Annotated in this window: 47 protein-coding genes (1 of these 47 only partly in view); 28 read left to right on the top strand and 19 right to left on the bottom strand. The window is 50.7% G+C overall.

Features of this window, described 5'->3' with window-relative positions; genetic code table 11:
- The first annotated feature begins 282 nt into the window (after nt 1–282).
- From CVT49_00440 to CVT49_00425, 4 genes are all read left to right on the top strand, one after another.
- Nucleotides 283–1,020: a hypothetical protein gene (locus tag CVT49_00440; GenBank protein PKK85044.1), complete on the top strand. Its 738-nt coding sequence runs from the start codon at nt 283–285 to the stop codon at nt 1,018–1,020.
- A 3-nt stretch (nt 1,021–1,023) separates the two neighbouring features.
- The gene (locus tag CVT49_00435; GenBank protein PKK85043.1) at nt 1,024–3,489 is read left to right on the top strand and encodes a hypothetical protein; all 2,466 of its coding nucleotides are present in this window, start codon (nt 1,024–1,026) and stop codon (nt 3,487–3,489) included.
- A 154-nt stretch (nt 3,490–3,643) separates the two neighbouring features.
- Nucleotides 3,644–3,847 carry a hypothetical protein gene (locus tag CVT49_00430; protein ID PKK85042.1) on the top strand — a complete coding sequence of 68 codons (204 nt, stop codon included), beginning with the start codon at nt 3,644–3,646 and terminating at the stop codon, nt 3,845–3,847.
- A 261-nt stretch (nt 3,848–4,108) separates the two neighbouring features.
- A complete protein-coding gene (locus CVT49_00425; GenBank protein ID PKK85041.1) occupies nt 4,109–4,339 on the top strand; it encodes a hypothetical protein in 231 nt (76 codons plus the stop codon).
- Here the strand turns inward: CVT49_00425 and CVT49_00420 are convergent.
- The 9 genes from CVT49_00420 to CVT49_00380 all read right to left on the bottom strand — a co-directional run bounded on the left by CVT49_00420 (nt 4,306) and on the right by CVT49_00380 (nt 21,553).
- Nucleotides 4,306–5,106, bottom strand: a complete 801-nt coding sequence (locus CVT49_00420; GenBank protein ID PKK85040.1) for a uracil-DNA glycosylase — start codon at nt 5,104–5,106, stop codon at nt 4,306–4,308. The two genes, CVT49_00425 and CVT49_00420, sit on opposite strands and share 34 nt — an antisense overlap.
- Before the next feature lie 120 nt (nt 5,107–5,226).
- Nucleotides 5,227–6,912, bottom strand: a complete 1,686-nt coding sequence (locus CVT49_00415) for a hypothetical protein (protein PKK85039.1) — start codon at nt 6,910–6,912, stop codon at nt 5,227–5,229.
- Nucleotides 6,909–7,274, bottom strand: a complete 366-nt coding sequence (locus CVT49_00410; protein PKK85038.1) for a hypothetical protein — start codon at nt 7,272–7,274, stop codon at nt 6,909–6,911. Before CVT49_00410 ends, CVT49_00415 begins: the two co-directional genes overlap by 4 nt.
- Nucleotides 7,275–8,072 (bottom strand): hypothetical protein, encoded by a 798-nt coding sequence (locus CVT49_00405; GenBank protein PKK85037.1) that lies wholly within the window; start codon nt 8,070–8,072, stop codon nt 7,275–7,277. It abuts the gene before it with no gap.
- Nucleotides 8,026–9,630, bottom strand: a complete 1,605-nt coding sequence (locus CVT49_00400) for a hypothetical protein (protein PKK85036.1) — start codon at nt 9,628–9,630, stop codon at nt 8,026–8,028. Before CVT49_00400 ends, CVT49_00405 begins: the two co-directional genes overlap by 47 nt.
- A complete protein-coding gene (locus tag CVT49_00395; GenBank protein ID PKK85035.1) occupies nt 9,611–11,638 on the bottom strand; it encodes a hypothetical protein in 2,028 nt (675 codons plus the stop codon). Before CVT49_00395 ends, CVT49_00400 begins: the two co-directional genes overlap by 20 nt.
- The gene (locus tag CVT49_00390; GenBank protein ID PKK85034.1) at nt 11,635–20,919 is read right to left on the bottom strand and encodes a hypothetical protein; all 9,285 of its coding nucleotides are present in this window, start codon (nt 20,917–20,919) and stop codon (nt 11,635–11,637) included. Before CVT49_00390 ends, CVT49_00395 begins: the two co-directional genes overlap by 4 nt.
- 84 nt (nt 20,920–21,003) lie before the next feature.
- Nucleotides 21,004–21,207 carry a hypothetical protein gene (locus CVT49_00385; GenBank protein ID PKK85033.1) on the bottom strand — a complete coding sequence of 68 codons (204 nt, stop codon included), beginning with the start codon at nt 21,205–21,207 and terminating at the stop codon, nt 21,004–21,006.
- Between the two features lie 160 nt (nt 21,208–21,367).
- Nucleotides 21,368–21,553 carry a hypothetical protein gene (locus tag CVT49_00380; protein ID PKK85032.1) on the bottom strand — a complete coding sequence of 62 codons (186 nt, stop codon included), beginning with the start codon at nt 21,551–21,553 and terminating at the stop codon, nt 21,368–21,370.
- Nucleotides 21,554–21,635: 82 nt separating this feature from the next.
- Between CVT49_00380 and CVT49_00375 the strand changes: the two genes are divergently transcribed.
- From CVT49_00375 to hypE, 20 genes are all read left to right on the top strand, one after another.
- Complete coding sequence (locus CVT49_00375) at nt 21,636–22,268, top strand: heterodisulfide reductase (protein ID PKK85031.1); 633 nt, start codon at nt 21,636–21,638, stop codon at nt 22,266–22,268.
- Entirely contained in the window at nt 22,265–23,173 is a 909-nt protein-coding gene (locus CVT49_00370; protein PKK85030.1) for a disulfide reductase, read from the top strand. Before CVT49_00375 ends, CVT49_00370 begins: the two co-directional genes overlap by 4 nt.
- Nucleotides 23,160–25,163, top strand: coding sequence for a disulfide reductase (locus tag CVT49_00365; protein ID PKK85029.1), 2,004 nt, complete (start codon nt 23,160–23,162; stop codon nt 25,161–25,163). Before CVT49_00370 ends, CVT49_00365 begins: the two co-directional genes overlap by 14 nt.
- Nucleotides 25,156–25,662, top strand: coding sequence for a methyl-viologen-reducing hydrogenase subunit delta (locus CVT49_00360; GenBank protein PKK85028.1), 507 nt, complete (start codon nt 25,156–25,158; stop codon nt 25,660–25,662). Before CVT49_00365 ends, CVT49_00360 begins: the two co-directional genes overlap by 8 nt.
- Nucleotides 25,659–26,651 (top strand): oxidoreductase, encoded by a 993-nt coding sequence (locus tag CVT49_00355; GenBank protein ID PKK85027.1) that lies wholly within the window; start codon nt 25,659–25,661, stop codon nt 26,649–26,651. Before CVT49_00360 ends, CVT49_00355 begins: the two co-directional genes overlap by 4 nt.
- Nucleotides 26,644–28,107: a Ni/Fe hydrogenase subunit alpha gene (locus CVT49_00350; protein ID PKK85026.1), complete on the top strand. Its 1,464-nt coding sequence runs from the start codon at nt 26,644–26,646 to the stop codon at nt 28,105–28,107. The genes CVT49_00355 and CVT49_00350 overlap by 8 nt, the downstream gene beginning before the upstream one ends.
- A 3-nt stretch (nt 28,108–28,110) precedes the next feature.
- Complete coding sequence (locus tag CVT49_00345; protein PKK85025.1) at nt 28,111–28,584, top strand: hypothetical protein; 474 nt, start codon at nt 28,111–28,113, stop codon at nt 28,582–28,584.
- A complete protein-coding gene (locus tag CVT49_00340) occupies nt 28,577–28,918 on the top strand; it encodes a hypothetical protein (GenBank protein PKK85024.1) in 342 nt (113 codons plus the stop codon). The genes CVT49_00345 and CVT49_00340 overlap by 8 nt, the downstream gene beginning before the upstream one ends.
- A 29-nt stretch (nt 28,919–28,947) precedes the next feature.
- Nucleotides 28,948–29,616, top strand: a complete 669-nt coding sequence (gene hypB, locus CVT49_00335) for a hydrogenase accessory protein HypB (GenBank protein PKK85113.1) — start codon at nt 28,948–28,950, stop codon at nt 29,614–29,616.
- Between the two features lie 17 nt (nt 29,617–29,633).
- A complete protein-coding gene (locus CVT49_00330) occupies nt 29,634–30,290 on the top strand; it encodes a sulfurtransferase TusE (GenBank protein ID PKK85023.1) in 657 nt (218 codons plus the stop codon).
- Between the two features lie 121 nt (nt 30,291–30,411).
- Nucleotides 30,412–31,533, top strand: a complete 1,122-nt coding sequence (locus tag CVT49_00325; GenBank protein PKK85022.1) for a sulfite reductase subunit A — start codon at nt 30,412–30,414, stop codon at nt 31,531–31,533.
- Nucleotides 31,534–31,565: 32 nt separating this feature from the next.
- Nucleotides 31,566–32,030, top strand: a complete 465-nt coding sequence (locus tag CVT49_00320) for a Crp/Fnr family transcriptional regulator (GenBank protein PKK85021.1) — start codon at nt 31,566–31,568, stop codon at nt 32,028–32,030.
- Nucleotides 32,020–32,880 carry a Ni/Fe hydrogenase subunit gamma gene (locus CVT49_00315; protein PKK85020.1) on the top strand — a complete coding sequence of 287 codons (861 nt, stop codon included), beginning with the start codon at nt 32,020–32,022 and terminating at the stop codon, nt 32,878–32,880. Before CVT49_00320 ends, CVT49_00315 begins: the two co-directional genes overlap by 11 nt.
- Nucleotide 32,881: 1 nt before the next feature.
- On the top strand, nt 32,882–33,661 hold the full coding sequence (locus CVT49_00310; protein PKK85019.1) for an oxidoreductase: 780 nt from the start codon (nt 32,882–32,884) through the stop codon (nt 33,659–33,661).
- Nucleotides 33,651–34,940 (top strand): Ni/Fe hydrogenase subunit alpha, encoded by a 1,290-nt coding sequence (locus CVT49_00305; protein PKK85018.1) that lies wholly within the window; start codon nt 33,651–33,653, stop codon nt 34,938–34,940. Before CVT49_00310 ends, CVT49_00305 begins: the two co-directional genes overlap by 11 nt.
- A gap of 13 nt (nt 34,941–34,953) precedes the next feature.
- On the top strand, nt 34,954–35,439 hold the full coding sequence (locus tag CVT49_00300) for a hydrogenase maturation protease (protein PKK85017.1): 486 nt from the start codon (nt 34,954–34,956) through the stop codon (nt 35,437–35,439).
- On the top strand, nt 35,402–37,735 hold the full coding sequence (hypF, locus tag CVT49_00295; protein ID PKK85016.1) for a carbamoyltransferase HypF: 2,334 nt from the start codon (nt 35,402–35,404) through the stop codon (nt 37,733–37,735). The genes CVT49_00300 and hypF overlap by 38 nt, the downstream gene beginning before the upstream one ends.
- A gap of 1 nt (nt 37,736) precedes the next feature.
- Nucleotides 37,737–37,991 (top strand): HypC/HybG/HupF family hydrogenase formation chaperone, encoded by a 255-nt coding sequence (hypC, locus tag CVT49_00290; GenBank protein PKK85015.1) that lies wholly within the window; start codon nt 37,737–37,739, stop codon nt 37,989–37,991.
- Nucleotides 37,988–39,103 carry a hydrogenase formation protein HypD gene (locus CVT49_00285; protein ID PKK85014.1) on the top strand — a complete coding sequence of 372 codons (1,116 nt, stop codon included), beginning with the start codon at nt 37,988–37,990 and terminating at the stop codon, nt 39,101–39,103. Before hypC ends, CVT49_00285 begins: the two co-directional genes overlap by 4 nt.
- Nucleotides 39,104–39,109: 6 nt before the next feature.
- Nucleotides 39,110–40,165: a hydrogenase expression/formation protein HypE gene (gene hypE / locus CVT49_00280; GenBank protein ID PKK85013.1), complete on the top strand. Its 1,056-nt coding sequence runs from the start codon at nt 39,110–39,112 to the stop codon at nt 40,163–40,165.
- 9 nt (nt 40,166–40,174) lie between these two features.
- Here the strand turns inward: hypE and CVT49_00275 are convergent, their stop codons facing one another.
- The 5 genes from CVT49_00275 to CVT49_00255 all read right to left on the bottom strand — a co-directional run bounded on the left by CVT49_00275 (nt 40,175) and on the right by CVT49_00255 (nt 48,365).
- Nucleotides 40,175–40,663 (bottom strand): response regulator, encoded by a 489-nt coding sequence (locus tag CVT49_00275; protein PKK85012.1) that lies wholly within the window; start codon nt 40,661–40,663, stop codon nt 40,175–40,177.
- Nucleotides 40,664–40,681: 18 nt separating this feature from the next.
- A complete protein-coding gene (locus tag CVT49_00270; GenBank protein ID PKK85011.1) occupies nt 40,682–42,715 on the bottom strand; it encodes a histidine kinase in 2,034 nt (677 codons plus the stop codon).
- Nucleotides 42,716–42,738: 23 nt separating this feature from the next.
- The gene (locus CVT49_00265; protein ID PKK85010.1) at nt 42,739–43,293 is read right to left on the bottom strand and encodes a hypothetical protein; all 555 of its coding nucleotides are present in this window, start codon (nt 43,291–43,293) and stop codon (nt 42,739–42,741) included.
- Between the two features lie 60 nt (nt 43,294–43,353).
- Nucleotides 43,354–45,060, bottom strand: a complete 1,707-nt coding sequence (locus CVT49_00260; GenBank protein ID PKK85009.1) for a histidine kinase — start codon at nt 45,058–45,060, stop codon at nt 43,354–43,356.
- Between the two features lie 407 nt (nt 45,061–45,467).
- Entirely contained in the window at nt 45,468–48,365 is a 2,898-nt protein-coding gene (locus tag CVT49_00255) for a hypothetical protein (GenBank protein PKK85008.1), read from the bottom strand.
- Between the two features lie 197 nt (nt 48,366–48,562).
- Between CVT49_00255 and CVT49_00250 the strand changes: the two genes are divergently transcribed.
- Genes CVT49_00250 through hemG form a run of 3 tightly spaced genes read left to right on the top strand, consistent with a single transcriptional unit; the run spans nt 48,563 to nt 51,484 of the window.
- The gene (locus tag CVT49_00250; GenBank protein ID PKK85007.1) at nt 48,563–48,880 is read left to right on the top strand and encodes a hypothetical protein; all 318 of its coding nucleotides are present in this window, start codon (nt 48,563–48,565) and stop codon (nt 48,878–48,880) included.
- Nucleotides 48,870–50,090, top strand: coding sequence for a ferrochelatase (gene hemH, locus CVT49_00245; GenBank protein ID PKK85006.1), 1,221 nt, complete (start codon nt 48,870–48,872; stop codon nt 50,088–50,090). The genes CVT49_00250 and hemH overlap by 11 nt, the downstream gene beginning before the upstream one ends.
- A complete protein-coding gene (gene hemG, locus CVT49_00240) occupies nt 50,087–51,484 on the top strand; it encodes a protoporphyrinogen oxidase (protein ID PKK85005.1) in 1,398 nt (465 codons plus the stop codon). Before hemH ends, hemG begins: the two co-directional genes overlap by 4 nt.
- 51 nt (nt 51,485–51,535) lie before the next feature.
- On the opposite strand, the gene CVT49_00235 is transcribed toward hemG, so the two are convergent.
- The 5 genes from CVT49_00235 to CVT49_00215 all read right to left on the bottom strand — a co-directional run bounded on the left by CVT49_00235 (nt 51,536) and on the right by CVT49_00215 (nt 57,040).
- The gene (locus CVT49_00235; GenBank protein ID PKK85004.1) at nt 51,536–53,404 is read right to left on the bottom strand and encodes a hypothetical protein; all 1,869 of its coding nucleotides are present in this window, start codon (nt 53,402–53,404) and stop codon (nt 51,536–51,538) included.
- A gap of 48 nt (nt 53,405–53,452) precedes the next feature.
- Nucleotides 53,453–53,653, bottom strand: coding sequence for a hypothetical protein (locus CVT49_00230; protein ID PKK85003.1), 201 nt, complete (start codon nt 53,651–53,653; stop codon nt 53,453–53,455).
- Between the two features lie 194 nt (nt 53,654–53,847).
- Entirely contained in the window at nt 53,848–54,438 is a 591-nt protein-coding gene (locus CVT49_00225) for a hypothetical protein (protein ID PKK85002.1), read from the bottom strand.
- Nucleotides 54,439–54,480: 42 nt separating this feature from the next.
- The gene (locus CVT49_00220; GenBank protein PKK85001.1) at nt 54,481–55,158 is read right to left on the bottom strand and encodes a hypothetical protein; all 678 of its coding nucleotides are present in this window, start codon (nt 55,156–55,158) and stop codon (nt 54,481–54,483) included.
- Nucleotides 55,159–55,192: 34 nt separating this feature from the next.
- The gene (locus CVT49_00215; protein PKK85000.1) at nt 55,193–57,040 is read right to left on the bottom strand and encodes a hypothetical protein; all 1,848 of its coding nucleotides are present in this window, start codon (nt 57,038–57,040) and stop codon (nt 55,193–55,195) included.
- 382 nt (nt 57,041–57,422) lie between these two features.
- On the opposite strand from CVT49_00215, the gene CVT49_00210 reads away from it, so the two are divergent.
- A protein-coding gene (locus CVT49_00210) for a hypothetical protein (GenBank protein ID PKK84999.1) crosses the window boundary here: on the top strand, nt 57,423–57,671 show its 5' end (the start). It continues 819 nt past the right edge of the window; 249 of the gene's 1,068 nt are visible here — the first part of the coding sequence; its start codon is at nt 57,423–57,425; its stop codon lies off the right edge, out of view.

The following is a 57,671-nucleotide window of genomic DNA, read 5'->3' as shown; positions in this document are numbered from 1 at the left end:
TTATCGTTTTTCTCATTCGACTGAGGACTCATTCGGAATTTGAACTACTTAGGCTGGTTTGATATTTAGGGCTGTCATTAAATGGGAAAAGGTATTAAAATTCGCTTGTCTTACTGGCGAAAAGCGGCTATGTTTAAGTAATTATATTTGTAGCTTGAGAAGGGTAATCCTTCCTCTACAGAATTCTTGGTCTCTTCTGCATAAATTTCGAGAGGTGGGATTCCCGATACAATGACAATTACCCGTATTGATATGAATTACGAAAGATGTGACAGGTTCACAATGAAATCTCTAAAGACAATGTCAATTATGATATTTCTATTATTAATTATTTTTGGATGGATTGTCTCTTATACCCAAGACCTTGAAATTTATGAAACGAACAAATATGGAATAAAGGACGTTACGCCCAGCATTATTATCGATGAAAATAGCGCTACGGGTGATTACAACGTCTATTCCGTAAGCAAGTATGGTCTTAGGAATATCACCCCAGATGCCATAATTGAGAATAATGAGTACTTAGGTTCTTGGAAAATCTACCGCGTGAGCGACTATGGTATCAAAGATTTTATTTCATCCCTAGAAGCAGAGAAAAGTGATTTAGACGGCATTGTACGCATATATGATGTAAACGAATTGGGGTTCAAAAACATCGCCCCGTCGGCCATAATCGAAAGATCTACGTACTCGGATGAGATTAACATTTATAATGTAAATCAGTATGGTATCAAGAATATTTCGCCATCTGAAATTATTCGTAAGCAGGGCAACCAATACAATGTATACACGGTAAATGAATATGGCATACAAGAAATTACGCCTGATCGGATTATAGAGGTCAAAGAGCAACCCACGGTCTTTGGTATCGTGCTTTTGCCATCTATTAAGCAGATAAAGTTCGACCCTGGACACTCAAAATTGAAGGTAATTCAACGCACAAAAGAGTTGCCTGATAGTCTCAGTGAAAAAGAAGGTTGGAGATCAAGCAAGAAGAAGGTGGAACTTGAGAAGGAGTAACTGGTGGACAAGATCGATCATGAAGAAGATATCTTCTGTCCTCAATGTGATGTGACACTGAGAATACCTCGAACAAAGCAAATGATTAAGATCACTTGCCCATACTGCAACTCAGTCTTTTTCCACAATGTCCCAAGGAAATCTCAATTTACTCGCAGCAAACTGATTTGGGGTGCTGCTATTGTCGCGGTCATTGTTATATTTGCCTTGCTCAACCAGAGTGACCAGTCACCTCGTTCGATTGCAACTAGACAAACATCATCTGGGTCACTTTCGAGTAACTGGATAACAATCTCGTATGGCGGACTTGTAGATAAATCGCTGCTTACACACAGCGGTGAGACCGTAGGGTCCGTTATTTCGCAGGTTCCCAATTATGATGATGAGTTCAAGGGATTGATCCAGCCATACCTTGAACCCTTCTCCATCCTTTGCCACGACGTTCTGCTGTCAATCAATGGGCCAGACACTCTTCCATTTGTAAATATTGTAAGCCACTACCCAGTTGGCGTTGCTCAGCCTGCTTGGGTTGCATTATTCAGAGAAGGTCATTACCAATTATACTATAACCCTACAAAGATCAGGGTTTTTGTTAAAGGGACGAATGCAAAACAGAGCTTTGAGAACAATCAGTCGGTAATTAGACATGCGATGAGAGATGTTATCAATAGCGCAGCGACAAAGATTGACACCGTTCAAGTATTTGTCTTTACTAATGATTACGCAGCTACAGAAATAAGATTGAATACGATTCCTATATCCTACGCTGTCGAAGAGTTGGACCTCGAACCAAGGCATCGGTCTCTTGACCTCTCGGCTATCGAGGAATTCTTAAATGTAGGCGTGATTCTGGAAGCTGTCGAAGTAGATACCAACAATGATCTTTACTTTTATGGCAGACAAGACAATAACCAGACACTTGCTGGTTTCCCGTTATCTCTCTCGGATTTAGCAGTGGTATACAGGTCCGTATTTCACTATGGCTACAATTCACCCTACATTAGCCTGGACGGACATGAGGATAATAGATTCGCGAAGGTGAATTTTGGTGGGCACTTAGAGAATACACATGCTGGATACGTTGTGCTAGAAGCCGATAAACTCTTTAAGGCGCTGAGTACGGGTATTGATCCTAATACTCACAAGATCATAAAGGAAAGGATCACTCGTAGTGTTCCCGATTTTCTGACCGAAGACGAGCGGTCCCTTCTGGAGAACTCCGGGACAGGTCACACACAGATACGTTACTGGTTTTATCCTGATTCTATTGGGACTGTAACAGACGGGTCTATTGGCGCTGTCCTTACACATCAATTCCTTGCAGACGTTGAACGTATGGATATGCCGTTAAGCGTCAGTGGTGCTGTCCGAAGCACCATAAGTCATTTGAATCGCAATTTTGGTCAATATGAAAGGGCGTTTGAGACATTTAGGGAGTTAAGTACAGTTGGCAGAATTATGTCCCTCATTAACTGGCTAAAGGGAATGGATATGGGTGCAAGAGTTGAACTGGATGAATTACTAACGGTACTGATTCCAGCTTTCACAACTCCAAAAAAGACAAAAAAGATGTTGGCTGTAACGACCGCCGCATTCCCGAGTTTCTCATGTACAGAGGCTAGTAGCGTTCGTGACAATTCTAAGGTGTACTATATATCAGACCTTTTAGACAAGTGCAAACCAACAACTAGCGACAAGCAATTTCTTGAAATAGCTTCAGCATACTATGATCAACTTGACACAGACAAACTTGCGCCAAGAGAATATCGTAATTTGAAGTCTCAGGCAGAGCAATATAAGAAAACCAGCGCCTCCTTAGAACGGCGGCTCGAATCTCTAAATGAGCAGATACGCAAAAGCGAAGTAACACTCGATAGATATAACTCGGCCGAAATCAGTCGACACAACGGGCTGGTAGACGAGTATAACCGATTGCTGATTGAGCAAGAGTCATATATCAACAAGTACAATGGTGTGATAGATAAACTCAACAAAATGGGTTTAGTATCGAATTGTATAACCTCAGTTGGAGGCGGAATAAACCTGCGACCGAGCGAGTTTAAACGAATTTCCCGATCCAGTAGTGCTCCTAAAATTAAAGAGATTGTTTCGCTGAAGAGCCAGATACGAATGGTTGGTAAGATATCCCGTGCAGGTAATTGGATCAGGAGCTGTGTTGGCAAAGGCGGGGCACGACTGAATGAGATTCCCGTAGATTCTTGGATTCTTGAAAAAGCAGCCGACGGTTCTATGAGATATCGCTATTCTTTAGGAGGGAATGATAATCTGACTGTAAGTGCCTTGATGCCAGGAGGAGGCTGGGAGTCTGAAACAAACATAAATGGTTATAAGGAAGTTGTTCAAAGTATAGATAACGGCAAAGCTGTCCACGTGTCGCATCCCGGTACAGATATATCTGGAGCAGGTAACTTTTCACAGAACTCAAAGCGGATAGAATTTAGCCGCTAGTCTGGCTAGTCTGATAAGGCCAAACCTCTCCGAGGCTTGTTGTCAAATCTCGGAGAGATTTGACCTACCCATGCTTTCATACTTTACAAAATCACCACCACTTTGATGGTAAATGGGTCGTCGGGGGGTATTATAGAGGGAACATTACATAACTATGGCTATGCGTGCGTCAAAAATTGTGGTTTTTTTCATGAGAATAGGCAGGATCACTCATTCCGCCAAAGACGGAATATCGGATCCTGCCCTACCTAAAAAAATCTTCGCCGGGGAAGGGACATTTCATTTTTTTAAAAACGCAAAAACAAACCCAATTCCGTGTAATGGAATGAAAGAAAATATAGTACAAGTAAATTTTTGAAAAAAACAGCGCAAAAACGATAGTACTTTGTAGGTGATTTGGGGGGTGATACGGATTTGCAGAATAAAACGCGGGCGGGGCTGTCAGGTCACAACCTCGATAAATCTCGGTCCCTTCGAAGCTCAGGGTCTTCGACATGACCTGACAGAACATTAAAGAACATTAAGATTTATTCGGGGCGGGGCGTTGTCTGTCAGGTCACAACCCCCCGCCTATGTCGGGGAAATAGGACCTGACAGGACATTGGAACCTTGGAGAAGTTTGGGAAGGCCGGCCGGTGACCTCGCTTCTCCGTTGAGCCGGTTTTTTGTCGTCAGTCATAGTAATTCTTGCCGGCCGTTCGGCCGTTATTATACCGTCAATTGCCTGTTTTTGATATATGCGAAAAATACTGAATTTATCCGTTATACCGCATGGAAATCAAATAACGGTCGGGATGATCTTGGGATGGGTTCCGGTTATTTCAGGAAATTTTTTATTTGCGAGTCATAGCGTCCATCAGGAAGCACATGGTCGGGAACGTCGATTCCCTTTTCTTCCATTTTGTAGCGGTGGCAATTTTCCCAGTCGCCATGACAGTACAATTCGGCCCATTCTTCACTGATGAGGCCCCGGTCGCGGAATTTACCGATTGGACAGACAGGGCAGTACTTGCAGTCTTCAAGGAGTACTTTAAGCTTATGATAATCCCTGACCATATCTCCCCTGATCGAATCCTTATATAAGAGAGCCGAAGGGTGCTGAAGGGCCAGGATTTTCTTGCCGGAAATCCAATATATTTTGCCGACCAGATTGAAAATGTCGGCTTTGCCCAGCAGGTCGGTGCTGTATTTTTCATAAATATATTTGGTGGCATAATAACCCAGGGTGGCGATGGCCTCCGGCTTGATAAGATCGATTTCCCTGTCGAGATACCTGCTGCAGTTGTCGATATGTTCATGGCTGGGGTGCTTCGATCCGGGCAAATGACACTTAATCAGATTTGTCATATAGAGATCGGCGCGCTTTATCCCGTTGACTTCAAAAAGGCTGTTCAGAATCTCCCCGGCCGGGCCGACAAACATCCTTCCGGTCAGATTTTCCTTTTCTCCCGGGGCCTGGGCGACAACCATAATTTTGCTTTTCTGGTCACCCTCACCGGCGGGCGTACTTATCCGGGTCGTATGCAGAGAACAAAGCGTACAGACGCTGTAGTCCTGGTAATTTTCCTCAAGCCCCATCGCCCCCTCGATTCCCAAGCGATAGTCTTTGGTATTCAAGTCCGCCTGATGATGTCTTAACGATTAAATTTAGAAATCCTTCTATCTTACTGAAGTATAATAAATTATTTAAGAATTAGGCAAGTAACTTTTAAATATTTCGAAACTTTTTGGGCTGGATTATTGCATTTTGCAATCTTCGCTGTTTTGATCGACGGGACTCTCTATCAGAAAGCGAAGTGTAAAGGTCGTCCCGCGGCCGACTTCGGAATCGATTTCGATTTCAGCCTGATGATTATGCAATATCTTGGCACAGGTAACCAGGCCATAGCCATGACCTTTGGGTTTTGTCGTCAGATGTGCCTTGAACAACCGCCCTTTGATATCATCAGGAATACCAGTACCATTATCAGAAATCGACAGCGTGACATGATTTTTTTCTCGATCAGTTTTCACCACGATCTGGCCTGTTTCGCGGTTGGCCTCATTGATGGCATCGGCCGCGTTATTGAGGAAATTCAACAGCAACTGCGCAATCTGGTCGCTGTCCAGTTCAAAATCGAGGAGACTTGAGTCAAGCTCGGTGATAATGTTGGTCCCTTTGAATTTTTTCTGTCCCGAAATAAAGGCGAGAACATCGACAATGATCGTATTCAAATTGGTGGTCTGTTTGGTGGTATTGAGGCGGGTATAATCCATGAGCCCGGCTGTAAATCTTTCCATCTTGCTGACATTGGTTTTCAGTTTTTCGAGTGTGGATACGGCTTTTTCGGTGTTGTCCTTGCTCAGCGACAATTGGGCCAACTCGACTCCGCCCAGTATAAGCGCCAGGAAGTTGTTCATTTCGTGGGAGATTGATGACGCCATGACGCCTTTTTCGGCAAATTTCTCAAGATCGAACAGCCTTTGTTCGCTCTCTTTCTGATTGGTGATATCATCAAGCGTTATGATCAGGTCCGAATCGCGGTAGGCCTTGCTGATAATGGTGCCGGCCCGGACATTGTAAATACGCTCGATTTCGCCGGCCTTGACTTTCATATTTTTCAGCAGCCAGCCGTGTTCCGAGGTGCCGATTTCATTGAGTTTCTGAATCCAGCCCCGGAAAGCCGAATCCGGAAAGACCAGCTCGATCGGAATTTTGTAAAGAGAGTCGACATGCTGAAGGTTGGGTCTGAATGTCCTCAGGATATTGAACCCGGCCTGATTGACCTTCTTGAGGAGATGATGACTGTTGAAGACAAAGACGCCCTGCTTGACACTGTTGAGGATATCAAGATACCAGATATTGAGGTTGGTTATTTCCATAAAGAGAAATGAGTTGGCAATGAAAGGAATAATGGTGTTGATAAGAATCGTCAGAAGTTCCACCTCATCATCATTATATTCCTTCTTATTGACTTTTTCGCCAAGCCCGAGAATTCCAATCAGCCTGTTATCGTGAACCAGGGGAATGATAAGCTTGACGCCGCATTCGGATAGAATAAAACCGAAGTTGGCGGCGCTTCCGCTGCCGGAAATATCGGTTACATGTTGCGGAGATGTCTTATTGATAAAATAATTATTATGATCGTCTGAAAGTTCCAGCGTAACCAGCAGATGGTTTTTCTTGAATTTCCCGGTGGCATAGAAATAGGGATCGCGGAATGAATGCCCCGGTGGAAACAGTATCGCAAAAGCATTGGCAACCGAAAACTGACCCGATAAGGTCAGGATCAGGGTTTCGATCAGGCTCCTGAAATCCGGCTTATTCGAATATTGCTTGGCCAGTTTGGACAAAGCGTCCATGGCCATGAACTGCTTGTTCATCGCCAGACGTTCGGTAAGTTCGGTCTCCTGATTTCCAAACAGACTTGTCGACACCTTCACACCCGTTCCTTCCTGACTCCGCAAAACTCTTCAGCCTGGTTTCGGTCGGATCTGATCGTCAGATATTCCGTCAGGTCGAGGACCGACAGGACATGCATGATATTCTCCGATGCATTGCAAATGACGATATCGCCATTTGCCTCCCGCGAAATCTCCACGGAACCAAGGATGGAACCCACACCGGCCGAGGATATAAATTCAAGCTGCTTCATGTCAACGATGATGTACCTGAACCCGGAGTTTTGGGCGCGTGATATGGCCTCGGTCAGGATATGGGCGTTGCTGTTGTCAAGCTGCCCGCCGGGATTGATCACAACTGTATCGTCGTTCAGCTGTTTGGTCGGGATTGACGCGGTATTCATTTAGTGACCCCCGTTTTTTTCCAATATCAATACATTCAAACAGCCATCCTGTCTTTCGTAATGGATTTTATCCATCATCCTGTTGATCATAACAATGCCGTACCCCCGTTTCTGCCGGGTGCCCGCCGACTGGTTCGGATCGAATTTCTTTGTTTGTCTAGCAGGATCAAAAGGCACCCCGCGGTCGATGAAGCACAGCTTTATGCCGCCCGGCCTGATTTCAACAGTCGCTTTGATAATGCTGCCTTCCGGGATATGTCCATGAAGCCGGATGTTTGTAACGACCTCATAAAAAACAGTCTCGAGTTCAAATGCCGTGAACTCGGGCAGTTGCAACGTCTTCAGGAAGCAGCGAAGGTCCTCGATGGCGTTGTCGATATCCTCTTTCCCGGCGGCGAATTCCAACCGAAGCTCTTTGCCGACATTCTTTTTTCTGATCGGCATGTCATGGCCGGTCAATTCGGTAAATCCGATCGGCTCGGAAATCAGCAGATCATATAAATCCAGCATCATCAGAACGCGCTTCAGGTTAACCGAGATCGATGAGAAACGGGCCGGGACACCGGCAGCAATACACATCGAATATGATTGCCATAAGATATTTATATGACTCGATGTCACCCGCTCCAGCAGGGTGCAGTCAAGAAAGACATGATCGATCTTCCTTGAGAGAACATCATCCAGTCTCTCGAAATACTCCCTTTCGGAACCGGACGACAAATCGCACGGCACGAGAATCTTATTATCAGTATCAGATTTGACAGACATTTGATATATCTTTCCGTTTCTTATCTTCATTATCGTCAGAACGGCCCGTCCATTTCATAGCTAATAACGTGATATCGTCAAACTGATCGGAATTTGAGGTAAATAATTCATGTTCCGCAATAATCCGGTCAATCAAACCGGATGCCTGCTCGGTCCGGGCCTCCTCGAGCATCGAAACAAACCGTTCCATCCCGAATTCCTCGCCTTCCCGGTTGACCGCCTCATTGATTCCGTCGGTGTACTGAATCAGCCAGTCATCCGCTTCCAGCATTATCTCGGCGGATTCGATCCTCTCATTGAATTTGTCGGGTGTTACCATACCCAGCGGGAAACCCTTTGTCTTCATTAACTCCGCCTTACCGGAGCGACCGTTGAGTCTGATCAGCGGATTATGCCCGGCTGAGGCAAATTTGAAAACGCCGCTTTGTTTATCGAGAAGTCCGAAAAACATGGTGACGAACATACCTTTTTTGATGCTGGGCAGAAGCTCGCGATTCACCTCGCACAGAAGCTCATCCGGCTGTCTTACCTGCCAGGAATGTTTCTTGACGATATCGCGCGTCAGAAGCATGACGAGCATGCCGGGAAGAGACTTTCCCGAAACATCGGCCACCAGAAAGGCCAGGTGACGGTCGTTGAAGTCGATAAAATCGTAATAATCTCCGCCGACCATTTTGGCGCTTCGATACGCGCCCCAGAAATTGAATTTGGAGTGACGGGGATAATTCGACGGCAGGATGTTGGCCTGAATATCCCGGGCGATTTCCAGTTCCCGATTGATTCTTTCCTTTTCAATGAAATCTTTCTGGGCGGTGCCCAGCTTGTGTCCCATCACCCGCAATGTTTCGGCCAGGTACCCGAATTCATTGCGCGATTTCAATGGGATGTCAATTTTGATGTCATCGTAGTGAACATTCTTGAGAGTATCGGTAATGATACTCAGCGGCTTCAATTTTCGGTGCAGGACCACCATGGTGGCCGGAATTCCGATGAGGATCATCAGGATCGTAATGGAGACGACAGTCACGATTGACGTCATGCGCGCCCGGCTGACCTGTGCGGCCGATGAGGCCGCCCCGAGACTGCCGACGATGACGCCGCTCTCCCTGATCGGCGCCGAAATGTATATGGTATCGCTTCTCAATTCAAAGGCCTCGCCTTCAAATAGCATATCACCGTATTTATTCCCCGTTACCGGAGCCATGACCCCGCCGGATATAATCTGCTTGATGTCAGTGTGTGCCAGAAAATTGTGATCCGGATCCGTGATGCCGACCCAGTATATATCGGTGTTGTCTTCTTTCAACTTCTTACAGACATTGTTCAACAGAAGGACATCCGGGCCATTGGTGGATATGATCAGTTTACCCGCCGAGCCGGAATAAGAGCGGATCTGCACCAGCAAATTATCGGCCACGCCGCGCGTTACGGTTTTTACATATTGGTCGGTCATGACATATCCGGTGGCCAGCATCAGCGCCAGAATGATACCGGAAACGTATAAAGAAAACTCGAACCGGATTGACTTCCGGAACCGGCCCGCTTTGGGCCATTCTTTGTCCAATGTGTTATTTTGATTCGTGCTCATAAGATAGTTCTTCCAATCTTCTGATTTCGTTTTCGGTACGCTTTATATAATCATTGATCTCATTATTTCCGGGATCGAGCAGTGATGCCTTTTTCCAGGTATCGACGGCATCGCGAAGCAGATTCCGTCCATATAACTCCACGCCGACATATTTGTAAGCCTTGACGAGGTACTGCCGCACCGATTGGTAATCGGGCGCCAGGCGATCGACTTTTTCCCAATATTCTATGGCTTCCGAAAGACTGCCTTTCGCGAACAGCCTCTGCGCGGTTTCATAGGATTCCCGAACCTCTTTCAGGACCTCATCGCTTATGGTTTCCTTAATCACCGGTACAGTCGGTGTATCTATTGGCGCGGCGCGGCGTTTTACCTCCTGCTGAATTCTTGCCTTCATGTTCGTGCACCACTGGTGACCGGGGAAAAATGTCAACGCGGTGTCGACGGCGCCATCGGCCAGCCTGAGATTGCCGGCGGCAAAAGCGGTCGTGGCTTTTTCCTTGTAAAATTCAAATTCTGTTTTTCTTATGGCCAGTTTCACGCGATTATCATCGGGCGCGTACTCCTTTAAAGTATTGACGACCTTAAGGGCGTTCTCGACCCGGCCGTAACTCAAAAGCGAATCGACCATCATCAACCGGCCGACAATCATCTCTTCACGTGACGTATTGCTTTCGATAGCCGCATCCGCCGACTCGAGCAGTGACCGCGCTTCATTGGAGTTGGGGAACTTGTCGAGTGCCAGACCGGCGAAATATCGCGCCGCAAGATAATCACGGATGTCGAATCTGGCCTGGGCCGAATCCATATATTGGCCGTATTCCTGCCTGACGATAACTTCTTCGAGCCGTTTATGTGATTCCAGCGCCAGTTCGAACAGGCCGGTTGTGTCGATGCCGGCATTTCGTGCGAGGAACAGGGCCCGGTCAAGATGATTGACCGCTTCGTTCAAATTTCCGTTGTCAAGATATTGCCTGCCCTTCTGCATCAGGTCGGTCACCATATCGCGGTTTTTCGACACCAGGCGGTTATTCATAAGGCTGTTGAATTCCGCCTCGCGGGTTTCAGCTCTTATCTTTCTTTTTGAATTGAGCGGAGTGCCGAACGCGGTCGAAATCGCAAACATGTGCAGGCTGCCCATGTCGCGATCCACCAGGGCATAGTCAAAAGTTATCGATTTGTAGCTTAACCCGCCGCCGGCCGAAAGATTCCCGTCACGCACACCGCCCCGGAGGCTGACCAGATCATGAAAACTGTATTCGATCCCGGCCGCATATTTCGAGTCGAGATAATCCACTCTGGTGTAAACGGCCGACAGCGTCAGATTATGATCCCAGGGCGCCGCCGGTTTTACTTTAAGCGAGAAGCCGGCATCAAAAGCACTTGGCTGTTCGACTCTATCCGAGGCCAGTTCCTTGCCCGGTTTGATAAGGTTGCGGCCCACCAGGGCAAGCGATAATTCGCGTATATGGTCGCTGTGGAAGGCGAAGGTGCGCCCCAGTGATAAATTCAGCCCGGGCGATGATGTGGCGCTGTATGTGCCGAGCGAGTGATGCTCGAATGAAACCGCCAGACCGACATCATAACCGGAAAAATCCTTTCCATACGAGAGGTAAAAAGCCATGCGGTTATCCTGAAGTTCGCCGGGGATGAGAACGTTGTCGGCGTCGCGCTGTTCGATGCCGCTGACGCCGAGACGGAATATCCCCAGGCCGATACATCCCCAGTCGAGAGTCGGCACCACCGCCCCGAAATATTGATAGGCGACATCGGAATCATACAGACGGCTGTGAAAGCCGGTGATGGCGATTTGCTCCGCCATGGCCAGCCGTGAAGTATTCCAGTATGGAGCGGTGGCGGCATCGCCGAATGCGATATTAGCTCCGCCCTGAGCCAGATCCCGTGCCCCGGCGCCGAGACTGAACGGCGAACGGGTGCCGCCGTCATTGGCCGCCGCGGCCGACAGGGCCGTGATGAACAGGCAAAGTATGTATATCGCCAATCGTCTCATCGTATTACCGCAATCTTCCTTCTGAAACTTTCGGTCCGCCCCGAATTATATCGGGCCGTAATACGGCAGAAATATGTTCCGGGTAAAACATCCAGCCCGCTGTCATTGTCGCCCGTCCAGGTGTCGGAGTTATATGATCCCGCAGCTCGATACGAATTCATGACCACTTCCCTGACTGCATCGCCGGTGATGCTGAATATCTCGATATCGACATAAGCATCTTCGTCAAGAACGAAACCGATGATTGTCGGGCGTTCGGATGGAATAAACGGGTTGGGATAGTTGGTGAATGAATGTTCCAGGTCGGTGGACATGAGCGAAAGGTCGGCCGTCGATATCGGATATGATATTGCATCGATAACGGGTATGATGGCCGTCGCCAGATTAAGATCGATTATATTCACAAAGGACGAATCATCGAACCTGATGAAGCAGTTGCCGTTTTCGGCGCTGCTGTCGATATCACATCGGATGCCGATTTCAAGATTATCGCCGCGCGAAATCGTGTACGGCGCGGGCAGATGCAGTCTGACCGAATCTCCCTCCAGGACGGTATCAATTGCCACCACTTCATCATTGAACAACAGATAAACGGCGTCAAAGATTTTGTCGGATGGCAATACCTCAATGCCGCTGTGGGTGCGCCGGTAAACCCGGCCGTTCAGTGAACTGAAACCAACATCTCCCTGCGAGACCTCGCTGGCATAGCTCAAACCAGCCTTCCAGATCGAGACATCGGTTCCGCCGGCGAAAGTCAATTGCGTCGGCATCTCGGATATCAAGATGACCGGCCGCCCCGCCGGAAGGTAGATACTGGTCACATCGGTACTGAACGGGAAGCCAAGCTGACATCCTTCATCGGCCAGGAAGTCGGGATAATGAGCCGGATCATTCAGATCGCGGAAGGTAATCACATTTTGCGACTCAAGAATCACCATAAAATGGTCATAGGGGGATGCTATTTCGACATCGCCGATTAACTGCAGGCTGATGCTGTCACCCGGGTCGAAGGTGATACCACCGCCCAGGCCAAGATAAGCCGAGCCGTTAATAAGATGAATGAAATCATCATATATCGCCGGTCCGGCATTAATGCTGAATCCGATTTTGTCAAACAACTCGCGCGGGTCAAGGATCATGCCGGTCGTATCGCCGATGGTAAAGTGAATTCCTTCCAGGAGAAGCGAAGCGTACTCGCTTCCCGCCGGATATGACAGCGATAGATCCAGGAGAGCCAGTGAATCCCGTCCGCCCACTATTGAAGGCGGCAGGACTTCCGCTACGCAAATTTGCGGCAGACCCGCCGGCTGTTTCAGATCGGCCCGCCCGGTGGTGATCGGGAAAACCGTTTCGGTTGCCAGGATATAGGCGGTATCGCCGGCTGTCCCGAGCGGCAGACCGGAGCTTAAATCGCGCACGACAAAAGCGGTACTGTCGGAGATAATGGCCGAAAAACCGGTCAACTCCGTTACGGATTTGATATCGACCCGAATCGTCATCGAATCCAGATCGCCCGGGCTCAATGTCAGGGGCGAGGCCAGCCTTATTTCCACTTCTGATGTATCTATTTCGGCGCCGTTCAGTTCGGCGATAACTGTCTGCCGCCGTACAAGGCGAATGTTCCGGAATATTTCCGAAGCGTTGACCACCTGCATCAATTCATCCGTAAAGCCGATCGAAACGGCCGTCAGTTGTATTTGAGAACTTCCGGCGGTTCCGGGATGCCTCAGCCGCAGGAGGAGAACATCGACATCATCCTGGCCATAGTTGAGTGTACTTCTCAGAAGCGAACTGTCCGAGACAACCATTTGCTGTGACGGGTCATCGATTCGACAGGAAACCGTCTTGAGCGGGAAATTGACCATGGAATCAAACATGACCGGCTGGGCGGTATTATTGTCAAGAAGCGGCAGGGCCGTGGCATCGGTGATAGAGATGACAAATTCATCGGGAACCGCCGCCTCATCGATATCCACCAGAAGCGAAATTAACCGCTCCTGCCCGGCCGGGATTACCACCGGTTCATTAAAGGCAAGGGTGACCTCGGATTGTCCCGGCAGGTCTTCAAGGATCGTAAGATTGGTGTAACCGCTGGTCAAAACCATTCTTGAAAAAATCTGGTTGGCCGGCAGCGGTATGCCGCTGCTTTCCGTACGCAGCCGCAGACTTTCCAGTCGAAGCGAGGCGGCCGACGAGACACTGTCGGGGTGAGGACATTTTATACTGAGCGGAAAAACATTGGTTTGACCCCTGATTACGGCCGTCGGCACCGAATTAACCAACTGCACGGAGACATTATTCGGTGGGTTCTGTAATTTTACCTGATCGCTGCGCACCACCGCCGAGGTATCGCCCAGAATTGTCTCCTCGGCCTGTAATTGCCAATATACTTCGCCGACGGCGTCAGCCGTAAAGACGAAGGAAAATTCGCCGGCCTCACCGGGAGCCAGGCTGATCGGTCCGGTTACGCCGCCCACAAAGGTAACGAGCGAGGAATCGCTGATGCCGACTATTTTGCCGATGACATTGTCCATCGCCACCGTCAATAGATTTGTGACCGAGACGCCGATGTTAATGGTCTGCCCGACCGAATAGGTTTCGTTCAGCGGATTGACGGTTATCCGAAGGCCCGAGTTTGAAATCTTAAAAACGGCGCTTTCGGTCAAAGGTTTGTCTATTGGTCCGTCATTGTCGGATGCATACCGGCAGCCATTGATCGGTATCCGGCCCTGGAATTCGGTGCCGGGCCTGGCGGTTGAAGAAATATCACCGACCGCGAAGAGAGTCGGAGCCGTATTATCGAAAACAACATTGATCCCGCCCATATTCCATCCGCCGCCGGAGAATACGAAAGCACCGATCATCGAGTCCGCATCCTGACGAATGTTATCATCATTGAGGTCCAGCCAGAGTTCCAGCGACGAGATATCACTATTATCCGCATCCGCCTTATTCACGATGGTCAGCGAGTCCAGAGTTTCGAACAGGCCGCCGTTCAGGGCCGGGCGAAAGGCCATGAGAGTAATCGAGGTATCCCCCGGGCTCAGCGTCGGGGCGGCGATTGGCGGCATGTCATATTGCTCCGCCACCGAACCATCGACAATCAAATATCCGCCGTTTTTCAAGGGGAAATTACCGCTGACCCTGGCCGGTTCCGCAAAGACGAGATCGCTTGCCTGGCTGATCTGTATGACCAGGCTGTCGGAATCGGTCATTATGTCGGGGAAATCAGCGACTATAAAGAAATATAACAGCGATTCGGCCGGAAGTGCAATATCAAAACCGGTCAGATGCAGGACACCATTGGCAAAATGTCCCGATGTCAGCAGCGAGTCGCCGCTGAAGGTGCCGTTATTGTCGCTGTCATAGTACAGCGAAACCTGCCCCAGTTCGCTGTCGGCGAAGGAAGCCCCCTGTGCCGTCAGTGATGCGTTCGTCAGAGTGATGGATCGAAGCGATTGGCTCTGCTCGACATAGCCGTTAAAAAGGGCCAGGTCCATAAAGCGGTTCTTCCGGCTGTCCGGATGTACGGTCGATGACACCGCGGGAATGGGGAAAGCAATAATCTGATCCGAGGGGAAAATCAGATGATAGTCGGGATTGAAAACCTCGATGTTGTCCGGCCCCGTGGTTCCCGAGGCATAGACCGCGCCTTCAACAGGCAGTGTCAGCCTGACCGTCCCGCCCTTGAATTCGCCGCTGCGGACATCCAGCGTGACAATAAGCCCGGCTCCTCCGGAAGGGATAGGATATGACAGACCGGATAAGATCCAGTCATTTCCCTGCGGTTTAATTTCTCCCAGAAGTACATCGTTCAGTCCAAAACCGTCGTCGGCCGCATCCGACCATAGTTTCATCTTCAGGAGATCAGTCGACCCGTCAAAACTGCCGCTTACCCGAAAACGAATATTCCGGAGCAGATCAGAGGCATAGCCGTTGCCCGGCAATCTAAAGTTGAAAATTGGCTGATTGACCTGACCGGCGAAGAGTGTTTTTCCCGGGATCGGCGTGATGTCGATACTCGATGCCTGGAAAGTATTGATTATAAAATCAGCCGTATTTTTGACTGGAAAAGCGCCCGAGATTTCACGCGACAGGGCGGTAAAAATCTCCGGTGCCGTATCGATACCAAAGTTGATACGATTGTTGTTTTTGCAGTTATGGGCATTGAGCCAGGCGGCAACAGTGAGGTTAATGACTCCGCCGCGGTCGGCGATAGCAAGTTTGTTCAAATGAAAGAATGCTTCCCCGTTGACAATCTCAACAACGTCAAGAAGCGAATCATAGTCCGATATAATTTGAGTAAGGCCGTCAAGATTCAAGTATAATGCGACACTGTCGATTTGGCTGTCGAGCTGTGCCTGGGTGGCTCCGTTCGTATCATAGGCATACAATTTAAAGTGAAGACTATCGACTTGAACCGTGTCGGCATAGCTGTTGACAAATTTAAGACCCAGGAGGGGCCCGGTCGAATCGCCCGGAATGAGGTTTCGGGACGGCAGGTTGACGGCCGATACGGAAATTGCCTCAAATGTCTCTATTGCAATAGTATCACATGGCGGCATCATGGCGTCGATCGGCCCGTCATTATTGGATGCCATTTCCAGACCGTTTTTGGGAATACAAAGAGCCAGGGTCGAGCCGCTCGTCGGGAAGTCCTCCAGCCTGGCACCGATATAAAAGCGGTTTGTCGGCTGTGTCAGCGGGATGGACAGACCGCTTCTTATCCAGCGATCCCCGATAAAAGTAAGATGGCACAATCTGATTTCCGAACCCGCCCCGCCCCAGATATTGTCGCCGTTATCTTTGTATAAAAGCAATGAATCAAGATCATAGTCGGTGGCGGTGCCCTGATTGATAATACTCATTATTTGAAGCGTGTCGGCTGCATATCCGTTGCGGGGAAGATCAAATGTCAGGACATTGTAAATAGTGTTTCCGGGGTTGATCGTCACAACTCCGCTTGGGATGAAAGATATTTGATTGGATGTCATCCCGTCGATAATGTTGTATCCATACGAATTGACCGTATCCGGCCCCTGAACAGTAATGCCGTCCGGTGTCAGGATATCATCCGCGGGGCGAAGGCATATATCAAGAGAATCGCCGTCGTGCGGATAAAGATTGGCCCTGATCCCGACCAGTATGGTGCGCCCGGTGCCGGCTTTGATGCTCAATGGTGGAAAATTCATGGTGATACCGGCCGTGTTATACAGACCCGACATTATCAGACTGTCCGATAATGTCAAAATGGAATCATTGTCGATATCATAATACAACGCCACCGAGTCAATATTGCTCAATTTTTGGGTTGGTGTTCCCGAACCTCTGGTGACATCATGCAGGGTAATGCCCGTAATCTGTCTGTCATCTCCGAAATAATTATCGATGCGGAAGGCAAGTATCGGTGCATGAGACTGACCCGGGTACGTCATCCGGTTTCCCAGCGGTATGGTGGTCATATTCAGGGCTTCGATAATTACCGTCCCGCTGGTATCACTGATGCCATAGGTACTGCTATATGCCGTTATGCGCCCGGCTCCTGATGAAGTGGCGCGGAAAAATCCGCCGGTGTCGATTATCCCGATATTGCCCGTCACCCCCCACGCCAGTGACCCGGGATCGGCCGGATTATATAGAGCATCATAACCGGCGGCGGTGAATTGAAGACTGTCACCGATTTTAAGAAGCGCCGAATCGGGCATTATCACGATCTGGCTCAAGTCTCCGGCGGATATAATTATTATCTTGTTGGTATCGGAAATTCCGCCGATACTGCTTGTCGCCGCAACGCGGCATGACCCGATTTCGGTCGGCGTGAACAGTCCCAGCGAATTAATCTCCCCGATATTGCCGATGACCTGCCAGTCAAGGCTCCCGATATTGGCATTATTTCCTTCGCTGTCGAGGCCGGATGCACTGAACTGAATCTGGTTGTCGGCGGAGATAGAAACGGAATCGGGCAATACCGTAAGTTGCGTCAGGGTTCCGGCGATCACCTCAAGGTATTTGCTGGTATCGGCCAGGCCCAGATCGGAGGTCGCTGTTACTTTCGAGGTGCCAGCGACCACGGCGTCGAATAATCCATCGGAATCGATCGAACCGATCGGCTGAGTCAGGCTCCAGATTATATTACCGGCGGGACATAAATTGCCCTTGATGTCGTAACCAACAGCCGTGAACTGTTTGGTCGAATCGGCTGAAACAATGACCGAGTCCGGAACCACGACTATATGATCGGGTTCTCCGGGCGTGACCATCACCGGCCCCGTGGTATCGGCCAATCCACCGCCCGAAGCGGTAATAAAACCTATCCCGGCCGTCACGGGTGTAAATAATCCGTCAATTGATATGGAGCCGATATTTCCCAGGACTCGCCATATCGGTATTAATCCATATTCGGCGATATTGTCGTCGGCGTCATAAATTTCAATTTCAAATTGAATCGTACTGTCCGCCGAAATGGCCGCGGCATGTGGTAATACAACCATCTTAACCGGCTGACCGGCCTGGCTGGTTATCAGGCCGGAGGTATCGACCAGACCCGGGGAATATTGGGCGGCGATCTTCCCTGTGCCCAATCGGGACAACCTTAGTATTGTCGATGTTCCTGTTGCCGGGATAACCGACCCGATTGAATCCACGCCCGTGATCGACCATTGAACCGCCAGATCGCCAAGCAGATTATCGCCGCTGTCATAACCGCGGCAGTACAATCTGGTCGTGTCTATATCGGTTGTCATAATGGTATCGCCCAAGGGGGTTCCATCCGACAATTCAATCTTTATATAACTCAATGAAATATTCGAAATGACGGTGACAGAGGCAGTATCCTTGATGGCTCCCTCGTATGTGGCGAAGATATCCCAATCTCCAAGGTTCAAGCCGGTAAAAAGACCGCCGGCCGATATCGTACCGCCTCCCGATTCGCCCCACACCACCGAATCGGTCAGGTCCCTTACGAAACTCAAATCGCCGTCGTAACCGGACGCGGAGTATTGATATGAATCGCTCCAGACAATAGTATTTTCGTCCGGGATAATTTTGATATCGACGATTTCACCGGGGGTAACTATAATTGTGTCGGAAGTAGTCGATACGCCCAGATCACTGACTACATGGATAAATCCCGTACCGGCCGGGCCGGCATTAAATAAACCGGAAGCATCGATACTGCCTATATTATTAATCACGCTCCAGGAAAGATTTCCCAATTCATTGACCGGATTACTTCTCAGATCGGCTCCCGATGCGGTGAACTGCCTTGTCGAGTCGGCTGATATGGTGTCGCGGTCCGGGGAAATTTCCAGAGCGTGCAGGCTTCCGGGAACCACATTCATGGTCGGGGTAGTATCGCAGATGCCGTTAATGCTTGAAACGGCTATAATTTCTCCGGAACCGATTAATTGCGGTGTAAAAAGACCGGAGGTATCAATCGAGCCCGATGGAAAAGTATGCGACCAGCTAATCACACCGGGGTCTGCCGGATTACCCAGGCTGTCAACCGCCAGTAGATTGAAATGATATTTCGAATCGGCGAAGAGAGAATCATATTCAGGAATGATTGCTATACTGTATAATGTCACTGTTTCATAGGCGCCCATATCCGGGGCGCTGCCGCTGAAAGGCAGGCCGACATTGATGCCGGCGTTGATTGCGGGAGAATAATAATCAAGCCGGAAATTGCCGTTATCAGGCTCAATTAGATTAGGATCCTGAAAGAGGCAGCCGCTTCCCAGGACGATGCCGCCAATATTATTACTTGTATTATTATAGAATAATGAATATGTCACCGCCGATGAAGAAGGCGCCGTGATGGCACTGGTACCGCTTGCCTCAAAAATGATATTTGTAAAGGTGTTTCCACCGACCTGGTCAAGAATGGAATACTGGCCGTTATTGTAAAAGGTACAATTGGTAACCCGGGTGGCAGTGGTAGCTACTGAAAGGAGCAGACCTGAGGCCGCGTTATCCGCAATGATACATCGGACAAACGAATTGTTGCTTCCCGACTCCAGATGAACACTCAGGGCGTTACCGCCGTAAAATCGGCTATTTTCAATTCGGCACCGGCTGCCGTTTAGAAGAAGATTGGTCGTCATGGCATTCGCCGCATCGATCCCCATCCATCTTACATAATTGCCTTTAATCCGCACGGCGCTAAAATAGCCGGTGGCATCTATCAGGCAGGAATCCCTGATTCCCGCATAAACGATCATGTCATCGATCAAGCCGTCATCACTGATCACGACCGAATCATGATAGATACTCGGTAAGATATAAACCGTATCACCGGGGAACAGGAGAGAATCACCATTATCGATCGAGGCCCACGCTGTCGGGAGGCTGCGGCCATCATTGGAATCATTGCCTTCGGGCCCGACAAAGTAAGTGTTATATTTTTCCTTTGCCCCTATTTCGGGAGCCGTTTGATTAAAAGGATACCCCAGATCCAGGCCGGCGTTTATTTCGAAGGCCAAATCCTGGAGATCATAGCGGCCCGAAGCGGCGTCGACGAACTTGGGCAGTTTGGAGATGCCGCCGGCCGAGTCAGCCGCCCCGATATAATTACCGCCCGGATTTCCCCACACATTGTTGTAACCGCAGATATTCTCGATGGCGCCTCTGATGCCGACATTATTGGATGCCACGATGTTATTGAAACAACGGGTGGTTTTTTCCTTCAGTTCAATCCCATTGGTGTTGCAGTCATATATCGTATTGCCCCAGTGGCGGCAGTCCACACCCGGCCCCTCACTCTTTATTCCGTCTTCTGTCATGTATGAAATTATATTTTTCAGAGTAAGAGTATTTCGACCTTCGACTCTGATGCCATGCTTGCCGCAGTGATGAATGTAACATTCGGTGATGGTGCAGTTGTTTCCTTTTATATGAATGGCATTGTCGTCGCAGCCTGTCAATTCCAGACCCTTTATTACTGTATAATCTCCTTCCAGCAGGAATATTATGAGACCTTTGCCTCCGGCGTCGAACAATGCCGGAGCTTTGCCAAGTTTCCTGTAAACGATTGGGTTCGAAGCGGTCCCGGAAGTATTAAAGGTGATATTCCCTGTAACGGAATAAAGGCCAGGTAAGACATTTATTATATCGCCGGGGTTTAGCAATCCCTGGGAATCGCCGTTTTGAATTGATTTCCAGGCCGTAGCCGGCGTCAGGCCATTATTGCCGTCATTGCCGGTTGGCGAAACATAATAGTCGGCGGCATTGGACGACAGCGCGGTTAAAATCGCTAAAATGATGCAAATCAAGATGGTGCGCATTATTTTCCCCAAAAAGATATATCAATTCCGTTATCGGCCTTTCTGTTTATGAATTGAATAATTGGAGACAAAAATAATCCTCTATTATTCCTCAAAAAAGGCAAAAAAGGACATAATTTGATTGACATACTTGAGCGACTTGTTTATATTCAAAAAGATTAAAAACGGGAGGACTGATTCCGATGCGGTGGTCAAATACGCAGCAGCGTCGCCTACCGCCCTGTTGTAAAGATGGTTTTTCCTGTCGAACCATGATTGGTTCGGCACGGAAATTATTTTTATTACCATTTCTTAAACTGCTCCAAATTGTAAAAAGACCGTTGGAACATGTTGGAAAGACTCAAAATAATTTTTATTATTTGAGTTTGCTTGTGAATAATTTCACATTCTATCGACGGTTTGCAATGGTCGGATATACTTATAGAACATACGGTTATATGCCATCTTCTCAGCGCCCGCGTATCCGAACAATTCGCCGTGTCCATGTTATGCCCTGGGCGACACCGATTCGGCGAATCGGATCTATGCGGCTGAATTGTACAGGACAGGATAGCGACGATCCGTCCGGCTCGGGCCGGCGCCGGTTCTCATAACCGGTGTCCGGGTTGACCGAATCCGGCTTTTGCTGCGCCACCTCATTTGACAGGCCGTCCCCGAGTGGATGGTTTGTTCAGGAATTGATGCCTCCGATTAACCATTGCCCCAAGGAGGATGTCATGGAAAAATGGCAAGGGTGGCGCAAAATTCGTTATGAGGCGGAACTGGATTCGAGTTTCTCCCGCGAAATTGCGTCAATTCCCGGCGGGGATAAGCTTTTCAGTTGTATCCAGTGCGGGACGTGCAGCGGCATGTGCCCGATGAGCCCGTACATGGATTTCACCCCGCGACAAATTATCGCCATGATTCGGGCCGGATGCAAAGGTGAAGTGCTCAGCAGTTACACCACCTGGCTGTGTGCTTCATGCTATTCCTGCACCGTCGAATGCCCCAAAGAGATCAAACTTACCGATATTATGTATGCCGTCAAGCGGCTGGCCATCCGCGGAAAAGTCTATCCCAAACGTTTCCCAATCTCGGTTCTGGCCGGTGAGTTTTTCAAATGTGTCGAAAGGGACGGCCGCAGCAGCGAGGGCCGCCTGTTGCTTCGGCTCTTTTTGAAAACCAATCCCTTTCAGATGTTCAAGCAGGCCGGTTTGGGCTGGAAGTTGTTGATACGCGGCCGCTTCAGCCTCAAAAAAGAATCGATCAAACGCAAGGATGAATTGAAAAGCATCCTTAAAATGCTCGAAAAAGAGCATATGGTCAAGAGCAAAGAGGAATTGGAAGCAATTGGGGAGGTAAATCTATGAGTTACATGTATTTCCCTGGATGCTCCTTAAAGGGTACCGGCCGGGCATACGAGGAATCGATGCTGGCCGTGTTCGAGGCTCTGAAAATCCCGATGAAGGAAATCGATGACTGGAATTGTTGCGGCGCCACCGCTTATATGTCGGTCAGCGAGCTCAAAGCCTTTGCGCTCAGTGCCCGCAATTTCGCCCTGGCCGAACAGCAGAACGGCGATAACGGCAGCGCCGAGATGGTTGTTCCCTGCGCCGCCTGTTATCTCGGTCTGAACAAGGCCAGGCGCTATCTGAATGAATATAAGACGTTGAACGACACTGTCAAGCGCGCCCTGGCCGCCGGCGGGCTGGAATATCATGGTCATACCAAAATCAGGCATCCGCTTGATGTCCTGGTCAATGACATCGGCACCGAAAGAATCGCCGAACAGGTTAACCGGCCGCTAGCCGGTCTGAAAGTCGCCTGCTATTACGGCTGTCAGTTGGTTCGCCCCTTTGCCGATTTCGACGATCAACATGACCCGACCTCAATGAATCGCATCGTCAAGGCTCTGGGCGGCGAAACCATCGACTGGCCCCTCAAGACCAGATGTTGCGGCGGTTCATTGACTGGAACGATACAGGATGTCGGTCTGAGATTGAGCTACATCTTACTGAATGAGGCAAAAAAGCGCGGCAGCGACGTCATCATCACTGCCTGCCCGCTCTGCCAGTTCAATCTGGAATGTTATCAGCCGCAAATAGCAAAACGATTCGGCGGCGGCGGCGAAATTCCGGTTGTCTATTTCACCCAGTTGATGGGCATTGCCTTCGGTCTTGAACAGCGCAAGCTGGGCATGAACCGTCTCTTTGTCCGGCTTCAGCCGTCAAATGAATTGCGAGAAGTTGCAGGAGGTCAGCATGTCCACAGTTGATATAAATCCCAATGGCGCACCGAAAATCGGTGTGTATGTCTGTCACTGCGGTATCAATATCGCCCATATGGTCGATATCAACAGCACCGTCGAATTTGCCGCCAAATTGCCCCATGTGACGATTGCCAAAGAATATAAATTCATGTGCTCCGATCCGGGACAGGAATTGATACAGGAAGATATCCGCTCCGGTAAGATCGACCGCGTCGTGGTTGCCTCGTGCTCGCCCCTGATGCATGAACCGACTTTCCGGCGGGCCATGGTGGCGGCTAATGCCAACGCGTTCTTGTTCCAGATGGCCAATATCCGCGAGCATGTGAGCTGGGTCACCAAAGATAAAGCGGCTGCGACCGAAAAAGCCAAGGCGCTGATTGCCGCGGCGGTCGCGCGGGTCGCCTGGCACCGTCCGCTGGAGCAGAGCCGGGTGCCGGTTAATCCCAATGTCCTGGTGGTCGGAGGCGGTATCGCCGGAATTCATGCCGCTCTCACCATGGCCGATTCCGGCCGCAAGGTCTTCCTGGTCGAGCGCGAACCGACTATCGGCGGGCACATGGCCCAGTTCGACAAGACTTTCCCGACTCTCGACTGCTCCGCCTGTATCCTGACGCCGAAAATGTCGGCGGTGCGTTCGCATCCCAATATCACTCTCTGGACCTATTCCGAGATCGATAATGTGCAAGGATATGTGGGCAATTTCAAGGTGAAAGTAAAACGCAAACCGCGCTATGTCATCGAGGATCAATGCGTCGGCTGCCTCGACTGCATCGAGGCCTGCATTTTCAAGAAAGGCAAAACGCCCGATGAATTCAATGTCGGCCTGAGCAAACGCAAGCCGATCTATGTACCTTTCCCGCAAGCGACGCCGCTGGTGGCGGTGATTGATCCCGAAGACTGCGCCCATTTCCGCACCGGCAAGTGCAAGAAAACGTGTGTCGAAGTCTGCCAGAAGAATGCGATTGATTTAGAACAGACAGCCGAAATAAAGGAAATCGATGTCGGCGCCATTATCCTGGCCACCGGCTACCGGGCTTTCGACGCCTCGCGCATTTCACGCTACGGTTACGGCAAGTACCCCAATGTCTATTCCAGTCTTGAAGTGGAACGGCTGACCAATGCCGCCGGGCCGACCGGTGGGGAAATTGTCATGAGGGATGGCAAGAAACCCAAGGCGGTCGGGGTCGTGCATTGTGTCGGAAGCCGCGACAATAAAACCAATAAGTACTGCTCCAAGGTGTGCTGTATGTACTCTCTCAAACTGGCACATCTGGTCAAGGAGCGTACGGGAGCGGAAATTTACAATTTCTATATTGATATGCGGACGCCCGGCAAGGGTTATGAGGAATTCTACGAGAAACTCTTGATGGAAGATGTCCACTTCATCCGCGGCCGGGTGGCCGAAGTCACCGACTGGGCCATGACCCCCGAGGAAGAAGGGCATCTGGTTATCCGGGCCGAGGATACGTTGATCGGGTCGGTCCGCCGCATCCCGGTCGATATGGTCATACTCTCGGTTGGTCTTGAGCCGCAGACTGATCATGAGGATGTCCGCCGGATGTTCAATATCAGTTGCAGTCGTGAAGGCTGGTTCCTGGAGCGGCATCCCAAACTGGCTCCCGTGTCAACCTTCACCGACGGTGTTTTTCTGGCCGGGGCCTGCCAGGGACCAAAGGATATTCCCGAGAGTGTCGCCCAGGCCGGGGCGGCGGCGGCCGAGGCACTGGCGCTGGTTGATAAAGGCTTCGTGCAACTGGAACCGAACACTGCTTATGTTCAGGCCGAACACTGCTCCGGGTGCCATACCTGTATCAATCTCTGCCCGTACAGCGCCATCAATTTCATCGCGGAAAAGCATGCGGCCGAAGTGAACGGGGCCATGTGCAAGGGCTGCGGGACATGTGTGGCGGCCTGTCCGTCAGGCGCCCTGCAGCAGAATCTTTTCACCGATGAACAGATTTTCCATGAAATCGAAGGAGTCATCAATTATGTCTGATGCTGAAAATAAAACCAACGGATTCGAGCCGCGGATTGTTGCCTTCTTCTGCAACTGGTGTACCTATACTGCCGCCGATCTGGCCGGCACCGCCCGGATGCAGTACTCGGCCAATGTCCGCGTGATTCGCGTCATGTGCTCGGGACGGATCGATGCCCAGTTTATCGTCAAAGCTTTCCGCGAAGGGGCCGACGGTGTCCTGATCGGCGGCTGCCATCCCGGTGACTGCCATTATCAGGAGGGCAATTACAAGGCGCTGCGAAGAATGACGCTGCTTAAGAGATACATGGCCGCCATGGGTATCGAGCCGGAACGACTGCGAATGGAATGGATCGCCGCTTCCGAAGGCGACAAGGTCCAGAAGGTCATCAACCAGATGACCGAGCAGGTTCGCCGACTGGGGCCGCTTCATCTGGAACCGATGACTGTCGCGGCGCTTCACGAGCCGACCGCCGGATCGGCCAAAAATGTAACCGCCGTGCAAGGAGGGACGCCATGAGTAAACCCAAAGTTGCCTTTTACTGGTGTGCCTCATGCGGCGGCTGTGAGGAAGCGGTTGTCGATCTGGCCGAAGATATTCTTCAGGTCGTCGGAGCGGTCGATATTGTTTTCTGGCCGGTCGCACTTGATTTCAAGAAGAGTGATGTTGAAGCGATGGCGGACGGTGAGATAGTCGTCAGCTTTATCAACGGAGCCGTCCGTTCTTCGGAGCAGCATGAGATGGTCGAGTTACTGCGCCGGAAATCACAAATCGTGATAGCCTTCGGAAGCTGCGCCCATCTGGGCGGAATTCCCGGTCTGGCCAACACCTTCAATCGACAGGAGATGATCGAGGAAGTCTATTTCAATGCACCCTCAGTCGTCAATGATGAAAAAATGGTGCCGAAACTGGCCTATGACACCGGCAACGGAATCTTGACCCTTCCCCTATTATGGGACACGGTCAAGTCGCTCGATCAGGTTATCAAGGTGGAGTACTATCTGCCCGGCTGCCCGCCGCCGGTCAAACTGATAAAAGAAGCGGTCGGGGCTATTCTCAGCGGGCAGCTGCCCGCTCCGGGAGCGGTTCTCGCACCGGATATTTCCCTCTGTGAGGAATGCGAACGCCGCGACACCAAACCGGAAAAAATGGCTCTGAAGAGTTTCAAGCGGCCCTTCGAAATAGAAATCGATCAGGAAAAATGCCTTCTCGCCCAGGGTCTGCTCTGCCTGGGTCCGGTAACCCGTCAGGGTTGCGGGTCGGCCTGCCCCAAAGGCAATATGCCCTGCACCGGATGCATGGGGCCGACCAGTCGCGTAATCGATTTCGGCGCCAAAGCGCTTTCGGCTTTTGCATCCATGGCCGATTCGAACGATGACCGGGAGATCATCGAAATCCTGAGTCAGATTGTCGATCCGGTCGGAACCTTCCACCGGTACAGCCTTCCGGCCTCAATGATGCATCGGCGCTATCAACCTTCCGTTCCAGGAGAAAACAGCCATGAATGAAAGAATCGTTATAGATCCCATCACGCGGCTCGAGGGGCACGGCAAAATCGATATCATCCTGAATGACAGCGGCGGTGTTGACAGAGCCTACCTTCAGGTGCCGGAGCTGCGCGGTTTTGAAAGATTCGCTCAGGGGCGCCCGGCCGAGGATATGCCGCAAATCACCTCGCGTATTTGCGGCGTCTGCCCGACGGCTCATCATATGGCCGGGACCAAGGCTCTCGATGACCTGTACAAAGTCGAGCCGCCGCCGGCCGCCAAAAAAATAAGGGAACTGGTTTACAATATCTTTTATGTCGAGGATCATGCCCTGCATTTCTTCTTTCTGGCCGGGCCCGATTTTGTCGTCGGGCCGAAAGCGCCCAAAGCGGAACGGAATATTCTGGGCGTTCTCGGCAAAGTCGGGCAGGAAATCGGCCTGAAGGTAATCGGCACGCGCAAACAGTTGCGCGACCTGATGACCATGATAATGGGTAAGACCATTCATCCTGTCTTCGGTCTGCCGGGCGGCATTTCCAAGCCGATTGCAAAGGGCGACCAGCAGAAGATTATCGATGCTGCCGAGGTTGCGGTAGAATTTGCGCAATTCAGCCTGAAAATCTTCAATGATGTTGTTCTCAACAATCCTGAGTACATGGAACACATTACCTCGGATATCTATACCCATAAGACATATTACATGGGTATGGTGGATCAGAACAATAAGGTGAATTTCTATGATGGGCCGATCCGGGTGGTCGATCCGGACGGCAAAGAGCTGTGCAAATTTCCGCACGGCAAATACCTGGATCATATCGCGGAGCATGTCGAGCCGTGGAGCTATATGCGTTTCAGCTACCTTAAGGATATCGGCTGGAACGGCTTTGCCGACGGCCCCGACAGCGGCATCTTTGCCGTGGCGCCGCTGGCCCGCCTGAATGCCGCCGATGGCATGGCCACGCCGTTGGCCCAGGAAGCTTATGAACAGTTTTATCAAACCTGCGGCGGCAAACCGGTGCATTTCACACTGGCCACAAGCTGGGCCAGGTTGATCGAAATGCTTTACAGCGCCGAGCGGATGAGAGAGCTGGCGAGCGATCCGGAAATTGTCAATCCCAAAGTGCATAACATACCTACCGAAAAGCCGGTCGAGGGTGTCGGAATTGTCGAAGCTCCTCGCGGGACCCTTATTCATCATTATCAGACCGATGAAAAAGGGGTGATTACCAAGGCCAACCTGATTGTGGCGACACAGAATAACTCCGCCAGGATCGCCCTGTCGGTCGATAAGGCGGCCAAAGGCCTGATTAAAAACGGTCAGGTCGATGACGGAATTTTGAACATGGTGGAGATGGCTTTCCGGGCCTATGACCCCTGCCACGGCTGCGCCACACATGCCTTGCCGGGGCAGATGCCGTTAGCGGTCAGGGTTTTTGACAGCAACCACCATATGATCCGGGATATTCGCCGCAGGTGAGCCATGAAACCGCTGATTTTATGTTTGGGCAACGACTTGCTTGGTGACGACGGCATCGGCATTCTGGCCGCCGAGAAACTGCAGACCATGCTCAACGGCCAAGCCGATGTGGTCGCCACCGGCATGCATGGGGTGGCGCTCCTTGATCTTCTGGTCGGATACCGACAGGTTATAATAATCGACGCCATTCAAATGTCCGGTTTTTCGCCCGGGTCGGTTATCGAACTCGAACTGGGCGACTTAAGAACGGTTATGAGTCCGTCACCCCATTATACCGGATTGCCCGAATTAATATTATTGGCGGAACAGATGCAGCTTGACTTCCCGGAAGAAATAAAAATCTTTGCGGTTGAAGTTGATGATCCTTACACTGTGGGTAAGGAAATGAGCGCGGCGGTGTCAAAATCGTTGAAGAAGCTGATACCGTGCGTCATGGCTTATATAAACTGGTGGCAAGACAGGGCTTTTCATGCATGAACTGCGTGTGGCAACTGAGATAATTGAGATTGTGCAAAATGAGATGAACCGGCTGAAACTGTCCGGAATCAAAGAAGTCGGCCTTCGTCTGGGAGCCCTGTCCGGGTTTGATGCCGGTGCGCTCTCTTTCAGTTTCGAGGCGGCCGTTGTCGATACCCCTCTTGACGGAGCCGTGCTTAAAATCGAGCAGGTTCCGGTTAAGGGAAACTGCCGCTCCTGCCTCAAAGATTTTGAAGTAAATGAGTTTGTTTTTATATGTCCTTTTTGCGGTTCGACCGATATGTATTTAGTACAGGGGGAAGAACTTGATATTACATACCTTGTCGAAAAATAATGGGGCACGATTACAAAAACGGAAATGATATGGATGAGAAGATAAAAGTAGAAAAAAAGGTTCTGTCGGAAAATGACCGGCTGGCCGCCGAGATCAGGGCCGATCTTGCCGGGAAGAAAATTCTCTCCCTCAATCTGGTCAGTTCACCCGGATCCGGGAAAACCTCCCTGCTTGAAAGAACCCTGAAGGAGATGGGCCGGAAGTTGAACATGGCGCTGATTGCGGGCGATGTCCAGACGGAAAATGATGCCGACCGTCTGACCAGGGCCGGCGGCCGCATTGTCCGGCCGATTGTCACCGGCGGCGCCTGTCATCTCGATGCCAAAATGATCGGTAATGTCCTGGACAAGATTGATCTGGCCGGCACCGATGTTCTCTTTATCGAAAATGTCGGTAACCTCGTATGTCCGTCAAGCTATGATCTTGGTGAAGATATGAAGGTGGTATTAATCAGCACCACTGAAGGTGATGACAAGCCGCTTAAATATCCGGCCATGTTTCGCCGTTCCTCGGTCATGATAGTCAACAAAATCGACCTGCTGGGACTTTCCGATTTTGATCCGGAAAAGGTCAAAAAAAATGCCCGAACCATAAACGCCGCTCTGAAAATATTTGAAGTCTCCTGCCGAACCGGCGAGGGGCTTGATGTCTGGTACAAATGGCTCGTTGAGGCCGCGCAAAAGAAGAAAAAAGCCTGAGCTTTTGGAGCAATATTATGAGGTACTTTACTCATAATGGAAAAGACTATGAAGTTGATGCCCTGGGTTATCTGCTGAATCCCGAGGAATGGGATGAGAATTTTGCCGAGGGCATGGCGCCGCAGGTGCGGATCGAAGGCGGTCTGACCGAAGCTCACTGGAAAGTTATCCGCTTTATCCGCAACAGCTTCGATAAAATGAACAACTGCCCCCTGGTATATGTCGCCTGCCGCAAAAATGATATCGGGCTCGGCGACCTGAGAAAGCTCTTTCCGACCGGTTATCTTCGCGGAGCCTGCAAACTGGCCGGGGTCACTTACCGCGAGGGATACTTCCAGAAAAACTGGATCGAAGAACATATCGTGCATCATGTCCGGATGTATGAGAAAAAGATATATAAGACAGATGTCTATGGCTTCCTGGTCGATTTCAACGACTGGGATGAAAACTTCGCCCTCCACAAGGCCTTTGAAATGAAGATGCCCGAGTATCTCACAAAGAAACACTGGGAAATTATACTTTTCATGAGAGATTATTTTTCGAGAACGGGCGAGATTCCGACCATCTACGCCACCTGCGAGAGCAATAATATCGGCCTGGAGGAACTGGAAAAGCTGTTCCCCGACGGCTACCACCGCGGGGCGGTCAAAGTCGCCGGATTGAGAGATGCTTAGAGGAAGAAACATGGTTATGAAAGGAGCCTTTAATCAATCTAATCAGAACTTTTTCTGTTGACAATATTATTGGCGCACATTATATTGTGTTAAGTTTGTGAAATAAATCACAAAGTCGGGAGTGCCATTGAATAACGAAACTAAATCAGTGATAGAACGGAAAGATTTCCAGGCCCTTTTTGATGCTCTGAGCGCCGAAGGGTACAATATTTCCGGGCCGACCGTCAGAGATAACGCTGTTGTCTATGATGAAATCAATTCTGCCGATGAGCTTCCCATCGGCTGGACGGATCGGCAGGAAGGCGGCAGCTACCGCCTTACAAAGAGTGAAAAGAAGACCTTGTTTGGCTTTATTCTGGGTCCCTACACCTGGAAAAAACTGCTCTATCCGCCGCGCAAGAAGATGCTGGAAGCCGCGCGAAACGGACACAGTTTTGAAATCAAAAGTTCGGATGCGAAGCCGGCCAAAAAAGCCTTGATCGGTGTCCGGCCGTGCGAGCTTCAGGCCATTGCCATCCAGGATAAGATTCTTCGTGACGGCCAGTATTCCGACCCGGAATATGACGCCGTCCGCCGAAATTTGTTCATCGTGGCCGTCAACTGCACCAATCCCGGGAATAATTGCTTTTGCGCCTCGATGAACAGCGGCCCCGCGGCAGCCGGCGGCTTTGATCTGGCCCTGACCGAAATCCTTGAAAGCGGCAAGCATTATTTTGTCGTCGAAGCCGGTTCCAGGGCGGGGAACAAAGTGCTGGAAAAAGTCGCGCATCGGCCCGCCGAAAACCATGAATCGGGTAATGCCGAAAAGGCGGTCAAAGAGGCCTCGTCGAAAATGGGACGCAGCCTTGACATGAAAGGTCTCAAGGAGATTCTTTATGAAAATTTTGACAGCCATCACTGGAACGAAATCGTCAAGCGCTGCCTGACCTGCGGCAATTGCACCATGGTTTGCCCCACCTGTTTCTGCTGCAATATCGAGGATACAACCGATCTGGGCGGCGATCAGGCCGAAAGATGGCGCTGCTGGGATTCCTGTTATACGGTTGATTTTTCATATATACACGGGGGCAGCATTCGGGCGACCGCATCATCGCGATATCGTCAGTGGCTGATGCACAAGATCGCTTACTGGCAGGATCAGTTTGGAACACCCGGTTGTGTCGGCTGCGGGCGGTGTATTACCTGGTGCCCGGTCGGTATCGATATCACCGCGGAAGCCGCCGCTATCCGTGAGAAGGCATAAAAATTATACCTTTTTTTATGAGGGTTTGAGCCATGGAAAATCTTGAGCGAATCTTAATGGAACACCCCTTCTTGGCGGGGATGAATCCGAAGCATATCCAGACTCTTGTCGGATGTGCGTCGAATGTCGTTTTCAAGGAAAACGAATACATTTTCAAAGAGGGCAAAGATGCCAACTCCTTTTACTTTATCCGGCATGGCCGGGTTCAGATCGAAACTCATGTTCCCCAGAAGGGTCCGATCATAATCCGTTCGCGCGAAGCCGGCGAAATCCTGGGTTGGTCATGGCTGGTTCCGCCGTACAAGTGGCACTTCGATGCCCGGGCCGTGGAACTGACCCGCGCCATTGTGCTTGACGGAAAATGCCTCCGCGACAAGTGCGAGCTGGATCATGATCTCGGATATGAAATAATGAAAAGATTCAATATTATCATCGCTGAAAGACTGGAAGCGACAAGATTTCAGTTAATGGATGTGTATGGCAAAAATGCAAAGTAAAGATAAAACAACAGGCATAACCGCGGCCGAACCGATGCTGGTGAAACCATATACCATTCATCGGGTGGTCCGGGAAACATTCGACACTTTCTCCCTCGAGCTTGGCCCGAAATCGGGACGCGATACAATAAAATTTGCCCCGGGCCAGTTCAACATGCTTTATATGTATGGTGTTGGGGAAGTGCCGATATCCATCAGCGGTGACCCCACCAAGGAGGGGCCTCTGGTGCATACGACCCGCGCCGTCGGAACGGTTACCAAAGCCATGAAGGACCTCAAGGTTGCCGATACTATCGGTGTCAGGGGGCCCTATGGCGCGGCCTGGCCGGTCAAAGAGGCCGAAGGCCATGATGTGGTTATAGTTGCCGGCGGTATCGGCCTGGCGCCGCTTCGCCCGGTGATATATTACGTTCTTCATAACAGAAATAAGTACGGTAAGATTGTCCTTCTCTATGGCACCCGGACGCCCGAGGATATGCTTTATCGCAAACAACTGGAAAAGTGGCGGAGCCGTTTCGATCTCGAAACTTATCTCACCGTGGATCGGGCCACCGGCACCTGGCGCGGTAATGTGGGCGTGGTCACCACCCTGATCGGGAGGGCGCCCTTCGATCCGCTGCATTGCGTGGCTATGGTATGCGGTCCGGAAATTATGATGAGATATACTGTTCTTGAACTGCTGAAACGAGGCGTGACCGAGGATAAAACATACATATCGATGGAGCGTAACATGAAATGCGGCATCGGCATGTGCGGCCACTGCCAGCTCGGATCCACCTTCGTCTGCAAGGATGGGCCGGTCTATCGTTTCGACAGTATGAGAGATGTCTTCTCAATGTGGGAAATGTAACATGAGTCCAATAAAAAAACCAAAACTTGCTGTATGGAAGTTTGCTTCCTGTGACGGCTGCCAGTTATCGCTGCTCGATTGCGAGGATGAACTGCTGGCCGTCGCCAATGCCGTGCACATTGCCAATTTCCCGGAGGCATCCCGCGCCGTTGTCAATGGGCCGTATGATATTTCGCTGGTGGAAGGTTCCATAACGACGCCCCATGATGCCGAGCGAATACATAAAATCCGGCGTATCTCCAAGGTTCTGATAACAATCGGGGCCTGTGCCACCTCCGGAGGCATCCAGGCGCTTCGTAATTTCAAAGATGTCAATGACTTTATCTCGATTGTTTATGCTAATCCGAGTTATATCGAAACGCTGAACAAATCGACACCGATTGCCGACCATGTCTTTGTCGATTTTGAATTGCGCGGATGCCCGATCAATAAATATCAATTGGTCGAAGTGCTCAACGCTTACCTGAACGGCCGCAAGCCGAACATTCCGTCATACAGTGTTTGTGTCGAATGTAAAAGAAAGGGTAATGTCTGTGTCATGGTCGCATCCGGCGACGCCTGTCTCGGCCCGGTGACCCAGGCCGGCTGTGGCGCCCTCTGTCCCGCCTATCTGCGCGGCTGTTTTGGATGTTTCGGGCCGAAGGAAACGCCCAACACGTCGTCACTGGCCGACTGGTATGAGAAGCTTAAAATGTCGCAGAGCGACATCGTCAGAGCATTTCGCGGCTTCAATGCCTTTGCCGAGCCGTTTCGGAAGGAGAGCGAGGCACATGAAAAATAAAGTTATCAAAGTCGATTATCTCGCCCGGGTCGAGGGCGAGGGCAGATTGCTGATCAAAATAAAGGGTGATACCGTTTCCGATATTAAATTCAATATCATCGAGCCGCCCCGATTTTTTGAGGCCTTCCTGCGCGGCCGCAAATTCACCGAGGCGCCCGACATAACCGCCCGGATCTGCGGTATCTGCCCCATTGCCTATATGATGTCCGCCTCTCATGCTATGGAAAGTATCTGCGGCGTAAAAGTGGACGGACAGCTTCGCGCCCTGCGCCGCCTGATTTACTGCGGCGAATGGATCGAATCACACGCCCTGCATATATACATGCTGCATGCCCCCGATTTTCTCGGCTATGAGGATGCCATCCAGATGGCCAAAGATCACCCCGAGGCGGTCAAGAATGCCCTGAAGCTCAAGAAAATCGGCAATGACCTGATGATTCTGCTCGGCGGACGGGAAATTCATCCGATCAACCCGAAGATCGGCGGCTTCTACAAAGTGCCGACCAAGAAGCAGCTCGAGGAAATGGTCGAACCGTTGAAATGGGCGCTGAATATGTCGCTCGAGACAGTCAAGTTTACGGCCGGCCTGACATTCCCCGAACTGGAAAGGGATTACGAATTTGTCTCATTGCGGCATCCCGACGAGTATCCCATAACTGAAGGATACATTGTATCCAACAAGGGGATCGACATCGAGCTGAGCAAATTCTTCGACTACTTCGAAGAGCAGCATGTGGCGCACTCCACTTCACTGCATGCCGTCGTCAAGGGGCGTGATGATTATCATACCGGCCCGCTGGCCCGGTATGCCAATAATTATGACAAGCTGACGCCGAAAGCGCTCAAGGCGGCCAAAGATGTCGGCCTGCCCAAAGTGGTGCTCAATCCCTTCAAGAGCATAATTGTCCGCGCCGTTGAGCTGGTCGTTGCCTGCGAAGAAGCGCTCAGGATTATCGAGAACTACGAAATGCCGAAAAAGGCGAGTGTCGAAGTGAAGCCGAAAGCCGGTGTCGGTTTCGGTATCACCGAGGCGCCGCGGGGTATCTGCGTGCATCGCTATGAAATAGATGACGACGGCATTATCAAGAATGCCCGTATCCTGGCGCCGACATCGCAGAACCAGAAGGCGATCGAGAAAGATCTCCGCAAATTCGTGGAAAATCATCTCGATCTGCCGCAGGATAAATTAACCTGGCAATGCGAACAAACTATTCGTAATTATGATCCGTGCATTTCGTGCTCCTGTCATTTCCTGAAACTCGAAATCGAGCGCGAATGATGCTCAAGGGACCATGACGATAAAGCACCCCATATTGGTTATCGGGGTCGGAAATGATTTTCGTTCCGACGATGCCGTCGGATTATATGTCGCCCGGGAGATAAATAAGAAGGGCCTGAAAAATACGACGATCATCGAGGGTATCAACGATGGGACCTCGATGATCGAGGCCTGGAAAGGAATTTCCCGGGCAATTGTTATTGATTGTGTCCACTCCGGAGGCGAGCCGGGCAAAATATACCGTTTCGACGCTCTTAGCGAGAATATCCCTGAAAATTACTTTCCCGGCCTGTCCACGCATGCATTCAATATCACCGCTGCGATCGCGCTGGCCCGAAATATTGATTATCTGCCGGACAATCTGATAATCTATGGTATTGAAGGGGAAAACTTCGGCACCGGCCAGGGATTGTCCGATAGGGTTCATAAAAGCGCCGACGAAGTGATAAAACAAATAGCCGATGAAATCCGCCGGGCGTTCGAGGGCAGTTCAAAATAGTCTTTCCACCGTTGGATGGTTTTTTGTGAAACGTCTGTTGATCAAAATAGAGGGGACAGTGCAGGGGGTTGGCTTTCGACCCTTTGTCTATCGCCTTGCCAATGAACTTGAATTGCACGGCTGGGTCGGCAATTCGCCGCAGGGGGTGGAAATCGATATTGAAGGGGACGAGAATAATATTGACCGATTCGTCAATCGTCTCGACACCGAAAAACCGCCTCTGGCCCTGATTAATCATAAGGAAATGGCCGATCTCGATCCGGTCGGGCATAAGGAATTTATCGTTCGCATCAGTGGCAATGGCGGCAGCAAGACCGCCCTGGTGCTTCCCGATATCGCCACCTGCCAAAAATGTCTGGACGACATCTTTGATCCATCCAACCGGCGTTTTCGCTACCCATTTACAAATTGCACCAATTGCGGGCCTCGTTACAGCATCATCTATACGCTCCCTTATGATCGCGGCAACACTACCATGAAAATTTTCCCGATGTGCCGCCGCTGCCGTGAGGAATACGAGGATCCATCGAATCGCAGATTCCACGCCCAGCCCAATGCCTGCCCCGAATGCGGGCCGCATCTGCAGTTGTGGAGCAATAGCGGCGATGTTCTGGCGATGCATGATGATGCCCTGATGGCTGCCTGCGAAGCGATCAAACAGGGAAAGATACTCGCCCTTAAAGGCCTTGGCGGTTTTCAACTGCTGGTTGACGCCCGCAATGATGACGCGGTGAAACTATTGCGTAAACGCAAAGCCCGTGAGGAAAAATCGCTGGCCCTGATGTACCCGTCAATGGAAGTTGTCTTACGCGATTGTGAATTATCGATTGCCGAGAGAGAGCTGCTGTTATCACCGCCGTCACCGATAACCTTGCTCCGAAGCAATTCCAATAGCGAAATCGCCGCTTCCGTGGCGCCGGGCAATCCTTACCTGGGAGTGATGCTGCCCTACACGCCATTGCATCATCTGCTGATGGCCGAACTGTCATTCCCGATTGTCGCCACCAGCGGCAACTTGTCCGACGAGCCGATTTGCATCGATGAGAATGAAGCTCTTCAACGACTGGGTGATATTGCCGACCTGTTCCTGATGCATAACCGGCCTATTGCAAGACAGATGGATGATTCCATCGTCCGCCTGATGAACGGTCAACCGATGGTCATGCGCAATGCCCGCGGCTATGCCCCGACACCCGTCAGTCTGACAAATCATGTTTCCCCCATTCTGGCGGTTGGCGCCCATCTAAAAAACTCAGTGGCCATTGCAAATGGAAACCATGCTTTCGCCAGCCAGCATATCGGTGATCTGGAGACCGCCGAAGCCTTCGAAGCCATGAAACGAGTAACCGCCTCATTATCAGATATATATGATTTCAAACCAGCGATGGTCGTGTCGGATCTTCATCCCGATTATTTGTCCACGCGTTTTGCCGACAACATGGGCCTGCCGGCAAGAAAAGTTCAGCATCATGTGGCCCATGTTCTATCCTGCATGGCGGATAATCGACTCAGTGAGCCGGTTCTGGGTGTCTCCTGGGACGGCACCGGCCTCGGCCCGGATAAAACAATCTGGGGCGGCGAATTTTTTCAGGTAACCGGAAAGAAAATCAGGCGCATCGCCCATTTGAGATGTTTCCCTCTGCCCGGCGGCGATTATGCCGTCCGGGAGCCGCGGCGATCCGCACTCGGATTGTTATATGAGGTTTTTGGCAGTGATGTTTTCGCGATGAAAGAGCTTGCGCCGCTCATGTCATTCGATAATTCCGATACCGCGGTCTTAAGAACCATGCTGGAGAAAAATATTAACACTCCCCGAACCTCGAGCGCCGGAAGGCTATTCGATGCCGTTTCCGCAATTCTGGGCATCTGCCAGGTCTCCCGCTATGAGGGCCAGGCAGCCATGATGCTTGAATTTGCGGCTGATTCCGAGCCTGACGAGAAGTCATACACATTCAGGTTAATCTCGGAAGAATCGAAAAGCATCGTTGACTGGCAGCAAATTATACATGATATTTTCACGGATATGCATAATGTGGCGGCTCCGGGGCGAATCGCTTCCAGGTTTCAAAATACGCTGGCGGATATTATATTGGCTATAGCGGAAAATATTGGAGAGAAAAATGTCGTGCTGACCGGCGGCTGTTTTCAGAACAAATATTTGACCGAGAAAACAATCAGCCGTCTCGAGTCGGCCGGATTTAAACCATACCGGCATCACCGCATCCCGCCCAATGACGGCGGCATCGCCATCGGGCAGATCATGGCGGCGGCCGGCGGAATAGAATTGGAACTGTAATATGTGTCTTGCCATACCGGGAAAAGTTGTCAGTATAGAATCGGATGATTCTCTTTCGAGGACCGGAAAAGTCAGTTTCGGCGGGGTTCTCAAAGAGATCAACCTGACCCTCGTGCCCGAAGCCGGGATCGGGAATTATGTTCTGGTGCATGCCGGTTTTGCCATCAGCACCGTCAATGAAGAAGAGGCCAATCAAACCTTCGAATATCTTCGTCAAATAGAAGAATTGGGAAATTCCGGGGATAATGATTCGTGAAGTATATCGATGAATTCCGCGATCCGGTGACGGCCGCCCGTTATGTCAGGCAAATCGCCAGGATTACCACCCGTAACTGGACCATTATGGAAGTCTGCGGCGGGCAGACCCATGCTATTCTCAAAAGCGGTATCGATCAACTCCTGCCCAAAAAAATTGAACTGCTTCATGGGCCCGGCTGCCCCGTATGTGTGACTCCGGTCGAACTGGTCGATATGGCGGTGGCAATTTCATCAAGACCGAATGTCATCTTCTGTTCATTCGGCGATATGATGCGCGTTCCCGGAAGCAGCAAAGACCTGCTGTCGGTCAGAGCCGAAGGCGGCGATATCCGCACCGTCTATGCGCCGACCGACACGATTAAGATCGCCCGTGACAATCCGGGAAAAGAAGTGGTTTTTTTCGGCATCGGCTTCGAAACCACCGCTCCAGCCAATGCCTCACTGGTTTATCAGGCCAGGCAATTGAATTTAAAAAATCTTTCGATACTCATGGCCCAGGTGCTTATTCCCCCCGCCATGGAGGCTATTCTCGGCGCGCCCGGAAACAATGTTCAGGGTTTTTTGGCCGCCGGACATGTCTGTTCGGTGGTTGGATTTGAAGACTATGAAAAGATTGTTTCCAGATACAGAATCCCCATTGTGGTGACCGGCTTTGAACCGATCGATATTCTTCAGGGCATATATATGACGATTGCCCAGCTCGAAGAGGGCCGCGCCGAGGTTGAAAATCAGTACCGGCGTGCCGTCCGCCGGGAAGGAAACCTTGAAGCGAAAAAAATTATCGGCGAAGTGTTTACTGTCGTCGACCGCAAATGGCGCGGTCTTGGCATTATTAAAAAAAGCGGTCTGGCCCTTTGCGAAAAGTATCTTGAATTCGATGCCGCCAAACGCTTCGGGCTGGAGGATATGTGTGCCGAGGAGTCCGCCGAGTGTATCAGCGGGCTGATTCTTCAGGGAAAAAAGAAGCCGTTCGAATGTTCCGTTTTTGGGACCAAATGCACCCCGGAGCATCCACTGGGGGCGACCATGGTCTCATCGGAAGGCGCCTGCGCCGCATACTATCGTTACCGAAAAGCCGGACCCGAATCAATGGGCCATCAATTGGGATAAAATGCCATGAATGATAAAAAATATAGCGGACTAAACTGCCCCATACCGATCTCCGATTATCCGCATGTCCTGCTGGCGCACGGCGGCGGGGGCAGGTTGATGCATCAATTGATCGATAAAATTTTTGCCGCCACTTTTGCCAATCCCCACCTTGAGACCGCGCATGATGGCGCTGTTTTGAAAATAAAAGGGAATCGTCTCGCCTTTACGACCGACTCATATGTGGTCGATCCGTTGTTCTTTCCCGGAGGTGATATCGGCAAACTGGCCATCGATGGTACTGTCAATGACCTGGCCATGTGCGGGGCACGGCCGCTGTACCTCAGCGCAGGATTTATTATCGAAGAAGGATTTTCCATGGATTCGCTATGGAGAGTAGCGCTTTCGATGAGAGAAGCCGCCGATCAGGCCGCTGTCAGCATCGTTACCGGTGATACCAAGGTTGTCGATAAGGGCCGCGGGCACGGTCTGTTTATAAATACCGCCGGGGTCGGCGTTATTGAACATGAGCTGACTATTGCACCATCGTCGGTCCGACCCGGTGATGTCGTCATTATCAACGGCGATATCGGACGGCACGGCATGGCCATCATGGCCCGCCGCGAGGGGCTTGCCTTTGAGACCACCATCGAGAGCGACTGCGCCCCACTGGCCGCAACCGTGCTGAAACTGCTTGACCGCGGAATTAATATTCACTGTTTGCGTGATCTGACCAGAGGCGGTCTGGCCGCTTCGCTGGTCGAGATCGCTTCGACCTCAAGCTGCCGTATAGAAGTTGAGGAGAACAAGATTCCGGTCTGCGATCAGGTGCGCGGCGCTTGCGAAATTCTCGGGTTTGATCCGATTTATGTCGCCAATGAAGGACGCATGGTCATCTTTGTCCCGGACAAAGATGCCGATAAAGTCATGGATATTTTGCACGAGGAATCGCTCTGGCCGGAAGCGGCGATTATCGGAAAAGTCAGCGGGAAGAACGACGGTATCGTAACCATGAAAAGCATCATCGGCGCCGATCGTATCATCGATATGCTCAGCGGCGAGCAACTGCCGCGAATCTGCTGAAAACCCGCCTTACTTCACTTCGTCGTCGAGTTTTCTCAATTCACGTAAAATTCCCAGCGGGCTGGATCCGGCCGCCAGTTTGGCAATTTTGTCCATCCGTGCCTGGTCGGTTTCGAATTTTTTGCGCAGTCTTTCCTGGAATGCTTCTTTCAGCTTCTCAAGGAGCATATCCAGTTCGTACGGCTTAGGGAGATAGCTGAATGCGCCCAGCTTGGTGCATTCTACCGCCGAATCGACCGAGCCGTGACCGGTCAGGATAATCACCTCGAGATATTTATGCTCTTTTTTGAGAATTTCCAGCACCTGCGTGCCGTCCATGCCGGGCATTTTTAGATCCAGCAGGGCCAGGTCAAACTTGCCGGTCTTGGCGGCCTCGATCGCCTCCAGTCCGCTCTTGGCCTTGGTGACGCCGAACCCGCGAAGTTCCAGCCTTTGCGCAATGGAATCGAGAAATTTTACCTCGTCATCGACAATGAGTAGTTTGATATTATCCGTCATATTAATATCCTTTGTTTTCTAAAATCCCAAAAACTGCCAGTACCCGAGAATCACCCAGAACCAGAGCACGGCGAACGACAACAGCAATATAACAAAACCGTGCTTAAAAAAGTCACTCAATTTCACGAGCTGCTCTCCGGTTATCGGGTCCTTGGCCATGGCATAGGCGATGGCATTGTTGGGCGTTCCGATGATTAACATATGGGCAAAGGATGATGCAAAAGCGGTCGCCAGACCGATCATCCAGGGATTGGAACCCGATATGGTGGCCATGGGTATGGCGATCGGGCCGATCGCCGAGACGGTGGCGCCGTCACTCATGAAATTGGTGGTAATACCGGTGAACAGGCTGACCGCTATGGCCAGTCCTGAGCCGCTGGTCAGGAAATCGGGCAGGATGTTGATAAAACTGTCGGCCATATACAAGGCTCCGCCGGTTACCGCCAGACCCTTGCCGATGGCGCTGGCGCTGGCATAAAGAAAAACCACATCCCACGGAATATTGGCGATATCCCGCCAGCGCAGTATCCTGAAGACGTTCAGAAAAACGATGCACAGGATGACCGGCCCGCCCATGCCGAATTTATCGCTGCCAAGAATCCACAAGAGAATCAAGCCGATCAGCGCGAACGCCGTTATATATTCATCCCTGTTCATCGGGCCGATTTTCTCCGAAGCATTTCGAACTATTGATGAGACATTCAATTCCTTAACCTTCAGCTTACGACGAAACATAAAGTAGAAATAGGTTGCAATTACCAGACCCATTACAGGCACGAAAGGCAAACCGTATTTCACCCACTCGATGAATGTCGGCGCGTTGCCGTAGTCACTCAGGATGCCGAGCATGACGGCGTTACGTCCGCCGGCCGCAGGTGAGCCGGGGCCGCCGCAGTTGGCTGCAAAACAGATCGAAAGAACGAACATAACCGCCAGCGCCCGGTCCCTCTTGACACCCGCCGCGCGAATTGACGTGATGTAGACCATCATGAAAAGCGGCATGATAAAGGCAATCAGGGCATGCTCGGAGACGAATGAACAGGCCACTCCAAGCATCGGCAGAAACAAGAAAAGAAGCCGCCCGATATTTTTCGATGGGCCCAACAGCAACAGCCCGATCCGGCGATCCAGGCCGGTTTTGCTTATTACCGCCGATACCGCCAGGACACCGAAGATAAAGATTACGGCATCTTTGGCAAACGCCTGGGCAATATCATCCGGCTTTAGAATGCCGAAGAAATACATCATGACACCGGTCAACAAAGCAGTGACACCGACCGGGATAGCGCCGGTGGCCCAGAACAGGGCCGCTACCAGCAGGACACCCAGCATTATCCGTGCCCTGACAGATGTTTCTTCAGGCGTCAGAGCCTCCATTGTTTTCTTGCCCTGGTCATTGGTCACGTTCCTGCCGACTTTGTAATGTGTGCTGTAATATTCGGCGATCGTTTCGCCGTCTTTCATCTGACGGTAGTTGGCAAAACCAAAGTTGGAGTCAGTGACCTGACCGGTCTTAGGTGCCGATAGCAGGGTCATCAGCCTCTGGGGCGAAGGCATAAATATCAAAATAGTGAATAAAAGAATCCCCAGTAAAATAACCCCCGGGCGGGTATTATGTGTCCCAATCAGCCATTTCCAGAGAGAGCCCTTTTCGACCTGCGGGACCTCGTGCCTCGCCATAACATGCACTTTATCTTCGCGTGCGGCATCGATCGTCTTGACAATTTCTTCGAAATCAGTCGGCTTTTCCATATATGAGTAAGCTTCAAGCCTCCCGATTTCCATTGCCGATTGCAGTGACCCAAAGGCCGTCAGCATGATAACCTGAAGTTCCGGTCGGAATGATTTGATCTCGTTAAGAACCTGCTCCCCGTTCATACCGGGCATTTTTCTATCAAGAAGAACGACGTCAATATCCGAATCGGCACGAACCAGTTTTATGGCATCTTCACCGTTATCGACATCGACCGTTTCATATCCTCTCAAGGAAAGACGTTTGGCCAGAGACTCGCGAAACTTGTTCTCATCGTCAACCAAGAGTATTTTTGGCATTTGTCCTCTCCCGCTTAATGCGATCAGTTCAACTCGTCACAGTGCTTCATCTCGTCGGCGATTTCCTGCACGACATCACAAAGCCTGAGCAGCCCCACTATCTTGCCTTTTCTGGTCACCATAATCGAAAGCGTCTGCAGGGCGACAATCCTGTATATGGCCTCGCCCAGAGTGGCCTCTTCGTCGATACTCTCGGTAACCGGGACCATTACGTCTTTGACGATGATATGGCGCGCCCGGCGGCATATGTCGGCCATGCTGTCCTGGAAAAACTGGAAATGATTCATCATGGTGTTGATAAAGTCGGCACTGACGCCGGCTATCGCAAGTTTGCCCATGTCGCCCAGGACATTTCGCTGCGGTTCCAGCGCCCTGAGAAAAGCCAGTTGGCCGATTTTGCCGACCACCTGATTGGTTTCATCCACCACCAAAATGGCCCGGTACGGCTGACGTCTCCGGTCGCGCATCTTCTGCACGCGCTCGAATTTATCCACGGCCTCCAGCAAAGTCGAATCCTGGGGAACCGTCGGATACGACTCCAGCGGCACCATCAACTCTTTCACACGTTTTGTTTTCATCTCTTTCCCCTTGTGGGCTATATTATTTTGTTTTTTTTCCAGCCTGTATCTATCTCAAATTCACTTGCCGTTTTTACGGTGAAGCGGAAGACTTATAATAAAGGTGCTTCCTTTCCCCAGAACACTCTCGACCTCTATTTTCCCGCCCAGACTTTTTATTATACCATAACTTACCGACAATCCCAGCCCGGTTCCCTTGCCGACCTCCTTGGTGGTGTAGAAAGGCAGGAATATCTTTTCCATTTGTTCGGGACTCATTCCGGTCCCTGTATCGGAAATGGTAATGCAGACAAATTTGTTTTGAACAAAGGTGGCCACCGTTATACTGCCCGGGCCGTGCCCGATAGCATCGACACCATTATTAACAATATTCAATATAACCTGCTGCAGTTGATTCCCATCGGTAAACAGTTCCGGGACATCGGCCCCGTAATTTCGGATAATTTCTATATTTGATACGGCCATTTCATGCCCCAGAATGCCATCCAGGACGCCGTCGATCAGCTTATGAATAGTCAGCTGTTTCAGATCCATCTCGGTTCGACGAACAAATCCGAGAAGCTTTCGGGTAATATCGCGGCAGCGGAACACCGACTCATGGATATTGTCGAGGTGCGGAATCAAGTCCTCACATTTCAGATTCTGACCGAATTCCGGATTGATAAAGTCTCTCATCAAACCGGCTTCTTCGCTGATTATGGCCAGCGGATTGTTGATTTCATGGGCGATACCGGCGGCCAGCTCGCCCACGGAGGCTAATTTTGCGGCATGTTCAAGCTGGGCGCGCGTCCGGTCGGTTTCCATCTGGAATTTGACCAGTTGTTTGGCGCGATTAATGATAATCAGAAATATGGCCAGAATCAGCAGAGTCGAAAGACCCATTATCCGAAGATTTGATTTGATAAACGAGAAGCTCCCGCCCGCGACCTCGTTCTGCACGATAAGCGCCCAGTCGGCCGATTCCAGCCATGAATAAGCGTATATAATATTTGCTCCCTCGATTTTAACATCCTCGACACCGAGCCTGGGGTCAACCGGAGGAACGATTGATGATTTCTCGAGCGGCGTCCCGATATGATAGGTAACCACCTGATACTGTCCGCTTTTGTTGACAATCGAAGTATAGACTTCCTGCGATCCTTCCAGAGATCTGATATAATCATAGACTTTTTCCGGGCTGAGAGTGGCGCGCATTACCAGTGCCTGCCCGTTAATGATTCTTCTAACCGCGATCGTAAAATGCGGCTGCTGCCTGAAGCCAAGATAAATATCGGTGATTATATAATTGTCATCCCTTGATTTCAGCGATCGATACCATTCTTCGGAGCTGTAATTGCGGCGCTCCAATGATGGAAAGGGCCCGGCATACGATGTCTGCACGCCCGTTGAATCAAAAAAACCGATATCGACAAAGGCTTCGCTGTTTTTCCTGAGATGCTTCAAATAATCCTGCATGATGCTGGATGCCGGTGGAATCTGAAGCTTGGGATCATCAATCAAGTTGGATAAATTGACGAGCCGCTCGGTCAGAAAGAGATTAAGAGTCTTGGCCTGATTCTCCGCAATCCCCTTAAGATGCAGGCGCCGGCTGTCCTGGATAATGGCGTTATTCTGATAAATGAAATAAATGGCCAACAGAACCAGCGGCAACAAATAAGTCAGCAACAGACGAATGACATTTCGGCGTCGAAGATCCCGATAATGATCCTTATTATAAGAACCAAAATGGAACGTGGATATGGCTTTTTCAGGCGACGAAGGAGGCATAACCTTCTATCACTTTAAAATGTTTGCCTTATTTGCTAACCTTCAAATGCCGTAAGCAACTAATATTTCAATAAACTCTACCAGCTCTCTTGTGAAAAATATCACAGAGTCAGCTAAAGTCAAGAGGAATCGACAAAAAAGCAAAAATTGCTTAACGTTTTGTCCGGATTAGGTTAAATAGGGAACAAAATGGAGTTTATTAATAACATTGACCTTTTGATAATCTCGATACTTCCGGGATTATTGTAACCCCATGGTATTATTGTTTGTACAAAAACGGGACAGTTTGTGTATTGTATTTTTGCCGACCTGAAAGGTTGCTCCGGCCCTGAGCGATACCGGATCGGGCAATAAAATCAATAAAAAAGGGCCCGCAAAATTGCGGACCCTTTTGAGAGGAAGATCGCTCACCGATAGGCGGGCGCTGGGTGAATGGTTCCTTCCTCCCGGCCGCTCGATCCCGCGGGCGCTGAGATCGACTCGGCCGTTTGATGCCACATGAGTGCGGAATTTGTTATTGTCGATTTGCTCGGCGGCCAGCCGCAATTGTCGACCCATGTTTCGCAGTCGCACGGCGGCGTCCCCGATTTATAAATGTAGCTTATCATTCTTGTAATATCGAGCAGATTGACACTGCAATTGCAGTCGGCATCGCCGGAGCAGATCGAGTATGGAACCGGCGCCGAACCGGTTTTATATAGATAACTTATCAAACTGGTGACATCGAGCAGGTTCAAGCCGGCATCATTGTTGGCATTGCCCGGCCAGCAGTCACATAGGTCGCCGCAGTAAATATTCGGGAACCGGTCGATTGTCCCCGCATTACCGTCGACATTGTACTGATCGGGGTAACCGGAATTGGTTTCATAATCCGACCAGCAATTGCCCGTCGATATCCCGTCGTCCCAGTAACCGCCGGCGATATCATCGCGGGCGTTTAAACCGTTGCTGAGAATATTGTGATGAACCATCAGGTCGAAGTTGGAAGCCTTGCTTATGAATTCGGCCACGCGGATGCCGTTGTAATGGCCCTCGATCGTATTATAGGTAATTTCCGCCGAGATATCGCCGCTGCCTTCCGTGTACATATATATTCCGTTGTAAACATTATTCAGGATTTGATTGCTGTCGATGACGGCACTCAGCGATGATCCAACCGCCATATTTTTCTCGACGAGGACAATTCCGCCGACCGAATATGAACCGGAGGTTATATTATCATGGATATTGTTGTTCTTTATCGTGGCATTAATATCGACATCACCAGCCAGCCCGACATAATCGGAGCCGATGTATATACCATACTGGCAGTGATACATCTCATTATTCTCAATCAGGACCGTCTTTTCAATCGGCGTCGTTACCCCCTGGGTAAACAGGTTTTCCACCAGGATCGCCGCCACTGTCGAGGCATCCGATGCCGCCCAGGTATCATAGTTGGCAAAGACATTGTTGCTGATAATGCCGGTCGAGGCCGAACCCATTTCAATGGCATAGCCGAAATCATCATCAACCTTGTCGAAGGTGTTGCCGTCGATAGTTGCGTCGACATAATCATGCGTTACGATTCCAATCCGTCCGGTTTTCAGGAATGTATTATTGAGAATATCGACATGGGCGCGGCTTTCGGGCGTATAATCGGGTGCCCGGAAGTAACTGGTTATTTCACGGTAACCGTTGAAATTATCAGGGACATTCATGTTCTGAATCAGGTTTCCGGATATTTCTCCGGTTGCATTCCAGTATAGAATCCCGGCTGTTTCACTGGCCTTTATCAAATCGAAATCCATGGTCATGTTTTGAAACGTCACGTCGGCATTGACCACCCTGATGGCCGCCTGGCGATTATATCCGCCCACATTCCAGGCGACGGTCGAGGTCGGCTGAAATACGGTATTGAGCTGCCCCGAGCCGATAATTGAAATCGAAATTGATTTCCCTCCGGGCGAATCACCTTCGATATTAATCGGCACAGTATAAAAACCATCGAGGACAGACACTGTCCTGACAGTCGCTCCCGCAATACCATCAGTTATCGTGGCGAAGGCATCATAGCCCCAAAGGTAGCCGGTGCCGTTGGCGATATTGTAGGCATCAACCGCTTCCTGGCTGATGAAGTCATCATCGACGATGACCATCTGCGGCGGCTCGGCATAATAAAGTGCCACCGTATTCTCGCTGCCGATTTCCGGGAGATGCTCATCGGTATCGTAAACCCAGCCGCCGCTGGCATCCTGGGTTGCGGCTGTCCAGTAACAGGCATGGCTGATTTCAGTCTGATATGCGGCCTGATCCACCAGCGCCAGCGCCATTACCGAATAGGCGGTAGTCTGCCAGCCGGCATCATTGTCATAACCGCCCCATTGATAACTGAAGAAGCCATATCGGTTTTGGCTTTCAAGAAGCCGATTGACCAAAAATCCGATTTCCGAAACATGGCTCCCGGAGTACTGAAATGAGGTGATCAATCCGAACAGGCCGATATTGTACCACCAGTAATTGACATTAGCGCGGCTCGGGTCATAGCCCTTATCATCTTCGACATCGAAGTAGCCCGGATTGTCGTTAAATGAATCCTGCCAGACCACTTCGGCCATGTCAACCGCTGCCTGGCCGTAATCGTAGGCATCGTCGGGATACATCCCCTCCAGCATCCCGGCCGCCTGCACCCATAAGCCGATATCCCAGGCAATGATACCATTTGCATAGCCCTGGCTATAACGAATATTTTTAATTGAATCGGCGAGGTGCGCGGCGTTTCCATAAGCGGCGATTCGAGCGTCGAATTTTGCTTTGGCGGCATCCGCATAACCCATTCCGGGTATGAGCGAATCACAGCGAAGCAAGTAAATCAGATCCCCCGATGATCTTATACCGGGGTTGCCGGCCATATAATCGGCGGCATCGGTGATGGCGGTATAAAGGCCTGTCTCTGCTGTCCCAAGTTTCTGGTAGGCCCGAATCAGGCCCATTCCAGAAACACCATAAATATTTGTGGGGCTGGAGCTTGCTGAATGTGAGAAGGGAGCAGGCGGCGATGTCAATCGCCAATCCCAGCCTCCGTCATCCGGATCATCCGGATTCTCATCGACTCCATCTGTTCCGTTGCCGGCATTGTCTTCAGTGATATCGGCCTGCATCACGCGGAGATAGTTCGCTCCGGCACCGATGGCTTCAATAAAATCCACCGGTGTGCCGATTTCCCGAGTATTTTCATTAATGTTGAAGTCAGTAGTGTTGAAGTATTCGCCGGAATTAATGTCGTCTCCAAAAGGGACCGCCGGAGCGGCTGCCCGGGCTGACATGTTAATTCCGCATAGCAGAAGTAATAAGAGCAAAAACCTTAACAAATTAGTCGCCATCGCTCCCCCGAAGTAATAATTATGAAGTTAAAACAAAGTTATCTAAAGATTATATCTCCATGTAAATAGATCTGGTATAATAGACAAGTAACTTTGATACTCTGGCAGATTTAACCCCCAAAGCCCCCGCTTCTTCCGGAATGGACCGTAAAAGACTTAAAGAGACCATCCAAATATCTTTTGTCAGGCAATATCAAAGATGTCAAACTCAAGCTCCCGGAAAAATAACTGACAAAATTAGCTGGGTGATTTACCTCATCGTTGTACTCAGACCTGATATGGCAGGAGTGTGCTCGGATTCCCGCCGGATTTTCAAAGAATTACACTATTATGTTAGACAAAAATGGCACTATTGTCAAGCGCTTTTAAGCGTTCGTTCTAAAAATAGTGGCCCAAATCAAAATATTTACTATTCTATGAGCCAGTATAGTAACCGGGATTTTTTTGATGCCATTTAGCTGGAAGACAGGAGGGAGAAACGATATTTTAATAAAATTCGAAAGTTTTTTGAAACTGCAACGCCGGCTTGGTGTTATTGTCATTGAAACAAAAATCGTGTCCGATTCATTTGTTTTCATTATTTTGGATGTGAACAGGAGATTGAAGCAGACATATATGAAATCCGACTTAATACTGGAAAAACTTAAGGTCCACGCGCGATACATCGAATATCCCGGCGATAAAATCAGTTTCAGCGATACAAAATGGGCCGTTCTGTTTCTTAATATGGGCGGACCGGAGAAACTCGATGATGTCGAGCCCTATCTGTATAATATATTTTCCGACCGCAACATTATTAAATTGCCGCTGTCTTTTATGCTGCAAAAACCGCTGGCCCGTTTGATTTCATCACGGCGTGCCCCAAAAACCAAAGAGAACTACCGCGCTATTGGCGGCGGATCGCCGCTTCTGAAATGGAGCCGCCTGGTGGCCGAGGGGGTCGAAAAAAATCTCAGGGCCAAATATGTAAATGTCGGCGCCTGCGCCGGCATGCGCTATACGCCTCCTTTTATCAAGGATCGTCTCGATACCATGGCCCAGTCAGGGTATAAACATATCGTGGTTGTGACCCTTTATCCTCAATACAGCCGGGCCACAACCGGAACCGCCCTCAAAGAGATTCTGGACTGGCTCGATGACCGGGGCCATAAAACTGATGTAACGATCTCCGTCATATCGGAATGGTTCGACCGTCCGCAGTATATTAAACTGCTTCGCGATCGAATCGACGAGGCGATGCATAAGGCATCCGACCCGCAAACAACCAGACTGCTTTTTTCGGCACACTCCCTGCCGGTCAGGATGATCGAGAAAGGCGACCCATATCTGGAGCATGTCAAAACCACAGCGGCCCTGGCCGGCGATGGTTATGAATATATGTTATCCTTTCAATCGCGTTCCGGCCCGGTTCGCTGGCAGGGGCCCGAGACGATGGAAGTTATCAGGGATCTCGGGCGGCTGGGGCTGCGAAGTCTGGTCATTGTCCCGGTCAGCTTTGTCTCCGACCATATCGAAACGCTGCATGAAATTGACATGGAACTCAGGGAACTGGCGGCTGCTTCGGGAATAAAAGAATTCATCCGGGTGGAATCATTCAACGATGATCCCCGTTTTGTAAGTCTCCTGACCGATATGGTCGAAGAGAAAATAGCCGGAGGACGGAAATGACGGTTAAAAAACGAATTGCCGTTATCGGCGGCGGTATCTCCGGTTTGTCGGCCCTGCATTTCATAAAATATCGATACGCCGATTCATGCGATGTCAAATTGTATGAAAAAGAATCCAGGCTCGGCGGCACTATCGGGACCGATCGGACCGACGGTTTTGTATCCGATTGGGGTCCGAACGGTTTTCTGGATAAGGTCCCGCTGACCCTGCGACTGGTTTCGGAACTGGGTCTCGATGAGCTTCTCGACCCGGCGAAACCCTCGGCCGAAAAAAGATTTATATATCGCAATAAAAAGCTGCATGAGATACATGCTTCGCCGCCCAAATTCATGCGTTCGCAGATTCTCACGCTGGCCGGGCGACTGAGGCTGGTGATGGAACCGCTTGTACCTCAGAAAAAAGACGACAGCGATGAATCGATTTTCGATTTCGGCAAGCGCCGTATCGGCCGCGATGCCGCCGAGCATATGATTGTTCCGATGGTGTCAGGGATTTACGGCGGTGATGCCCGCAAGCTCTCGCTCAAGGCCTGCTTTCCGATTATGGTGGAGATGGAGCGCGAATATGGTTCCCTTTTCAAAGCGCTACTCGCCCGAAAAAAGGCGGGCAGCAAGGGCGGCCCGGCCGGCCCGGCGGGACGGCTCACTTCCTTCAAGAATGGTCTTTATACGCTGATCGAGACAATGCATGAAAAATACCGTAATCATATCGTGACCGGCCGCGGCGTCAAGAAGATATCTTACGCTGATAATATATACACGCTCGAATTCGAAAGCGGCGGTCCTGAAAATTTCGATGCCGTCATCTGTGCCGCTCCCGCCTATGCCGCCACCGGTATGGTTTCCGTGATGAATGAAGAGCTCTCCAGGGTTCTCGCTTCGATTCCCTACTCTTCGATTGCCGTGGTCTGCTCCGGCTACAAAAAGGAAGATGTCGCGCATGATCTGGCCGGATTCGGATTTTTGATTCCGCGGGATCAAAATGTCCGGATTCTCGGTTCGATCTGGACCTCATCGATATTTTCCGGAAGCGCCCCCGATGGGATGGTGCAGTTTCGCACCATGATCGGCGGCGCCACCGATCCCCAGGCCGCGGCCCTGTCCGACGGTGAGCTGGCCGATATCGCGCATCGTGAGCTGAACGACATTCTCGGGCTGTCCGCCCAACCGGGCTATCTCAAAATTTTCAAATGGTCGCAAGGAATACCGCAATTCACCATCGGCCACCCTGAACGAATGGAACATCTGAATAAAATTCTGGACAAATATCCCGGTTTGCAGTTCGCCGGCAATTCCTACAAGGGGGTCAGCCTGAATGATTGTATCGTCCGCTCCGATGAAGTCGTCGGGGCGATAGCCGGACAATTTAATCTTCAAGTTGAGAAGAAATCATAATAAGTATATCGATAAAAAAAGCCCGCCGGTCGGCGGGCTTTTTTGTGGGTGTTACTTCAGCAGAAGCATCTTACGCGTCAGATCTTTGTTGTCATACTCGATGCGGTAGAAATATATACCGCTTGCAACCGTTGTTCCCGAATGATCGGAGCCGTCCCAGACCGCCGTATGATAGCCGGCAGGCAATTCTTCATTATTCAGAACGGTAACCGACTGACCAAGAATATTGAATACTTCCAGCTTCACGTGCCCCGGCTTGGGCAGGGTGAAGTGTATATTCGTGATCGGGTTGAATGGGTTGGGGACATTCTGCTCCAGCGTAAACCGCTCCGGCAGAACCGTTCCGTCTATACCGCTGATATATTTCTCGGTGCCGATAACCAACTGCGCCGTCGATACCCCGTCGGGCACCGTTATCGCCGTCTGACCGTCGATAAGGGCCGTCATCCGCGAGCCGATCCTGAGCATGGCGCTCATTCCTTCCGGGATATTCTCGATTCCCGAAAATGTGATAATCCCGCCCGCGGCCCGTTCCAGGGTGATATTCCAGACTGCGCCGTCATCGAATGGCGGACGAAAATCGGTGCGTCTTGGAAGAACATCCGCATTATTCAGCTTAAAAGCCAGTCTTGGGCCATCTGGGGCGGGCGGCGGTTCCAGGTAGTCATGGATATCCTGACCGACCGAAGCATCCGGCCGGACACCGATGGCATTCAGTTCATCCGCCAGGCCGCTCACCTCAAGCATCATGTTCACGGTCCAGTTGTTCATTGCCACCGGCGCTTCGCGCCCGGGAACAACTTTGCCAACGGCACCCTCGCTGCACCGAATGAGCGCTTCCACGCCCGTTTTCTTTATATTGACGAAGACACCTTCCCAGGCCCGTATCCCGCTCACGGTATCATAAGCGCGCCCGGTGTATGAATATATTACATCATCAAGGACATCAACAGCATGTCCCTTGATCGTGCCGTTATCGTCAAACAAGACATCGCCCCAGGCGATATTGAAGGCAAACGGGTTGGCCAGCAGGTTCCACCCCTGATCCAGCGGCACCCGATAATATTGCTGGCCGCCGTATTCAAAATTGGGACGGACACAGGTTCCGGCCGAACCGTAGGTTTTGCCGCCGCGCGCGATCAGCCAGTACCCCGCACCGGGATAGACCTGTTCGGCGGCGGTATGTTCCTCGTAAACCGGATCAGCAGCAGCGTCATAACCAGCCAGCCGCCACTGTTTGGTGTCGTATGTGCCCAGGTCGTCATCGAAGACGGTGGCGACAGAGTGGTTGGATACCGCGATCGGGACGCCGATTATGCGATAGCTGGCCTCGGGCATCGCGACCGGTCGCTGCGCCTGGGCGTTAGTCATATTGGTAACAAAGACATAGGGCGCGGTAAGTCGCCCGACCCAGGCGGTATCGGTTCCGACCACGATCCTGACATAGTATTCCATACCGCGTATTCCCAGTTCGGTACCCAGTATTGTAAATGACATAACATTCGCAGTCTTGGCCATGTCCCGGGTGGTAAACGAGTTTTGCCCGAACGGCCGTGAGTACAGTGTACCGCTCGTATCGGCGCCATCACCGGCGACGATGGTTATCGAGATCGACTGTTCGGTCCCGAAATTCACCGTCCTTGGCGATGTCAGCGTATGGCTGATTTCCAGCACCGCCGTCGGTTTAAGGGCGTATGATATCCCGATCGCCCCGCCGACCACAGCATACCCGGTGCTGGTTGACGGCGTGCATCCGGTCAATGGCACCGACCCGTACAGAATGTACCCGGTGCTGGTTGACCGTCCTCCGCCTCCGACCGGCTCGCCGTTGGTGAGAACATAACTCTGTCCGAACGCCGGTGCGACGGATAATAATAGCAACACCAGCATCAGGACAGTCATTTCCAATCTTTTATTCATGAGCAACCTCTTTTCTTTTGGATATATGATTCATATTGCATTATCCGCCTATTTGCTCATGCCGCCGCTATCGCTGCCGTCTGCCGGTGCGGTCGATGCCGGTCCTGATTTGACATCCACCGTACCATAACTGGTAGGGAAGAACATGGCCACAATGCGTGCTTTGGATACTCTGGGAGCCCCGGTAAATGCATCCGCCACAAAATAATATTTCTGAACACCGGCCGAGACTGAAAAAACACCATGCAAACTAACAGGCATAGGCATATCCGAGTCTGTTGGGGCATTGGCAGGTGTCGAAATGTTGGCCATATTGTCATAGACAATAGTCGCTGATGTAGTTGAAATACAGAATCGTCCAAGGTCTTTTGTGTTAAGGACGTGGTTCGGCTGATAGTATGCAGATGCAACCACAACGACATAACCGGCGGAGGGCGTCGTTATTACGGCTGAATCAAGATTGACGTCTGTTGGTGTAAGAGTAATAAAACTGCTAGCGTCATGCCCTGCGGCATGCCGGCTTCATTTGAAATATCTGCATTTGTCAAGCTGCTGTTTTCAATATTGGCTCCGGTTATGGTGCTGGCCGCAATATCGGTCCCGATAATAGTGCCGTTCAGTATTTTGGCGGATGTGATCGAGTTGTCGGCAACGATGCTCGAGTATGCATACGGCGCCGAAGTCAGCAGCTGCCGCGGCGTCATTTCGGCATCGGCGCCGACCTTAATGGCCAGGTATCTCTTGGAGCCATCCAGAATGGCCGCACTGACCGGCGACAGTTCCACGGTAAACACGCCGTTGGCATCGGGGGTAACACTCTGCGCTGATGTGAATAACGGCGCTCCGCCCGAAGCGGCGGCATAAATATAAAAAGTAACACTTGTGGCGGTCGTAATCGGGTCGCCGGCGGCGTTGGTCAAACGCCCCTGATACATAATCGAATTCGGCGCCTGTGCGGAGACGTTCAGAGCCGTCGCGCATATCACAAGGGCCGCCAATATCAGACTCATTATTGCTTTCTTCATCTCTTTCATACCTCCTGTTACATTATATAGAGTATATTTTTAGTCCTTATGTTATTTGCCCGCAGGGGCGTCTTTCGCCGGCGGTGGTGGAAAATCAGGCAGTTCGGTGGCGGGAGGGGTTCCCCCGTCATCGCCGCCGCCTCCGGCCAGAACCACGGCTCCGGCAACCACGCCGACTCCCAGCGCGATGGCCCACCACTGGGTGTACCACGCCTTCTTTTTGCCTTCTTCTTTCTTGGGCGGCTCCGCCACGACTGCAGCCTCATGGGCCGCCTTCTCATCGGCCGCCTTCACGTCGGCTTTTTCCTGGTCGACCTGGGCCTGTGCTTCCTTCATCATGGCCATGAATTCGGGCGACTTGATATTCAGTTCGCCGCGCCATTCACGGTATGAGTTGAAAGCTGCGACAAACTGCTCCATTACCTTGTCGCGTTTTTCACTGTCGTTGCGGACCTTGGCATAATAAACCTCAGCCAGCAAAACATGCGCATTGGCCTTTTCCTCGATGCTCATCGTATCCAGCGCCAAGAGCGCATTCAGTTCTTCCTCGGCGCATTTATAATTGAGCGCCAGGAAACTTTTTCGGGCACTGTCGAGTGTCGGGTTGCCCGGCTCGTAACTGCATTCCGAATCCTGTCCGAAGACCGCTCCGGACAGTACAAACGTCTGCAAGTACACCAGCAACATTAACACTGAGGTGGTCCGAAAAACATGATGTTTTTTGATCATGACACCTCCTGATGAATTTATGTCTGTTTTATCTTTATTCCGACCAGAATATCAGCAGGGGAACCGATTCAACCTTGCCTCCCCCCGCCGATCCAAGGACCAATTTACCTCTGGCCCCCTTAATGGCGGCATGTGTCCCGCCGCCATACGGAAATACAACCACTGAATCTATTCTGGGTTTCTTTTGCTTATCCTGAGATATTCCGAAAATTCCGGCCTCGACCTGCCACTCGCCTCTCGGTTTCATCATGCTCCAGACCGGGAATTCCAGAAGCGTATGTCTCCGTCCGTTGAAAGAAAGCTCTATTATATGCTGATCCGACGGCGGATTCAGCGATATTTGCATACTGACCGAATCCGAGAGCGAAATTTCTTTGCCCAGGTCAAACGACAGCTTCATATTGCTGTCGGTTATCCTTACCTGGTTCCTGTATATGGGATAATCCGGATGTATTACCGCTATATTATACGACCCGGGCTTGACCTTGTAGGTGCTGTCAACCGCGCCCTCGCTGCCGTTTATTAAAACCGATGCCGCCCCGTCAGGCTCGATGGCAAAGGTAAGCGCATACTCCGAAGGCGGCGGGGGTTCTTTTTTGGGCTCTTCCTTCGGTTTTTCCTCGGGCGCCGCGACGACCGGTTTCTTGTCCGCCTCTTTGGGTTTCTGTTCGACCACGGCTTTGGCGGTGTCCGAAGGTTTGGTTACAGGCGGTTTGATTTCTTCTTTGGGCTTAACCACCACTGTCTTTTCCGGTTCCGGTTTAGTCTCCTTCACCGGTTCCTCTTTTTTGACTTCAGCAGTGATGACAGTGTCCTTGGCTGCAGTTGTTTCAGGAGGAGCCTCATCGGCCGCATTCTTCAGGGCATCATCAATTTCCGACTTCACTTTGGCCGACTCGCTGACCTGCTCCTGTTTGGCGGTCATCTGATGATACAGGCCCGTGATCCGGTCGCGGCCGTAATAGCCGGCCAGGGCGAGAAGTATAACTACCGCAGCCACATAATAAGGAGCCGCGGATTTTTTCTTTCGCCCGCCATAAACCTGTTTTAAGGTCTTCAGATCCTCCGACATCTCTCGGGCGGTCTGGTAGCGCTGTTTGGGATCGGGATGGGTCGCTTTCATCAGGATGCGCCGGAGCTCCGGTGAGATATTTTCACTGGCCATGCCGCCCCATTCCTGGATATTGGGGTTGGCTGGATTACGATATGGCAAATCATTGGTGGCGAAGTTAAACAGGGTCACACCCATTTCGTAAACATCGCTCAGGAAAGGATTGTAATCGTGTTCGCCGGACTGCCGTTCGGGCGCCGCAAAGAGCGGCGTCAGCGCCACATAAGCGGTCTTGGTGGCGTCGCCGCCCATTTCCTTGGCAATTCCGAAATCTATCAGGTAAACATGACCGCTCTTATCAAACATGATATTGCCCGGCTTGAGATCGCGATGAGCGATTCGCTTTTCATGGGCGAAAGCAATGGCATCGGTCATGGCCCGGGCCACTTTTAGAAAGGTTTCTTCATCGAGGGCGCCCGACTTTTTCAACCGGACTGAGCCGTCCTCACCATCGATAAAGGCAACCACCACCGCGCCTTCTTCCGGAAGAAAATCAATGACCCGGGAAATATTCGGATGATCCAGCATGCACAGGATCTTGGCCTCTTTGGCAAACTTGTCCCGCGACTGGACCCTCTTGAAAAACTTCAATACCAGCTTTTGCTCCGGCAGGTGCATATTGTAACCTTCATACACCTCGCCAAAACCGCCGCCGCCGATATAGGCCTTAATCTTATATTTGCCGGCGACATCCCAGCCGATAATTCCCAGCGGATCAGGGCCGCCCTGTGGGTTGGTGGCCGATCCGTCTATATCTTTATCATCCGACATGATTTGCCCCGCATAAACCTTTCTTCGATCAGGAAAACAAAAAATTATATACTTTTGTCGTGTACAGTACAGTCTATTCGGTAATATTATTTTTTCCACAAATCGATTGCCTTCAATGTATAACCATATTTAGTCGTGTCGCAAGCACTTTTTGTAAATTATTTTAACTCTTAATCGCGATGCCGGCGGTTAACCTGATGGAAGATTGGTCGAATTATCATAATATATTATTGGAAGACATTTTTTTGACGGTAAACATATTATTTCTCGAAGAAGCACAATAATATCGATATCGCCGCAACTATTTATTGACTTGGCCTTTAGTATATGTTTATATTTTAGCAAGCAGCGCTATTGCCGCTGACATTACCAAGGAGTTACTATGCCCGGAAAACCGGCCGCAAGAGTCGGCGACCAGACCGCACATGGCGGAGTTATTATGCCGCCCGGTGTCCCGATGGTGTTAATCGGCGGTCAGCCGGCCGCCCAGATGAATGCTATGCATGTCTGCCCGATGCAGACACCGGCCGTTCCACCCATCCCCCATGTCGGCGGCCAGATTATTGCCACCGGTGTTTCGGTCCTGGTCGGCGGCCAGCCGATTGCGGTTGTCGGCGATACCGCTATCTGT

The sequence above is a fragment of the candidate division Zixibacteria bacterium HGW-Zixibacteria-1 genome, assembly GCA_002838945.1.
Lineage (GTDB): Bacteria > Zixibacteria > MSB-5A5 > GN15 > PGXB01 > PGXB01.
Note: the sequence above shows the minus strand (reverse complement) of the source record. Positions and strands in the feature narration are given on the sequence as shown.

Excerpts from the sequence above, each read along its gene's own strand:
- CVT49_00440 (PKK85044.1), top strand. The coding sequence starts at position 283 with ATGAAATCTCTAAAGACAATGTCAATTATGATATTTCTATTATTAATT.
- CVT49_00430 (PKK85042.1), top strand. The coding sequence starts at position 3,644 with ATGGCTATGCGTGCGTCAAAAATTGTGGTTTTTTTCATGAGAATAGGC.
- CVT49_00410 (PKK85038.1), bottom strand. The coding sequence starts at position 7,274 with ATGAATACCGCGTCAATCCCGACCAAACAGCTGAACGACGATACAGTT.
- CVT49_00405 (PKK85037.1), bottom strand. The coding sequence starts at position 8,072 with ATGAAGATAAGAAACGGAAAGATATATCAAATGTCTGTCAAATCTGAT.
- CVT49_00400 (PKK85036.1), bottom strand. The coding sequence starts at position 9,630 with ATGAGCACGAATCAAAATAACACATTGGACAAAGAATGGCCCAAAGCG.
- CVT49_00395 (PKK85035.1), bottom strand. The coding sequence starts at position 11,638 with ATGAGACGATTGGCGATATACATACTTTGCCTGTTCATCACGGCCCTG.
- CVT49_00390 (PKK85034.1), bottom strand. The coding sequence starts at position 20,919 with ATGCGCACCATCTTGATTTGCATCATTTTAGCGATTTTAACCGCGCTG.
- CVT49_00385 (PKK85033.1), bottom strand. The coding sequence starts at position 21,207 with ATGGTAATAAAAATAATTTCCGTGCCGAACCAATCATGGTTCGACAGG.
- CVT49_00375 (PKK85031.1), top strand. The coding sequence starts at position 21,636 with ATGGAAAAATGGCAAGGGTGGCGCAAAATTCGTTATGAGGCGGAACTG.
- CVT49_00370 (PKK85030.1), top strand. The coding sequence starts at position 22,265 with ATGAGTTACATGTATTTCCCTGGATGCTCCTTAAAGGGTACCGGCCGG.
- CVT49_00365 (PKK85029.1), top strand. The coding sequence starts at position 23,160 with ATGTCCACAGTTGATATAAATCCCAATGGCGCACCGAAAATCGGTGTG.
- CVT49_00360 (PKK85028.1), top strand. The coding sequence starts at position 25,156 with ATGTCTGATGCTGAAAATAAAACCAACGGATTCGAGCCGCGGATTGTT.
- CVT49_00355 (PKK85027.1), top strand. The coding sequence starts at position 25,659 with ATGAGTAAACCCAAAGTTGCCTTTTACTGGTGTGCCTCATGCGGCGGC.
- CVT49_00350 (PKK85026.1), top strand. The coding sequence starts at position 26,644 with ATGAATGAAAGAATCGTTATAGATCCCATCACGCGGCTCGAGGGGCAC.
- CVT49_00345 (PKK85025.1), top strand. The coding sequence starts at position 28,111 with ATGAAACCGCTGATTTTATGTTTGGGCAACGACTTGCTTGGTGACGAC.
- CVT49_00340 (PKK85024.1), top strand. The coding sequence starts at position 28,577 with ATGCATGAACTGCGTGTGGCAACTGAGATAATTGAGATTGTGCAAAAT.
- hypB (PKK85113.1), top strand. The coding sequence starts at position 28,948 with ATGGATGAGAAGATAAAAGTAGAAAAAAAGGTTCTGTCGGAAAATGAC.
- CVT49_00330 (PKK85023.1), top strand. The coding sequence starts at position 29,634 with ATGAGGTACTTTACTCATAATGGAAAAGACTATGAAGTTGATGCCCTG.
- CVT49_00320 (PKK85021.1), top strand. The coding sequence starts at position 31,566 with ATGGAAAATCTTGAGCGAATCTTAATGGAACACCCCTTCTTGGCGGGG.
- CVT49_00315 (PKK85020.1), top strand. The coding sequence starts at position 32,020 with ATGCAAAGTAAAGATAAAACAACAGGCATAACCGCGGCCGAACCGATG.
- CVT49_00310 (PKK85019.1), top strand. The coding sequence starts at position 32,882 with ATGAGTCCAATAAAAAAACCAAAACTTGCTGTATGGAAGTTTGCTTCC.
- CVT49_00305 (PKK85018.1), top strand. The coding sequence starts at position 33,651 with ATGAAAAATAAAGTTATCAAAGTCGATTATCTCGCCCGGGTCGAGGGC.
- CVT49_00300 (PKK85017.1), top strand. The coding sequence starts at position 34,954 with ATGACGATAAAGCACCCCATATTGGTTATCGGGGTCGGAAATGATTTT.
- hypF (PKK85016.1), top strand. The coding sequence starts at position 35,402 with ATGAAATCCGCCGGGCGTTCGAGGGCAGTTCAAAATAGTCTTTCCACC.
- hypC (PKK85015.1), top strand. The coding sequence starts at position 37,737 with ATGTGTCTTGCCATACCGGGAAAAGTTGTCAGTATAGAATCGGATGAT.
- hypE (PKK85013.1), top strand. The coding sequence starts at position 39,110 with ATGAATGATAAAAAATATAGCGGACTAAACTGCCCCATACCGATCTCC.
- CVT49_00275 (PKK85012.1), bottom strand. The coding sequence starts at position 40,663 with ATGACGGATAATATCAAACTACTCATTGTCGATGACGAGGTAAAATTT.
- CVT49_00270 (PKK85011.1), bottom strand. The coding sequence starts at position 42,715 with ATGCCAAAAATACTCTTGGTTGACGATGAGAACAAGTTTCGCGAGTCT.
- CVT49_00265 (PKK85010.1), bottom strand. The coding sequence starts at position 43,293 with ATGAAAACAAAACGTGTGAAAGAGTTGATGGTGCCGCTGGAGTCGTAT.
- CVT49_00260 (PKK85009.1), bottom strand. The coding sequence starts at position 45,060 with ATGCCTCCTTCGTCGCCTGAAAAAGCCATATCCACGTTCCATTTTGGT.
- CVT49_00255 (PKK85008.1), bottom strand. The coding sequence starts at position 48,365 with ATGTCAGCCCGGGCAGCCGCTCCGGCGGTCCCTTTTGGAGACGACATT.
- CVT49_00250 (PKK85007.1), top strand. The coding sequence starts at position 48,563 with ATGGACCGTAAAAGACTTAAAGAGACCATCCAAATATCTTTTGTCAGG.
- hemH (PKK85006.1), top strand. The coding sequence starts at position 48,870 with ATGCCATTTAGCTGGAAGACAGGAGGGAGAAACGATATTTTAATAAAA.
- hemG (PKK85005.1), top strand. The coding sequence starts at position 50,087 with ATGACGGTTAAAAAACGAATTGCCGTTATCGGCGGCGGTATCTCCGGT.
- CVT49_00235 (PKK85004.1), bottom strand. The coding sequence starts at position 53,404 with ATGAATAAAAGATTGGAAATGACTGTCCTGATGCTGGTGTTGCTATTA.
- CVT49_00225 (PKK85002.1), bottom strand. The coding sequence starts at position 54,438 with ATGAAAGAGATGAAGAAAGCAATAATGAGTCTGATATTGGCGGCCCTT.
- CVT49_00220 (PKK85001.1), bottom strand. The coding sequence starts at position 55,158 with ATGATCAAAAAACATCATGTTTTTCGGACCACCTCAGTGTTAATGTTG.
- CVT49_00215 (PKK85000.1), bottom strand. The coding sequence starts at position 57,040 with ATGTCGGATGATAAAGATATAGACGGATCGGCCACCAACCCACAGGGC.